The sequence below is a fragment of the Nostoc paludosum FACHB-159 genome (genome assembly GCF_014698835.1).
In the GTDB taxonomy this organism is placed as follows: Bacteria; Cyanobacteriota; Cyanobacteriia; order Cyanobacteriales; family Nostocaceae; genus Nostoc; species Nostoc paludosum.
This window is the reverse complement of sequence record NZ_JACJTU010000008.1, coordinates 57,672-115,342: the sequence shown is the minus strand read 5'-3', so window position 1 is coordinate 115,342 and position 57,671 is coordinate 57,672. Positions and strand designations below refer to the sequence as shown.

General features: G+C 41.5%; 48 protein-coding genes and 1 tRNA gene (2 of these 49 cut by a window edge). 26 read left to right on the top strand and 23 right to left on the bottom strand.

Going from position 1 to position 57,671, the window contains the following annotated elements; translation table 11 throughout:
- On the bottom strand, positions 1 to 463 hold the start of the coding sequence (locus H6H03_RS10515; RefSeq protein ID WP_190955176.1) for an aminotransferase class V-fold PLP-dependent enzyme. The gene continues 731 nt to the left of window position 1, outside the view; the window shows 463 of its 1,194 coding nt (coding positions 1-463); its start codon is at positions 461 to 463; its stop codon lies off the left edge, out of view.
- Positions 464 to 643: 180 nt separating this feature from the next.
- On the opposite strand from H6H03_RS10515, the gene H6H03_RS10510 reads away from it, so the two are divergent.
- The 6 genes from H6H03_RS10510 to gltX all read left to right on the top strand — a co-directional run bounded on the left by H6H03_RS10510 (position 644) and on the right by gltX (position 9,170).
- The gene (locus tag H6H03_RS10510; protein ID WP_190955076.1) at positions 644 to 2,104 is read left to right on the top strand and encodes a TM0106 family RecB-like putative nuclease; all 1,461 of its coding nucleotides are present in this window, start codon (positions 644 to 646) and stop codon (positions 2,102 to 2,104) included.
- 172 nt (positions 2,105 to 2,276) lie between these two features.
- On the top strand, positions 2,277 to 3,461 hold the full coding sequence (locus H6H03_RS10505) for an esterase-like activity of phytase family protein (RefSeq protein ID WP_190955075.1): 1,185 nt from the start codon (positions 2,277 to 2,279) through the stop codon (positions 3,459 to 3,461).
- A gap of 395 nt (positions 3,462 to 3,856) precedes the next feature.
- Complete coding sequence (locus H6H03_RS10500; protein WP_242057802.1) at positions 3,857 to 5,476, top strand: serine/threonine protein kinase; 1,620 nt, start codon at positions 3,857 to 3,859, stop codon at positions 5,474 to 5,476.
- Between the two features lie 88 nt (positions 5,477 to 5,564).
- Positions 5,565 to 7,091, top strand: a complete 1,527-nt coding sequence (locus H6H03_RS10495; RefSeq protein ID WP_190955074.1) for a serine/threonine protein kinase — start codon at positions 5,565 to 5,567, stop codon at positions 7,089 to 7,091.
- Positions 7,092 to 7,473: 382 nt separating this feature from the next.
- Positions 7,474 to 7,547 (top strand) — tRNA-Asp (locus H6H03_RS10490).
- Between the two features lie 174 nt (positions 7,548 to 7,721).
- Positions 7,722 to 9,170 carry a glutamate--tRNA ligase gene (gene gltX / locus H6H03_RS10485; protein WP_190955073.1) on the top strand — a complete coding sequence of 483 codons (1,449 nt, stop codon included), beginning with the start codon at positions 7,722 to 7,724 and terminating at the stop codon, positions 9,168 to 9,170.
- Here gltX and H6H03_RS10480 read toward each other — a convergent pair.
- Positions 9,138 to 9,368, bottom strand: coding sequence for a hypothetical protein (locus H6H03_RS10480; RefSeq protein WP_190955072.1), 231 nt, complete (start codon positions 9,366 to 9,368; stop codon positions 9,138 to 9,140). The genes gltX and H6H03_RS10480 overlap by 33 nt on opposite strands.
- 72 nt (positions 9,369 to 9,440) lie before the next feature.
- Here H6H03_RS10480 and H6H03_RS10475 point away from each other — a divergent pair, with 72 nt between their 5' ends.
- Together H6H03_RS10475 and ftsH2 are read left to right on the top strand one after the other, a co-directional pair.
- Positions 9,441 to 9,932, top strand: coding sequence for a hypothetical protein (locus tag H6H03_RS10475; protein WP_190955071.1), 492 nt, complete (start codon positions 9,441 to 9,443; stop codon positions 9,930 to 9,932).
- Positions 9,933 to 10,282: 350 nt separating this feature from the next.
- Positions 10,283 to 12,169: an ATP-dependent zinc metalloprotease FtsH2 gene (gene ftsH2 / locus H6H03_RS10470; protein ID WP_190955070.1), complete on the top strand. Its 1,887-nt coding sequence runs from the start codon at positions 10,283 to 10,285 to the stop codon at positions 12,167 to 12,169.
- A gap of 104 nt (positions 12,170 to 12,273) precedes the next feature.
- Here ftsH2 and H6H03_RS10465 read toward each other — a convergent pair whose 3' ends face one another.
- On the bottom strand, positions 12,274 to 12,561 hold the full coding sequence (locus H6H03_RS10465) for a DUF4278 domain-containing protein (protein ID WP_190955069.1): 288 nt from the start codon (positions 12,559 to 12,561) through the stop codon (positions 12,274 to 12,276).
- A gap of 761 nt (positions 12,562 to 13,322) precedes the next feature.
- Here H6H03_RS10465 and H6H03_RS10460 point away from each other — a divergent pair.
- Positions 13,323 to 13,868, top strand: coding sequence for a hypothetical protein (locus H6H03_RS10460; RefSeq protein WP_190955068.1), 546 nt, complete (start codon positions 13,323 to 13,325; stop codon positions 13,866 to 13,868).
- A 109-nt stretch (positions 13,869 to 13,977) separates the two neighbouring features.
- Here H6H03_RS10460 and H6H03_RS10455 read toward each other — a convergent pair whose 3' ends face one another.
- The gene (locus H6H03_RS10455) at positions 13,978 to 15,033 is read right to left on the bottom strand and encodes a phosphotransferase (protein WP_190955067.1); all 1,056 of its coding nucleotides are present in this window, start codon (positions 15,031 to 15,033) and stop codon (positions 13,978 to 13,980) included.
- A gap of 282 nt (positions 15,034 to 15,315) precedes the next feature.
- Positions 15,316 to 16,626, bottom strand: a complete 1,311-nt coding sequence (locus tag H6H03_RS10450) for an aminopeptidase P N-terminal domain-containing protein (RefSeq protein ID WP_190955066.1) — start codon at positions 16,624 to 16,626, stop codon at positions 15,316 to 15,318.
- A 524-nt stretch (positions 16,627 to 17,150) separates the two neighbouring features.
- On the opposite strand from H6H03_RS10450, the gene H6H03_RS10445 reads away from it, so the two are divergent.
- Positions 17,151 to 18,383 (top strand): FG-GAP repeat domain-containing protein, encoded by a 1,233-nt coding sequence (locus H6H03_RS10445; RefSeq protein WP_190955065.1) that lies wholly within the window; start codon positions 17,151 to 17,153, stop codon positions 18,381 to 18,383.
- Between the two features lie 112 nt (positions 18,384 to 18,495).
- Here the strand turns inward: H6H03_RS10445 and H6H03_RS10440 are convergent, their stop codons facing one another.
- The 7 genes from H6H03_RS10440 to H6H03_RS10410 form a co-directional block, all read right to left on the bottom strand.
- The gene (locus tag H6H03_RS10440; RefSeq protein WP_190955064.1) at positions 18,496 to 19,263 is read right to left on the bottom strand and encodes an MBL fold metallo-hydrolase; all 768 of its coding nucleotides are present in this window, start codon (positions 19,261 to 19,263) and stop codon (positions 18,496 to 18,498) included.
- Between the two features lie 3 nt (positions 19,264 to 19,266).
- Positions 19,267 to 19,866, bottom strand: coding sequence for an anthranilate synthase component II (locus H6H03_RS10435; protein WP_190955063.1), 600 nt, complete (start codon positions 19,864 to 19,866; stop codon positions 19,267 to 19,269).
- A gap of 204 nt (positions 19,867 to 20,070) precedes the next feature.
- Positions 20,071 to 20,526 carry a diacylglycerol kinase family protein gene (locus H6H03_RS10430; RefSeq protein WP_190955062.1) on the bottom strand — a complete coding sequence of 152 codons (456 nt, stop codon included), beginning with the start codon at positions 20,524 to 20,526 and terminating at the stop codon, positions 20,071 to 20,073.
- Positions 20,527 to 20,677: 151 nt separating this feature from the next.
- Positions 20,678 to 21,205 (bottom strand): rRNA maturation RNase YbeY, encoded by a 528-nt coding sequence (gene ybeY, locus H6H03_RS10425; protein WP_190955174.1) that lies wholly within the window; start codon positions 21,203 to 21,205, stop codon positions 20,678 to 20,680.
- Between the two features lie 38 nt (positions 21,206 to 21,243).
- Complete coding sequence (locus H6H03_RS10420) at positions 21,244 to 21,399, bottom strand: DUF3285 domain-containing protein (protein ID WP_099070512.1); 156 nt, start codon at positions 21,397 to 21,399, stop codon at positions 21,244 to 21,246.
- A 295-nt stretch (positions 21,400 to 21,694) separates the two neighbouring features.
- A protein-coding gene (gene prfB / locus H6H03_RS10415; RefSeq protein WP_190955061.1) for a peptide chain release factor 2 occupies positions 21,695 to 22,817 on the bottom strand; the annotation gives its coding sequence in 2 pieces (ribosomal slippage) (positions 21,695 to 22,744 and positions 22,746 to 22,817; 1,122 coding nt in all).
- A 420-nt stretch (positions 22,818 to 23,237) separates the two neighbouring features.
- Positions 23,238 to 23,966 (bottom strand): Bax inhibitor-1/YccA family protein, encoded by a 729-nt coding sequence (locus H6H03_RS10410; protein ID WP_190955060.1) that lies wholly within the window; start codon positions 23,964 to 23,966, stop codon positions 23,238 to 23,240.
- Between the two features lie 614 nt (positions 23,967 to 24,580).
- Between H6H03_RS10410 and H6H03_RS10405 the strand changes: the two genes are divergently transcribed.
- A complete protein-coding gene (locus H6H03_RS10405; protein ID WP_096537712.1) occupies positions 24,581 to 25,366 on the top strand; it encodes an RNA polymerase sigma factor SigF in 786 nt (261 codons plus the stop codon).
- A 153-nt stretch (positions 25,367 to 25,519) separates the two neighbouring features.
- Here H6H03_RS10405 and bchD read toward each other — a convergent pair whose 3' ends face one another.
- Entirely contained in the window at positions 25,520 to 27,550 is a 2,031-nt protein-coding gene (gene bchD / locus H6H03_RS10400; protein WP_190955059.1) for a magnesium chelatase ATPase subunit D, read from the bottom strand.
- Between the two features lie 328 nt (positions 27,551 to 27,878).
- Between bchD and H6H03_RS10395 the strand changes: the two genes are divergently transcribed.
- Positions 27,879 to 28,499: a CP12 domain-containing protein gene (locus H6H03_RS10395; protein ID WP_190955058.1), complete on the top strand. Its 621-nt coding sequence runs from the start codon at positions 27,879 to 27,881 to the stop codon at positions 28,497 to 28,499.
- 120 nt (positions 28,500 to 28,619) lie between these two features.
- Here the strand turns inward: H6H03_RS10395 and H6H03_RS10390 are convergent, their stop codons facing one another.
- The 5 genes from H6H03_RS10390 to purH form a co-directional block, all read right to left on the bottom strand.
- The gene (locus tag H6H03_RS10390; protein WP_190955173.1) at positions 28,620 to 29,735 is read right to left on the bottom strand and encodes an LptF/LptG family permease; all 1,116 of its coding nucleotides are present in this window, start codon (positions 29,733 to 29,735) and stop codon (positions 28,620 to 28,622) included.
- 415 nt (positions 29,736 to 30,150) lie between these two features.
- Complete coding sequence (lptB, locus tag H6H03_RS10385) at positions 30,151 to 30,879, bottom strand: LPS export ABC transporter ATP-binding protein (protein WP_190955057.1); 729 nt, start codon at positions 30,877 to 30,879, stop codon at positions 30,151 to 30,153.
- A gap of 27 nt (positions 30,880 to 30,906) precedes the next feature.
- Positions 30,907 to 31,404, bottom strand: a complete 498-nt coding sequence (locus H6H03_RS10380; protein ID WP_190955056.1) for an LptA/OstA family protein — start codon at positions 31,402 to 31,404, stop codon at positions 30,907 to 30,909.
- A 2,180-nt stretch (positions 31,405 to 33,584) separates the two neighbouring features.
- Positions 33,585 to 33,815, bottom strand: a complete 231-nt coding sequence (locus tag H6H03_RS10375; RefSeq protein WP_190955055.1) for an EF-hand domain-containing protein — start codon at positions 33,813 to 33,815, stop codon at positions 33,585 to 33,587.
- 665 nt (positions 33,816 to 34,480) lie between these two features.
- Positions 34,481 to 36,025 carry a bifunctional phosphoribosylaminoimidazolecarboxamide formyltransferase/IMP cyclohydrolase gene (gene purH / locus H6H03_RS10370; protein ID WP_190955054.1) on the bottom strand — a complete coding sequence of 515 codons (1,545 nt, stop codon included), beginning with the start codon at positions 36,023 to 36,025 and terminating at the stop codon, positions 34,481 to 34,483.
- 274 nt (positions 36,026 to 36,299) lie between these two features.
- Here purH and H6H03_RS10365 point away from each other — a divergent pair, with 274 nt between their 5' ends.
- From H6H03_RS10365 to H6H03_RS10345, 5 genes are all read left to right on the top strand, one after another.
- Positions 36,300 to 37,049 (top strand): SDR family oxidoreductase, encoded by a 750-nt coding sequence (locus H6H03_RS10365; protein ID WP_190955053.1) that lies wholly within the window; start codon positions 36,300 to 36,302, stop codon positions 37,047 to 37,049.
- Positions 37,050 to 37,142: 93 nt separating this feature from the next.
- Positions 37,143 to 37,763 (top strand): alpha/beta hydrolase, encoded by a 621-nt coding sequence (locus H6H03_RS10360; protein WP_190955172.1) that lies wholly within the window; start codon positions 37,143 to 37,145, stop codon positions 37,761 to 37,763.
- A gap of 155 nt (positions 37,764 to 37,918) precedes the next feature.
- Positions 37,919 to 38,131: a protein IsiD gene (isiD, locus tag H6H03_RS10355; protein ID WP_190955052.1), complete on the top strand. Its 213-nt coding sequence runs from the start codon at positions 37,919 to 37,921 to the stop codon at positions 38,129 to 38,131.
- Positions 38,132 to 38,231: 100 nt separating this feature from the next.
- The gene (gene coaBC / locus H6H03_RS10350; RefSeq protein ID WP_190955051.1) at positions 38,232 to 39,473 is read left to right on the top strand and encodes a bifunctional phosphopantothenoylcysteine decarboxylase/phosphopantothenate--cysteine ligase CoaBC; all 1,242 of its coding nucleotides are present in this window, start codon (positions 38,232 to 38,234) and stop codon (positions 39,471 to 39,473) included.
- 37 nt (positions 39,474 to 39,510) lie between these two features.
- Positions 39,511 to 40,308, top strand: a complete 798-nt coding sequence (locus tag H6H03_RS10345; protein ID WP_199338898.1) for a lipoate--protein ligase family protein — start codon at positions 39,511 to 39,513, stop codon at positions 40,306 to 40,308.
- 109 nt (positions 40,309 to 40,417) lie between these two features.
- Here H6H03_RS10345 and H6H03_RS10340 read toward each other — a convergent pair whose 3' ends face one another.
- Positions 40,418 to 40,804: a DUF4280 domain-containing protein gene (locus H6H03_RS10340; protein ID WP_190955050.1), complete on the bottom strand. Its 387-nt coding sequence runs from the start codon at positions 40,802 to 40,804 to the stop codon at positions 40,418 to 40,420.
- A gap of 183 nt (positions 40,805 to 40,987) precedes the next feature.
- Here H6H03_RS10340 and H6H03_RS10335 point away from each other — a divergent pair, with 183 nt between their 5' ends.
- From H6H03_RS10335 to H6H03_RS10330, 3 genes are read left to right on the top strand one after another with little or no spacing between them, the layout of a single operon-like run.
- On the top strand, positions 40,988 to 42,469 hold the full coding sequence (locus H6H03_RS10335) for a site-2 protease family protein (protein WP_190955049.1): 1,482 nt from the start codon (positions 40,988 to 40,990) through the stop codon (positions 42,467 to 42,469).
- A gap of 5 nt (positions 42,470 to 42,474) precedes the next feature.
- On the top strand, positions 42,475 to 42,651 hold the full coding sequence (locus H6H03_RS41985) for a DUF6888 family protein (protein ID WP_390842106.1): 177 nt from the start codon (positions 42,475 to 42,477) through the stop codon (positions 42,649 to 42,651).
- Entirely contained in the window at positions 42,648 to 42,839 is a 192-nt protein-coding gene (locus H6H03_RS10330; protein ID WP_190955048.1) for a DUF6887 family protein, read from the top strand. The genes H6H03_RS41985 and H6H03_RS10330 overlap by 4 nt, the downstream gene beginning before the upstream one ends.
- Positions 42,840 to 43,117: 278 nt before the next feature.
- On the opposite strand, the gene H6H03_RS10325 is transcribed toward H6H03_RS10330, so the two are convergent.
- The 3 genes from H6H03_RS10325 to H6H03_RS10315 all read right to left on the bottom strand — a co-directional run bounded on the left by H6H03_RS10325 (position 43,118) and on the right by H6H03_RS10315 (position 46,605).
- Entirely contained in the window at positions 43,118 to 44,362 is a 1,245-nt protein-coding gene (locus H6H03_RS10325) for a glycoside hydrolase family 10 protein (protein ID WP_190955170.1), read from the bottom strand.
- Positions 44,363 to 44,514: 152 nt separating this feature from the next.
- Positions 44,515 to 45,645: a hypothetical protein gene (locus tag H6H03_RS10320; protein ID WP_190955047.1), complete on the bottom strand. Its 1,131-nt coding sequence runs from the start codon at positions 45,643 to 45,645 to the stop codon at positions 44,515 to 44,517.
- 456 nt (positions 45,646 to 46,101) lie between these two features.
- Complete coding sequence (locus H6H03_RS10315) at positions 46,102 to 46,605, bottom strand: hypothetical protein (RefSeq protein ID WP_190955046.1); 504 nt, start codon at positions 46,603 to 46,605, stop codon at positions 46,102 to 46,104.
- Positions 46,606 to 47,421: 816 nt separating this feature from the next.
- On the opposite strand from H6H03_RS10315, the gene H6H03_RS10310 reads away from it, so the two are divergent.
- The 6 genes from H6H03_RS10310 to H6H03_RS10285 all read left to right on the top strand — a co-directional run bounded on the left by H6H03_RS10310 (position 47,422) and on the right by H6H03_RS10285 (position 53,090).
- Complete coding sequence (locus H6H03_RS10310; RefSeq protein WP_190955045.1) at positions 47,422 to 47,829, top strand: DUF2267 domain-containing protein; 408 nt, start codon at positions 47,422 to 47,424, stop codon at positions 47,827 to 47,829.
- A 32-nt stretch (positions 47,830 to 47,861) separates the two neighbouring features.
- Complete coding sequence (locus H6H03_RS10305; RefSeq protein ID WP_190955044.1) at positions 47,862 to 48,524, top strand: phosphoribosyltransferase; 663 nt, start codon at positions 47,862 to 47,864, stop codon at positions 48,522 to 48,524.
- A gap of 87 nt (positions 48,525 to 48,611) precedes the next feature.
- Positions 48,612 to 49,241: an HPF/RaiA family ribosome-associated protein gene (locus tag H6H03_RS10300; RefSeq protein WP_190955043.1), complete on the top strand. Its 630-nt coding sequence runs from the start codon at positions 48,612 to 48,614 to the stop codon at positions 49,239 to 49,241.
- A 4-nt stretch (positions 49,242 to 49,245) separates the two neighbouring features.
- A complete protein-coding gene (locus H6H03_RS10295) occupies positions 49,246 to 49,455 on the top strand; it encodes a hypothetical protein (RefSeq protein WP_190955186.1) in 210 nt (69 codons plus the stop codon).
- 294 nt (positions 49,456 to 49,749) lie between these two features.
- Complete coding sequence (locus H6H03_RS10290; RefSeq protein ID WP_190955042.1) at positions 49,750 to 52,335, top strand: GAF domain-containing protein; 2,586 nt, start codon at positions 49,750 to 49,752, stop codon at positions 52,333 to 52,335.
- 260 nt (positions 52,336 to 52,595) lie between these two features.
- Complete coding sequence (locus H6H03_RS10285; protein ID WP_190955041.1) at positions 52,596 to 53,090, top strand: hypothetical protein; 495 nt, start codon at positions 52,596 to 52,598, stop codon at positions 53,088 to 53,090.
- Positions 53,091 to 53,207: 117 nt separating this feature from the next.
- On the opposite strand, the gene H6H03_RS10280 is transcribed toward H6H03_RS10285, so the two are convergent.
- Positions 53,208 to 57,671, bottom strand: the 3' portion of a protein-coding gene (locus H6H03_RS10280; protein ID WP_190955040.1) for a trifunctional serine/threonine-protein kinase/ATP-binding protein/sensor histidine kinase. The gene runs 966 nt beyond the window's last position; 4,464 of the gene's 5,430 nt are visible here — the last part of the coding sequence; the start codon falls outside the window, past its right edge; the stop codon is at positions 53,208 to 53,210.

Genomic DNA, 57,671 nt, shown 5'->3' with positions numbered 1-57,671 from the left:
TAATGACTTTTACGGGGTCGCCTTCATTTAAAGTTGCCTTTAGGGGACAGGTACTAACTTCTACAGAGAATCGCCTGCTGATTTCTTGGGCTGTGGCAATCACGCCTGGGTGTTCGCAATCTGAGAGTAGTATATGGTCACCAGCCCGCCATTCTAGACCCCACATGGCGATATTACAGCCAACAGTGACATTCTGAGTCAGGCTTATTGTATCAGTTGGAATCTGGAACTCGGAAGCGATCGCAACTCTAGCAGCTTGCACTTGCGGTCTTAGCCACCGATATGCCTCATTACCAAAAGGGCCTATATGCTGAAGATCGGCTTCAGTTTGAGCGATCGCATTCATCGCCCCAAGAGGCATCGGCCCTTGTCCTCCATAATTAAAATAAGTCTTATTAGCTAAAGCAGGAAATTGCTCTCGATGGCGATGCAATCTGGTTTGTGCAACAGAACTAGTGGCCATATTAATTTTAGATTTTGGATTAGTCATTGGTGATTTGTTAACAGCCAGCAGTCTACAGTAGCCAGTGCGTTGGATGGGTTCCCCAGCTCAAAGCAACTGGCTCTCAACAGTCAACTCCCATTTCATTATTAATTGTCTGAGTTACTCCCACAGAGTACTAATTGTTGTTAACTTAAAGAAATGCTGATTAATGCTGAACTCCTACTGCAATACCAACGCTGTAAACGCCGATCTTTTTTAGATATCCACGGTGACAAAGGTCTGCGCGATGCTCCCAATGAGCTGCTGGGGAAACTCCAACAAGACAAAATTGCTCATCAACTGAGTAATTTGGCACAGTTGACTTACCAGCAGCCTGATTATCCATCTGGAAGTTGGAAAGTGGGAGAAAAGGCAACTTTAGAATTGATGCAACAAGGGGTTGAGTACATCTATAAAGGAGTGTTATCAGTAACTTATTCTGAAGCATACACCTTACTGAGTCGTCCAGATTTACTCGTTAAACAGCCAGGACAATCCCATTTTGGAGATTGGATGTATGTGCCGGCTAGTATTGAACTCGGTAAGCGTCCTAAACAAGAATATCAAGTTGTGGCTGCGTTTCATGCCCAAGTGTTGGCAACAATCCAAGGAATTGTACCCGAAACAGCTTTATTGATTTTGCGGACTAAAAACACTAGTTATGCGGTGGATCTGTTTAAGTGGACGCCACAAATGCACCAAATTCTGGAGGAATTTATTCAAGCTTTAGAGTTACCAAATCCGCCAGAGGTGTTTATTTCTCGACAAAAGTGTAATCTTTGCCATTGGTATAGTCAATGTTATGCCATCGCTCAAACTCAGCAACATCTCTCACTCTTACCAGGCGTAACACCCATTCGCTACACTCAACTCCAAGCCTTAGACATAACTACACTAGAATCTCTCGCCAACACTAGTCCAGCCATTCTCGAAAACCTGGTTGGTTTTGACACCCAAGTAGCGGCGAAGTTGGTAGTGCAAGCTCAATCTGTACTCCAAAAACGACCTCTAATTTTACCGTATCCGCTACCAAAGGAAAATATTACATTCACAGCGCCTATAGAGCTTTACTTTGATATTGAAGCACAACCAGACTTGGATTTAAATTATCTTTTGGGTGTTTTGGTGGTAGATAAAGTTGCCAACACAGAAAAATTTTATTCTTTTTTAGCAGATAAACCAGAAGACGAAGAATTAGTTTGGCAGCAATTTTTGAATTTGGTTTGGCTATATCCCCAAGCACCAATTTATCATTTTTGTGTGTATGAATTTGATACAGTCCAACGACTGGCAAAGCTTTACAATACTCCGTACTCCTCCGTGCGCCCCGTACTGAATCGATTTGTCGATATATACGAACAATTAACCCAAAGCGTAGCATTACCTGTAGAAAGCTATGCCCTCAAAGCGATCGCTCGTTGGTTGGGATTTGAGTGGCGTAATAAAGAAGCTAGTGGAGCTAAGTGCATTTACTGGTATGACCAGTGGTTAGAAACAGGCGATCGTACTTTATTAGAAAGTATCCAAAGCTACAACGAAGATGACTGTCGCGCCACCCGCCTAGTTAAAGACTGGCTCGTTCAGTTTTTCGAGGATGAATATGCTTGGCAACTTGCTTAATTAGTGCTAAATCCTAATGAGGAGTGGGGAGTGGGGAGTGGGGAAAGAATTTCTAATACTAATTCCTGTGATATTTAGAGAATTTTGAATGTGTTGCCGGATTTTAGAGAATTGGTATAATTACCCAGTCCCCAATTCCTAATCCCCAGTTACTTTTTAGTAATAGCTTTCCATGCGGTTAATTAAAAAAATCTTCCTATTCCCACGAATTATTTACTTTTTCATACCGATTCTAATTATCAGCCTCTTATTCACAAACTTCCCGTCAATAGCTAGTGAAATCAGTAGCATAAAATTTATCGGAGAAGTTACTTTACCCAAAAATTTAACCTTTCAAAAAACCGAAGTTGGAGGTTTATCTGGAATTACCTATGATGTCAAGAATAACCTTTATTACGCGATTTCTGACGACCGCGGACAAAAAGGTAATACCCGTTTCTACACTTTGAAAATCGATTTAAGCAAGGGTTCCCTACAAAAAAATGGAGTTACCGTTGTTAATGTTACCACCTTATTAAATGAAAGCGGTGACAAATTTCCTCCTAGTCAAACTGATACAGAAGGCATTGCTTTAACTAATAAAGGTACTGTATTTATTTCTTCAGAAGGCGATGTTGGCAAATTAATTAATCCTTTTATTAAAGAATTCTCCCTATCTTCTGGTAAAGAAATTACAACACTTCCCATACCAAATAAGTTTTTGCCAGATAAAAAAGGTAAACAAGGTATCCGTAACAATTTAGCTTTTGAAAGCCTGACCATTACACCTGATGAAAAATATCTATTTACAGCTACAGAAAATGCTTTAATTCAAGATGGTTCAGCAGCGCAACCCAAAATCGGCAGTCCTTGTCGGATTTTGCAATATAACTTGCTCACCAACCAGCCAGAACAGGAATTTCTTTACCAAACTCAACCAGTAGCACCGTTTTTGAATTTGACCGGTAAGTTCGCTAGTGGATTACCCGATATATTTGCTCTCGACGATGGAGGGCACTTTTTAAGTTTAGAACGGTCTTTTACAGGTTTAGGATTTGCTGTTTCTCTGTTTCAAGTTTCTTTAGAAGGAGCGGATGATATTCACAATATTGATAGCCTTTTAGCAGTTGATTCCAAGAATATTAAACCTGTTAAGAAAAAACTATTGTTAGATTTGAGAACTCTAGATGTAGTCTTAGACAACATTGAAGGTCTAACTCTTGGCCCTAAGTTACCTGATGGACAGCGCTCATTAATTCTCATCAGCGACAACAATTTTAACTCTCTGCAACGCACCAAAATTCTAGCTTTTAAAATTAAAATCGAAACACCGCTAATCAGATTATTACGCCGTTTACTGCCGAATCTCAATCGTTAACGATACACAGTTTGAAAAGTTAGATCCCCGACTTCTTAAAGAAGTCGGGGATCTGAATATGTAAATTTTCACAAATTAAATAGGATTGTTATATTTAGTTTTTTCTGATTGTTACTGTGTATTCACGGAACCTAGAAGCTAAATTTATCTAGTTTAATCGTACTTTCAGTGTAATTTCTCAACCGTATTCCTTAATAAATATGTTACATAATGTATAAGAGCTTTTGCAGAGAGACGACCGATGTTTAAGAAAATAAATTTTTCTTAGAGTAATTTATCAAATTATATCGTTCAATTACTGTAAAAAGCCTGAATTTGTTTTTAAGAATAAGAACTAATAATTGACTAAACTTATTCAAGGATTTTGCCAACAATATTTTTCATAATTGATTTTTATGACACAAAACAAAATTGAGAATATGGTAGGGCAAAAAGTAGAATTAGACAATTATATTGGACAACTTTTAAATAATCGATATTTAATCAGAGATTTGATTGGTAAAGGAGGGATGGGTAGAGTTTACTTAGCAGAAGATACTGCTAAAGCTGGGATGGCGATCGCTATCAAAATTCTATCACTTAGTCTATCCAACCAGCACATGTCTCAACGGTTTGCCAGAGAGATTTTTATTGGCGCTCAATTAGGTCGTAAAAGTAAACATATTGTTCGGATTTTAAGTTACGGTGTCACTGAGGATAAAATTCCCTTTTATGTAATGGAATATCTCCAAGGTAAAAACCTCAAACAAATTCTCAAAGTTAAGCCTTTAACAATATCGCAGTTTTTAGATCTCTCTACTGAAATTTGTTTGGGTTTACAATGTGCCCACCAAGGTATTAGCCTCAAAGGAGAAATTTATCCCATTGTTCACAGAGATATCAAACCAGAAAACATATTTCTCAGTCAAGATACTAAACACGGAGAAATTGTCAAAATTCTCGATTTTGGTATCGCCAAGTTTTTAACAGAGCGAAGTGGGATGACCCTGACAGATTCTTTTATTGGCAGTTTGCCTTATTGTTCTCCAGAACACATGGAAGGACGCAAACTGTTGGATGTACGCTCTGATATTTACAGTTTGGGAGTATTAATGTTTGAAATGTTGACAGGTAAACATCCATTTCAGACAAAAAGTAACTCCTTTGGTAGTTGGTATCAAGCACATCGTTTTCAAATGCCGCCTACAGTTGAAGAAGTAAATCCCCAAGTAAAAATACCCCAGGGATTACAAAAAATATTAATGAGTTGTTTAGCAAAAGAAGTAAGCGATCGTCCCCAAAATATCAACCAGATTTTAGATGAATTAGCAAAGGTAAATAGTCAGCTTGAGGATACTAGTTATACTCCGAAAAATAATGTTGCAATCCCATCAGATATGCAATTAGTTCCCGCAACATTATTATCCGAAAAAGAATGTTTGCAGAAAAATTGGCCTAAAAACAAACCAGTTGCACCAATTGGATTTCCGCATTTATTACATACTCCTCAAAGACCTATACCAACCTTTTGGGCTATGTTGCCAAAACAAGAGATTGTAAAATTTTTGGATAAAGTACATAGTACAGAATTTATTACTAAAATGAATGTATACCCAATGTTGTTATGGGTAACAGTGCTGTACGATGCCGAACCTTCTCTTACCAAATGGCTACCTTATTTTTTAGATTTGAAAGATAGCAAAGGACAGAATATAGCACGTAGCTTAGCAGAAGTAGGTTATTATCATCTACTATTTTTTCCTTTAGAAGATCCCAATCGTTGCTCTCATGTCACAACTTTAAGTCTCACAGCTAACCAACGTCAGCAAATTATAGATTCGTTAAATATGAATCAAGAATTAAATGAATCAATCTTGTCTCAAGAAGCAAAAAATATTTTGAAGATAGAATATGAAAAGCTCAAATTAGACATTTTACGCAAGTTAGTGGCAGAACAAAAAGCTGAAAAAGAAAATTTAAAAAACAGATTAGCTAAGTTTTGGGAAATGATTTTTAAATTTCTATCAATTCGTTAAAATTTCACTATATTCTCAACATTAGCTAACAAAATTTCTCTTTTGGTATTACGAACTGTAAATAGACTAAGGAGCAGAGGTTATTAAAGTGAATCAAAGCCCATTTGCATCTACAAGTAGTAAGGGCTTGCTTGCCAATCGTTATCAACTCAAGCAATTAATTGGCAGCGGTGGCATGGGGGAAGTTTTTTTAGCAAATGATATTTTGTTAGGCGGAACACCAGTTGCCATCAAATTTTTGACTCAGACTGTTGTTGATAGCAAAATGCAACAAGACTTCGCTCGTGAAGCTTTAATGAGTGCAGCTTTAAGTCAAAAAAGTGTACATATCGTGCGGGCGTATGATTATGGCGTTAGTGAAAAAGGAAAACCCTACTACGTCATGGAATATCTATTTGGGAAAAGTTTAAAGGATTTAATTCCGCTATCTTTACCGATGTTTTTAACTATTTTCCGACAAATTTGTTTGGGTTTACAGTGTGCCCATCAAGGTATTAATATTGACGGCAAAATTTGTCCATTAGTTCATAGAGATATCAAACCTGCAAATATATTAGTTATCCCCGATCCAATATTGGGTCACTTAGTTAAAATTTTAGATTTTGGTATAGCTAAATTTTTAAATTATGCATCAACAGCTAGTACAAGTACAGGTTTTAATGGAACTTTGCCCTATTGTTCTCCAGAACAGCTAGATGGGGAAAAATTAGATGGTCGGTCAGATATTTATAGCCTGGGTGTAATGATGTTTGAAATGCTCACAGGCAAAAAACCTTGGGAACCGGAAACTGATTTTTTTGGTGCTTGGTATAAAGCACATCACTTTGAACCACCAAGGGCGATCGCAGATGTAAAACCCAATTTAAAATTACCTCAAAAACTCAATAATTTAATCATGGCTTGTCTTGCTAAAAAAGCAAGCGATCGCCCACAAAATATTGCTCAAATTTTGCAAGTTCTCAACAGCATAGAACAATCTAATTGTCCTACTTTACCTACAACTTTAGCCTCTAGATCTATCCTTAGCCGTCCCTTAGATTCTGGCTTAACAATCCCATTAGAACAAACCTGTCGCCAACTTTCCTGGCCTGAGAACAAACCAATTCAAGAAATTGTTTTTCCCCAGCTTGTAGATACCGGACACAAATCTGTAGCAGCACTCTGGTTAATGTTGTCTAAGCAAGAAATCAAAAACTATGCTCTCTCTACTCGATACAATCAATTTATTTTCATCACATCCCCCCACCCAATGCTGTTATGGGTGACTGTACTCTATCATCGGGAACTAGCCCCTAAGTGGCTACCTTGCTACCTAGATATGCAAAATCCGCAAAATCTTAAACTAGTGAGTTTCCTAGCTGAAAATGAACGCTACCCGTTGATTTTCTTTACTCTGGAAGCACCACATTCCTGTGCTAATGTTCTCAGTAGTCGTATTGACCCAACTCAGCGCCAAATGTTAAAAACTTGGGTGGAACAGAGTTATAACCTACCAGCCACTTCTCAACCCCACTTAAGTAAACAGCTATTAAAGCACCAGTATAAACAAATGCAATCACGGATATTACAGCACTTGGAATCAAAGCCCCAGGTTGTATTATCAGGCTCTATCTAAACTACTTGGAGGTAGTGGGGAGATGGGGAGACAAATCAATTCAAAATTCAAGAACTTCTGCCTCCTGCCTCCTGCCTTCTGCCTCCTGCCTCCTGCCTTCTGCCTCCTGCCTCCTGCCTCCTGCCTCCTGCCTTCTGCCTCCTGCCTCCTGCCTCTTGCCTTCTGCCTTCTGCCTTCTGCCTCCTGCCTTCTGCCTCCTGCCTTCTGCCTCCAATGCCCAATGACGCCACTTGCTTGTCCTGTGGTCGCCGCTACGCGAACAAGTCGGCAGAGACGCCCAACGCAGTGGTTCCCCAATGCCCACAAAAAATTTTTAATTTCCAACCCGAAAACACTTGACAGATAGAAAAAAAATAGTGATAATAGGAAAGTTGAAAATCAAGGGACTGTAGTTCAATTGGTTAGAGCACCGCCCTGTCACGGCGGAAGTTGCGGGTTCGAGCCCCGTCAGTCCCGTTCTAGAATCAAAATTAGTGAGTGTTAAGTCTAAATATCAAAGGAATGTAACTGAGTTACCTGGTATTCATAGACTCAGTAACAGACCCAAGAAATCGTATCTTTATGGACTCAGGGCTTAGAGTTTAAATATAAGGTACATTTATTCATGCTTTGTAAAAGAGAGAATTAACTGTGACTGTCAGAGTACGTCTTGCACCCAGTCCTACTGGAAGTTTACATATTGGTACAGCTAGAACGGGTGTATTTAACTGGTTATTTGCCCGCCACCACGGCGGGAAGTTTATTTTGAGAATAGAAGACACAGACCTAGAGCGATCGCGTCCCGAATACACTGAAAATATCCTCCAAGGACTGCGTTGGCTAGGACTGAACTGGGATGAAGGACCATTTTTTCAATCCCAACGCTTGGATCTTTATAAACAAGCAGTACAACAACTGCTAGATCGAGGCTTAGCCTATCGCTGCTACACCACCCCCGAAGAACTAGAGGCTTTGCGAGAAGCCCAAAAAGCTAGAGGCGAAGCTCCCCGCTATGACAACCGTCACCGCAACCTCACCCCAGAACAACGCGCCGCTTTTGAAGCAGAAGGTCGTTCTTCTGTCATTCGCTTCAAAATCGAAGACGATCGCGAAATTGTATGGAACGATTTAGTCAGGGGAAAAATGTCTTGGCGAGGTAGCGATTTAGGTGGCGATATGGTCATCGCCCGCGCTTCAGAAGAGGGTAGCGGTCAACCTTTATACAACTTCGTAGTTGTAGTGGATGACATCGATATGCAAATCACCCATGTCATTCGCGGAGAAGACCACATCGCCAACACTGCCAAACAAATTCTGCTGTATGAAGCTTTCGGAGCAAAAATTCCAGAGTTTGCCCACGCACCGCTGATTTTAAACAAGGAAGGGCGTAAGCTTTCCAAGCGGGATGGAGTAACTTCCATTTCTGACTTTCAGCAAATGGGCTTTACCGCTGAAGGCTTGGTGAATTACATGACATTACTTGGTTGGTCGCCCCCAGACTCAACTCAAGAAATATTTACCTTAGAAGCAGCAGCCAAGGAATTTGGCTTTGAGCGGGTTAATAAAGCAGGTGCAAAATTTGACTGGGACAAACTCGATTGGTTGAACAGTCAGTATATCCACAATACGCCTGTAGATAAGCTCACAGATTTACTCATACCCTATTGGGAAGCAGCTGGGTATAAATTTGATGGTGGACGAGATCGCCCCTGGTTAGAACAGCTAGTAACTTTAATTAGCCAAAGCTTGACTCGACTGGTAGATGCTGTAGCTATGAGTCAACTGTTTTTCAGCGACACAGTTGAATTTAGCGACGAAGGGAATGCACAACTCAAGCAAGAAGGTTCTGCTGCTGTCCTAGAGGGGATTGTCACAGCTTTGCAAAATCAGCCACAACTCTCGGAAGAATCAGCCCAGGACATTATTAAACAAGTGGTTAAAGAGCAAAAAGTCAAAAAAGGCTTAGTCATGCGATCGCTCAGAGCAGCTTTAACTGGAGATGTTCATGGCCCTGACCTCATCCAATCTTGGTTACTCCTCAATCAGATTGGTTTAGATCGGCCGCGCTTAACTAGAGCAATAACTGAGAGTAGGGAGTAGCGGGAGATGGGGGAGAAGCAGGAGTGAGGGATGGGGAGACGCGGGGACGCGGGGATGAAGAGATGAGGGAGATGACGGAGTGTGGGGAGTGTGGGGAGAAAGAGAATTTATGCTTCCTCTTCTTCCTCCCACACCTCCCACACCTCTTCTCCATGCCCCATGCCCAATGCTCAATGCCCCATTCGTTTTTGTAGTCAATTCTCCTCATATTGGGAACTTGGTATGTAAAATTCATGTCTTCAAAAACACTTAGAAGCAAACCTAATTACAATGCCAAGAAAAGCGCTCAATAGAGGGATGAGATTATCGTTAATGATAGTTACGCTTTTCATCACTTCAGCTAATGTCATAGCTGATGCCCAAGAAGCGCCAACGATATTTGGAGATCTCACCATTGGGCCACAGTTTTCCCCAGACCCATTGACAGTTCGCGGGATGAGTGGTGGCTCAATATCTGGAAATCAAGTAGCTGGTAGAACTGAAACAGCCACTGGCCCTTGTACTGGATTTGTTGATGAAACACCAGACCACACATTAGTATTAACAAGTAAATTTGATTACCTAAAGCTACAAGTCCAAAGTCCTGAGGACACCACCATGATTGTTAAGGGACCCGGTGGTAGTTGGTGCAATGACGATTTTAATGGTAAAAATGCCGGCATTGTTGGTGAATGGCTGGCTGGAACTTACCAAATTTGGGTTGGTTCCTACGACGAAGGCAAGTATCTTCCTTACACTCTACAAATTACAGAAGTTAAGTAGGGGACTGGGGATTCGGGACTGGGGATTTGGGTATTGGGTATTAGGTACTAAGAAAATATTTCTAATATATTTATTTCCTAGTCCCCAGTCACCAGTCCCTACTCCCTTTGTCCCCAATCCCCTTTCTGTTTCTTTTCTCGTGCGATATTGTATTAAAATTAAGTTAACTTTAATTAAGATTCTTATTGACATGGCCATAATAGTTTAAGGCTTCTATGGCAGTGCATATAAGAAATCAAATTAAACAAAATGGATTTATGAACATCCGTTTAACGGCTCAAAGTGACAGAATAATAGACCTTCTGTTGCTAAGGCTAATGAGTTGTATAAACATCTAGAGGCAAATTCACATGAAATTTTCCTGGAAAGTCCTGGTTCTCTGGACGTTGCCAGCTTTGGTAATTGGCTTTTTCTTCTGGCAAGGAGCTTTCGCAGGTGCGCCTGCGGATATGAGTAAAAATGCAGCCAATACCCGGATGACCTATGGTCGCTTCCTAGAATATTTGGATGCCGATCGCGTCACCAGTGTAGATCTTTACGAAGGCGGTAGAACGGCAATTTTAGAAGCCCGCGATCCAGATCTGGAAAATCACATCCAAAGGTGGCGCGTGGATCTGCCTGTTAATGCCCCTGAGTTAATAACTAAGCTTAAAGAAAAGGGAATTAGTTTTGATGCTCACCCCATGCGAAATGATGGCGCAATTTGGGGATTATTGGGCAATCTGGTGTTTCCAGTTTTATTGATTACTGGATTATTCTTTTTGTTCCGGCGTTCTAGCAACCTTCCCGGCGGCCCAGGTCAAGCAATGAACTTCGGCAAATCCCGCGCCCGCTTCCAAATGGAGGCAAAAACCGGAGTCAAATTTGACGATGTAGCCGGGATTGAAGAAGCGAAAGAAGAATTGCAAGAAGTTGTCACCTTCCTCAAACAGCCAGAAAGATTTACTGCTGTGGGCGCACGCATTCCTAAGGGAGTGCTGTTAGTTGGGCCTCCTGGAACTGGTAAAACTTTACTAGCAAAAGCGATCGCAGGGGAAGCAGGCGTACCTTTCTTCAGCATTTCTGGTTCGGAATTCGTCGAAATGTTCGTTGGTGTAGGTGCATCCCGCGTCCGCGATTTATTCAAGAAAGCCAAAGACAATGCCCCCTGTATCATCTTCATTGATGAAATCGACGCTGTAGGCAGACAACGGGGTGCTGGTATCGGTGGCGGTAACGACGAAAGAGAGCAAACTCTCAACCAACTGCTTACCGAAATGGATGGGTTTGAAGGTAACACAGGCATCATTATTATTGCTGCCACCAACCGTCCTGACGTATTAGACTCAGCATTGTTGCGTCCTGGTCGCTTTGACCGCCAAGTAACAGTAGATGCACCCGATATCAAAGGGCGTTTGGAAATCTTACAAGTCCACGCGCGGAACAAGAAACTAGACCCTAGCGTATCCTTAGAAGCGATCGCTCGTCGCACTCCTGGGTTCACCGGTGCTGATTTAGCCAACTTACTCAACGAAGCGGCAATTCTCACTGCTAGAAGACGCAAAGAAGCTATCACCCTCCGCGAAATTGATGATGCAGTGGATCGGGTAGTTGCTGGGATGGAAGGTACTCCTTTGGTAGACAGCAAGAGCAAGCGCTTAATTGCCTACCATGAAATTGGACATGCCTTGGTGGGGACTTTGTTAAAAGACCACGACCCAGTGCAGAAAGTTACCTTAATTCCACGCGGACAAGCACAAGGTTTAACCTGGTTTACTCCCAACGAAGAACAAGGATTGATTTCTCGTTCTCAGTTGAAAGCTAGGATTACTGGTGCTTTGGGTGGCCGCGCTGCTGAAGAAGTAATTTTTGGCCCTGCCGAAGTAACTACCGGTGCTGGTGGAGATTTGCAACAGTTGTCAGGAATGGCACGGCAAATGGTAACCCGGTTCGGGATGTCCGATTTAGGCCCATTGTCCTTGGAAAGCCAACAGGGAGAAGTTTTCTTGGGTCGTGACTGGACAACCAGATCGGAGTATTCTGAATCCATCGCCTCTCGCATTGATGGACAAGTAAGAGCGATCGTTGAAGATTGCTATCAAACTGCTAAGAAAATCATCCGCGACCATCGCACAGTCACCGATCGCTTAGTAGATTTGCTCATTGAAAAGGAAACCATTGACGGCGAAGAATTTCGTCAGATTGTGGCTGAGTACGCTGAAGTGCCAGAGAAACAACAGTACGTACCACAACTTTAAATAATTTATTTCTGGGCTAATGCCTGGAAATGAAAAAACAACAAAAAATAAAATGGGGATGGTGCTGACTATCCTCATTTTTTATTGCTAAATTATTCTTGAAACTACAAAACTGCTGTCTCAACTTTTAAAGTGCCTACTGTTTGAGAAACTACAGTACCTTCTGATTGTGTAGTTCTATTTATAAAGAAAGTCAGTCCCCTATAAATCAATTTATTAGCCGGTTGTGATAAAGGAATTTCGGTTGATTGAGCATTGCGATCGATACGATAAGTGACCCCACGGAACATCAAGTCATAAGCTATTTTTGACTGAGGAGCGGGCTGAAATGGTTGTTTTGGTTCTTGGCTGGGGTTGTATTGGTAGCTCAGACCGCGATAGTAAAGTTTCATATTTCTGTCTCTAAAATACTCTTGATGGTTTTATCAGACGCTAATTAGAGACTTATGCAAGCTTGCACGAAGTTTACATTTATTAACTTTATAAGGAGCCGTTAACTATTAACTGATGGTTATTAACTGTCAACCGTCAATCTGAAATCACACTGATTTTCTGGAAGCGGGCGTCTAAGTACCTGGCCAATACTGCTCGGTTAAGCATTTTGAACTCGGAATTTGGTTTGGGGAAAAAGGTAAAGGGTAAAGGTTTTTTCTTTCCCCTTTCCCCTTCCCCTTTTCCCCTTAACCGACAAGTATTGAGTACCTGGTGGTATTGAAGAAAGTGACAAACCATTTATTGAGCTATTGGGTATTTCTCAATATGATATGGCTCCTTATCGTGAATAAATTTAAGAACCTGACGTTTAGCATTTAGAATTGACCAACCGTATATCACCTATTTGGCAATATTGGGAAATGCATTCAAGTATTAACAAAAAATCTATAGCTGTTGATTTTTATTGGTTGAAGTTGGACGGCTCAGATTTGGATTTGGCTGGTGGTCAGGGTTACTTTTTACCTAAGCTTGCTCACAAGATAAAAAGAGTAACCATCGAGTAAAGAAGTAAATTATATCAATTAAAAATTATGTTTGCCTCACCCAATTGAATGAAGTAGTAATCTGTAGCCAAGTTTAAGCAATTAACCAAATAAAAATCCGAAACTGAGAACATGGCTATTGTATATAAATATCTACCCATTTTGATTTGCAGCAAATGAATAGTAAAGCTAAATTATTAACTCTTGCCACCTTAACTTTTGCTCTTTCATCTGTGACTGTGGGAACAGTCATAGCACAGACAAAACTTACCAATCAATCTAAATTGTTCACTAATGGTATTGGACAGGTACGAGTTGGAATGACGGTCTCTCAAGCGAGCAAAGCTGCTGGTACTCGGCTAGTTGGCGACCCACCGAATAAATATTGCTACTACGTAAAGCCAGAATGGGAGCCTAAAAATGTTGGGTTCATGGTAACAGAAGGTCGTATTTCTAGGGTGGATGTCTGGAGAGATAGCAAAATTACTACCTTAAAAGGTGCAAAAATTGGTGACACAGAAGCACGGATTAAATCCCTCTATCCAGGGCAAATTAAAGTCACTCCTCATAACTATGTCCAAGGTGGCCACTACCTGACATTTATACCAAAAGACCAATCCGATCAAAATTATCGTGTAGTGTTTGAAACTGATGGCAAGCGTGTGACTCAGTTTCGCTCAGGTAAATTACCGGAGGTTGAATTTGTAGAGGGATGTAGTTGATTTGAGAGATTGTTAATATAGCAGTTGCCAACTAGATTAGGACATAAACCGATCGCAAAACCCGGACATCAAAGGATTTTTAAGCCTGTTGCCTGCTTATATCCATAACTTAGAACTCAAAAAAGGCCGTCATCGACTTTTGCAATTGTGGGAACCACAACCATTTCATTTTGCGACGGTCTTCTTCCAACACACACCACTCTGTAGAAACGTACAAGCTTTGAACGGCAGTTAGTTTATAGTCCTCAATTAATTGTTCCCAATCATAGTCTGATACGCCATTGCGAACGAGACATGCGTAATACTCACGCAATATGGGAATTTCCCATTGCCACCGTAAATCGGAGTCCCACCAATGCACCATCATATATGCAATATCGCTAACTCCTAACCAGGTAGTTAATGACCAGTCAAACGGTTGGCGATCGATCAGATAGGTTTTACCAGTACCATTTAAAGGAAACAGAATATTGCCGGGATTGACATCACCATGAATTAATGTAAAGCCAGATAGATTTTTTGTACGTTTAATCATTTTGGCAGGATGGTACTCAAAGACATCCATAAGTGCTGATGGCCATGAGCCATTAATCTCAGTGCCAACCTCCTCTAACATTGGTAATAATCCAGGTTGCACATGATTTACGTATCGTTCAATTTCCGTTTTGCTGGGAATACTAGCGCCGATAGTTTTTAATTTTTCGGTTCCCCACAAATGTGCATGTAGTCTGGCTAAGGCCTGAGCAACGGCGCATCCGTAGGCAAGTGTTGGCTTGATTTGCCAATTAAGCTGATGAGTTGCAGATAGGTCTTCTAAGAGAAGGTGATAGCGACGAGGATTTTCTGCGTAGGCTGCATGGTAGCAAGTCGGTATCGGTGGATTCGTTAGATTAATATAATCTCGTGTATAATAATCGACTTCAGATGTCCCGAAAATACTACCGTAGCCTCCACACATTTTCAGGAACAGCGATGTTGGTAATGTGCCTGTTGTTTCTAAGCTATACTGAAGCTGGATTTTTGTAATACGGGCATTTGCACTACCTGAAACTGCGATCGCAAAATCTTCGACTCTTCCATTTACGAGTGCTTTGCTGTCGATTAGTACTGAATTTAGCCAATTAAGAGTTATCTGATTAATATCAGTAATTACTTCATCATTCATCTTTATAAATAACTAAAAGTATTGCGACGATGATTGCATCTCAATTGTTTAATCACCGACAAGGAAATGTTATCAGTAAAATTTATGGCGTAGTCACAACAGGAACAGATTGGAAATTTCTCCAACTTTGTGACAATAGTATCTTTATTGATAAAAACGATTACTTTATTGAAGAAATAGACAAAATATTAGGAATTTTAACAACGACTTTAATGGAGTGCCCCAAATTTTAATTTTGGGATCAGAATTCAGAATCCTGAATTCTGAATTCTGACTTCTTTTCTATCTTTCCACTTTATCCACTTCCTTGGGAACTCCCGCAGTTAAGACCTCATGTCCATTAGGTGTAACTAAGACATCATCTTCAATGCGAATACCAATGCCAATCCATCGGGGGTGAGTCTCTGGTTGGTCTTCTGCTAGTTTGGTATCAGGCACAATATAAAGTCCTGGTTCCACTGTCAAAATTTGACCTGGTTGTAAAATCTGTGGTTTATCTTCACCATGCTGGTAAACTCCCACATCATGCACATCCAAACCTAACCAATGACTAGTCCGGTGCATATAATATGGTTTATATTTTTCTTCTTCAATTAATTTGTCAACTTCGCCTTGGAGAATGCCAAGTTCGACTAAACCTTCAGTTATGACGCGCACTGCTGTATCATGAACAGATTTAAAGGAATTACCTGGTTGCACTTGAGCGATCGCTTGTTTTTGCGCCTCCAAAACAATCTCATATAATGTCTTTTGTTCTGTTGTAAATTTACCTCCCACAGGAAATGTGCGGGTAATATCGGAGTTGTAATAACCATAAGCACAACCGGCATCAATTAACAGTAATTCTCCATCCTGCATTTGCCGATTATTCTCAATGTAGTGCAATACGCAAGCATTCACACCGGAAGCCACAATGGAAGGATAAGCCGGGCCCATTCCACCCCGCACTCGAAAGATGCGTTCCATTTCCGCCTGAATTTCATATTCATAACGTCCCGGTGCTGTGATTTCTTGGGCGTGATTGTGTGCTTCAATAGCGATCGCTGCTGCTTGACGCATTAACTCCAACTCGGCTTCGCTTTTGATTAGCCTCATGCTGTGGATAATAGTCCCGGTATCTTCGATGGCTACAGGCCCTGTACCGCGTTTGGGATAAGTTTGTAGTAACCGTTGGTAATGCCCTAAGATTTTGTCATTAAAAGCGCGATCGCGTCCTAAGTGATAATAAATGCGATCGGCTTTTTCTAAATACTGCGGCAACTTTTCATCTAATTCGTTAATCGGGTACGCTTCATCAGCACCATAAATTTCCTTGGCTGCATCTATCCCACAGCGATAACCACTCCATACTTCCTTTTCCCGATCTTTGGGTTGCACAAACAGCACAAACCGATGTTCTGCGTGATGGGGTGCTAACACTGCAACGGCCTGTGGTTCATTAAATCCAGTTAAGTAAAAAAAATCACTATCTTGACGATAAACATACTCAACATCGTTGTGCATGACTGCCATTGGTGCACTGCGAAAAATGGCTGTGCCATTCCCAATTTTTGCCATTAACTGCTCGCGACGTTGCCGATATTCTGTTTGCATAGTTGATTTATTTGTAAACTGTCGTATTATTTTACACTTTTGGCAACCAGAGGAAGCACAGATGATGCTTCTCGCTAGTTGCTAATCTTAGTTATTCTAGCCAATATTTGTTTCCACTCAAGTTATAAAACATAAGCATTGAGAATTGAGAATTGAGAAGATTTTGATACCCAAGGTGAATCAGCGAAAAAATCAATAAGCTATATGGCAATCTATTTGAGTTTTGAAAAAGATCGGTGTTGACTGTTAACAGTTAAAAGTTAACAGCGATTATTAGCAAAACATAACATTAATTTATCTATAAATCATCACATACAAAATAATTTTGCTAACTGTTTATATAGCACTTGAAATTTTTGAATAAATGATTTAAAACCAAAAATATTTTGTTTTTAAAGACTGACATTAAGCAAAAGAAAATAGTTATAAAGAAATATTGAAAGCCTGTTAAATGTTCTTTGATTACAGAAAAGCATTGATTAAAAAAGTTAAAAACAGATAACAACCAATGATAAAAAAACACCATGTTTGGAAAAAGTTCCTCAGACTTGTCTTTGAATACGTCTCAATTGGCATTAGAATCTTTACAAAAATCGCAAGCATTATTAGCATCTGGTCTTGATAATTCAAATACTCTAAAATCTGGTTCATTTTTTGGCAGTAGCAGTTCTTCACAACCACAAGAATCTGCGGTAGTGTCAGCAAATCCCAATCCAAATCCTTACTTAACTAGTGCGGCGATCGTTCCTGATTTCAACGCTGATGGCAAAACAGACAAAGTTTGGGTCAATACTCAAACTGGTGAAATTATCGTTCGCCTGATGGATGGAACAAGAATTGTTGAACAGGGTTCTTTAGGTCAATTTGACCTATCAGCTTATGATTACAAAATTGGTGATTTCAACGCTGATAACAAAACCGACTTCTTATTACGCAATAAGACAACCGGCGAGAACAGCATTGTCTTAATGGACGGAACCAGAGTTGCTAGTGCGGCTGCTCTCACCAACGTTGACCCAGCATGGACTTCTCAAATTGGCGATTTCAATGGCGATCGCAAAACTGATATCTTCTGGCACAATAGCCAAACCGGCGAGAACGCTATCTGGGAGATAGATGGCACAAATGTTGTGAATGCAACTGTTTTAGACACCACTGACCCAGCCTTAACTTCTACCATTGTTGATTTCGATGCCAATGGCAAGAGCGATATCTTCTGGCGCAATCAGACAACTGGCGAGAACAGCGTTTGGTTTATGGATGGTGCTCAAAAGACTGAGTTTAGCCTGCAATCACAAGATCCAGGCTGGACTTATCAAGTTGGCGATTTCAATGGCGACTTAGCCACAGACCTGCTGTGGAGAAACACTCAAACAGGTGAAAGCAAGGTTTGGGTGATGAGAGGCATCGTAGTTACAGAAGGTGCTTTGGGAACACTTGACCCCTCTTGGACTTCTCAAATCGGTGATTTCAACGGTGATGGTAAGACCGATATCTTCTGGCGCAATGGAACCACAGGTGAGAACACAGCTTGGTTGATGGATGGTACAAACATTGCCACTCAAGCCTTCCTACCAAGCAATAGTGCATCTCTCACACCATCCCTTGGCGATTACAACGGTGATGGCAAGACTGACATCTACTGGCGCGATCAGGCGGCAGGTGCAGACAACATTTGGACTATCGATGGCACAACCGCCGTTGAAACTCCCATCGGCGAAGCAGATAGGCTGACCCCAGAGTGGTATACGTTCTAAAACTAGAATTCAGAATTCAGTAGTCAGGAGTAGAGACGCGATTAATCGCGTCTGTACAAAAATTAGGAGTTAGGAGTTATTTCTCTCCCTCATCTCCCTCATTCCCTGCTCATCAAAATTTGTAACTCAAAACCTGAATCACGCTATTTTCGGGCAAATCTTTAGGATTGATAGAAATAGTATCTGTGCTACTACGGCGCACTGTTACTCCTTGCATTAACGCCAGAAAATCATCGAGTGGCGAAATCTCACAGGCAGCACCATCGGCGGCTTGTGTCCGGTAATGGGTGGGAACCACTAACTTGGGATTTAATACTTCAACGGCCTGCTTTGCTTCTTGAGCATTGTAGGCTTTTGCGCTGCCGCCCACTGGAATAAATAGCACGTCGGGACGACCCATGAGAATTTTTTGCTCAATGGAAATGGGTGCAGCAGCTCCGCCTAAATGGAGGATATTAATTCCGCCTTGTTTCCAACTCCAAGCGGTATTGGAGCCAAACTGCTTACCACCTTTGCGATCGTGGTCTGTAGCGATTCCTTGGAACTTAATGCTTTTGAATTCGTAAACCCCTGGTTCATAGATCAGCTTTGCATTGGCTGGTAGTGTGTCTACAGCACCTTCATCCAGTAGTTGGCTGCTAATTAATACTAAATCCGCTGCAACTTTTGGCGCACGATACCCAGCAGTACAGCCGACCGCCCGAAATGGATTGACGAGAATTTTTGCACTGCTACCTTCAAAAAGAAAGCAAGTATGACCCAACCACTTAACTGATAAGCCGCTAGATTGTGCGTCAGCTCGGAGGTGGGAACCCAAGGTAGTAACTGAAGCTGTGACCAATCCCGCCCCAGCATAACCCATCAACTTTCGTCGTTTCATTAATTAAGCTCTCGACTGTAACTGTTGGAGAAAGTTTCGCAATAATTGTTTTCCTGATGATGTCAGGACACTCTCTGGGTGAAACTGGACGCCCTGAATCTGAGGATAGTTCCGGTGTCGCACTCCCATAATTGTGCCATCGTCAACCCAAGCGGTGATTTCCAGCACATCAGGGCAAGTTTCGCGATCTATGACTAAACTATGATACCTGGTGGCGGTGAGTGGATTTTCTAATCCTTGGAAAACCCCCACCCCAGTGTGAGTCACCAGAGAGGTTTTACCATGCATCAATTCTGGAGCAGAAACTATTTTACCACCGAAGACTTGACCAATACTTTGATGGCCTAAACAAACACCCAAAATTGGGAATTCTTGTCCTAGTTGTTCAATCAATTCTAGGGAAATACCTGCATCTTCTGGCCGCCCAGGCCCAGGAGAAATAACCACGGCTTGGGGCTTCAATGCCCGAATCTCATCTATAGATATTTTGTCGTTACGAAAAACTCTAATATCCGCTGCCACTGGGAACTCTGCTGCCAATTCTCCCAGATACTGCACCAAATTATATGTAAAACTATCGTAATTATCGATGACTATTAACATAATTAGGGAAAAAATTACAGCTTGCAGGTGACAGATATAAAACTGTCATAGTTCAGGGGGGTAGACGGTTGAGCAGCTACTTGATAAAGCATCTAACTAGTGACTAAGATGCTTGTCATAATTCCATTATTGAATTTGGAATTTTTAATTCTCAGGAATGACTTGGCGATGCCTGCGGTTTTTGCTAACCTATGCCGATCGCATCTACAAACTCGATATAATTAACGCTACCAGAGGAGGAAGCAACAATGTAGCAGCTACCAACACCGCTACCAAAGCTGAAACCAACACTGCACCAGCGGCACAGTCTTTAGCGACTTTTGCCAGTTCGTGGTAAGTCTGCTTAACTGTTAAGTCTACAATGGACTCGATCGCTGTATTCAGTAACTCTAATGCCAAAACTAAACCACTAGTGATACCAATTACCGCTATTTCCACTGGTCGCAGATGTAAATATACGCTTAAAGCGATCGCCATTGCACAAACACTGGTGTGAATCCGAAAATTACGTTGAGTTTGAAAACTATAAGTAATTCCAGCCCAGGCATACTTAAAACTAACAAATAAATTAGAAGCAACCTTCCACGAAAATTCCCGTTCGTTGGTCACAATTTTTTGTAACGAGGTAGACGTTGGTGGTGGAGAAACTTTTTGGGACATAGACTTAAATATATACAAACACAGTTACTACAGTGGGAATTTTGGTCGATATTTATAGCGTAATTAACTTTGAGTCCATATTTCAGCAATTTTCCATAGAGGTATTATAAAAGTATTACCCAAAATTAACACTAAGGTGTGACTAATTGTGCTATTCTTTGTCAATAGCAATACCTATTGCCTTCAGCAATTTTACTTGCTGTTCTAACATTCGCTCCAAACTTTCTTCGTCAGGATGATCCCATCCCAACAGATGCAATAAACCGTGAGCAGTTAACCAGGCCATCTCGGTTGTTAAACTGTGTCCCTGCTGTTGGGCTTGACGTTGTGCGGTATCCACAGACACAATAATATCGCCTAAATATAGCGGTACAGAGGCAAGCATTTCTTCGCTGTGAGGAACATCTACCTCCAAAGCAGCAAAAGCTAAAACATCTGTGGGCTTATTTTGTTGACGATATTGGGCATTGAGTTCTTGAATTTGTGAGTCATCTGTCAAACGCAGCCCAATCTCGTAACCTGGTGCTGGTGGAATATCAGGCTGAAGTATTTCTAACCAGCTATTAAACCAGTTTTCCCAAGTTTCAGGGGTAATTCGGGCATAAGTTTCGCCAAGATTTACCGAGTTTGTCAGGGACAACTCGTAAAAATAATCTTCTACATACAATTCAACTCCCAAAGCCACACAGTCTCCTAGTCTGAGTTCACGGTTTTTTGTTAGTGAGTTAGATAGGCAAGACCAATTAGGACGGCTAAAAGTCCTATAGTTGTTAACGCAAAATGTTTCAGGGAAGTTCCACCCTTACGTACCATATTTCGCATGGCGAGTTTTACGTAGCTGGGTTGAGGTTCTGATGAAGGAGAGTTACTCATAGTTAGTTCGATCGCTGATTCTTCTATAACTGTAACAGTTGGGTCTGCTATGGGATTCCTAAATGAGTTGTGAAATTAGTCGTGGAGGCAGGCAATAGGCAACTTGTACTGAGCGTTCGCGTAGCGTCTCGTAGAGAAGTCGAAGTATAGGCAATAGATTTTTTTATGAATGATATAGGATTGCGATCGCCAAAGGCGGGGTCTAGCCCATCGCTCCAATGTCAAAATACTAAAAAACTAATAGGTACTAAGTAATAGTCAAAATAATTACTTAGTACCTATGACTAATGCCCAATTATGCGGGAGTATTTTCTACTAGTTTATTTTCTTGGCGTAGATAAGCTTGGATGAATGTATCAAGTTCGCCATTCATCACATCTATAATCCCTGTCGTTTCCGTATTTGTCCGTAAATCTTTCACCATTTGGTAAGGGTGAAACACATAGTTACGGATTTGGTTACCCCAAGAGGCTTCCACCATATCGCCACGAATTTGGGCAATTTCTTGGGCGCGTTGTTCTTGGGCAATGACGAGTAGCTTTGCCTTGAGTCGAGCCAGGGCCTTTTCTTTATTTTGCAGCTGCGATCGTTCTTCTGTACAACGCACGGCAATTCCAGTCGGAAGGTGAACAACTCGTACAGCTGTTTCTACTTTGTTGACGTTTTGCCCGCCTTTACCACCAGAACGAGTTGTAGTAATTTCCAAATCCTTTTCTGGAATATCTAATTGCACAGAGTTATCAATCTGCGGCATGACTTCCACCCCTGCAAAACTGGTTTGTCGCTTGCCGTTAGCATTAAAAGGGGAAATCCGCACTAAGCGATGTGTACCCATTTCTGAACGCAAATAACCATAAGCATAGCGACCAGTAATTTCTAGGGTTGCCGATTTAATTCCGGCTTCATCACCTTCCGACTCTTCAGCTAAAGTTACCTTATAGCCGTGAGCTTCGGCCCAACGGGTGTACATCCGCATCAGCATAAATGCCCAGTCTTGAGCATCTGTGCCACCAGCACCAGCACTAATTGTCAGTACAGCACCTTCAGCATCATAAGGGCCAGAAAGTAACTGTTGTAACTCCCACTGGTCGAGGTCGCGATTAAGTTTAGTGATGGTAGATTCCGCTTCTTGCAACAGTGCTTCGTCGGTTTCTAACTCCAACAACTCAACAACTGCTTTAGTATCTTCCAGACTGCTGTGCCACTGTTCGTATTGCTGGATGTGAGCTTTTAAATCGTTAAGTTCTTGCAGCGTTTGTTGGGCTTGAGTTTGGTTATCCCAAAATTCTGGCTGAGCAGATATTTGTTCCAGGTCTTGAATTTTGGCTGTCAGTGCAGGTACGTCAAAGATAGTCCTGGGTTTTACCCAGGCGGCTAGACAACGTTTCGATTTCGCGTTTGAGTTCTAGGACATCCATAATACTTGCTCAAGTATGGAGCTAATCTACATTTTAAGAGATTGCTCTTTATTGTATTGGTATTTTCGATTTTAGCTGTAATTGGGCAAATTCTCCTGTACTAACTGTGTAAATTACACAAATTGCCTAAGTTTGATTTTGCTGTTGCAGATAAGCTTTGATAAATAAATCGATTTTACCTTCTAAAACCTCTGCCACGGCAGGTTAAAGACAGCCTTCAGCCTTCGTCAAGATATTAGACAACCTTTCTACTTCGCGTTTGATGTTTAAAAGTTACAGCATGATATTACTCACTGTGGTTGAAACTTACTACATATTGTATTACTAAAGTTGCTCTAGTTTCTCATCCCAGAAAAAACCGTGGCTGCTAATGCTTGACCACGGTTGATAAAATGTTTAAGTTTTTCTACTTACGAGTGCTTAATCGCGGCCATTTATGGCAATTAGCAACCGCAGGATAAAGACAAACAAATTGATGTAAGTAAGGTACATCGACAAAGCTACAGGCAGATACTGGTCATCGCTATAAGCACGCGGCAAGATGTAGAAATCGACAACAGATGCCCCAACAAAAAGGAACACTCCTAAACCGGAAATAGCGATTTCTAACCAATTTGGCGTGTAAACACCAAACATGGCAAGTCCGAATTGGGCAAAGCATACAACCACCAAGGCGATAACGCCAATATTGATGGTTTTTGTTAAAGCCATCCCGTCTTGTTCAGAGAGATTTGAACCTATTTGACGGGCGGCAATAAATGTGATGCCACAACTGAGTGCAGCCAAACCAATACCTTGAATGCCAACACCTTTTTGTCCCAAGGCGACAAACACCAAGCCACTGAGGGTATACCCAGATAAGAGGCTATAGGTTGCCAGCAAGGGCAATGCAAGTCCCTTGTTACCTTTTTCGGCAACATTTTGGGCAACAAAGAACAGAATTAACTCTACAATGACTGCACCTATGAAGGTAGGGAAAAATAGTTGGGGGTTAGTACGGATAACTCCCAGACCGCCATAAGTCCCTAATGCGGTTAGCACAAGACCACCACCGACGTAAGGAAGGGCTTTGGCAATTACATTTGGGCCGATAAGGGCTTGAGTTTTAGCTTCACGGAAAGCTTGACGAAAGTTGCTGGTATTGCTCATAGTGAGTTTTTTCAGTCAAATGTCCTATTTACTTCCATTGTTACCAATATTTACGGCTAACAGCCAAGGTAAATTGCCTTTGTGGGAACTATTACGCTTACGCATTTCTGGCACAGTTCTGCAATTTTGAAGGTTCTATCAGCGCCAAGTGTCTTGCCAAAAGTTGGAATCACGCTGGTAAAGAAACAAAACTCTGGACAAATACCAGACAAATTAATTCGTTTATTGATTGGCAATATTCATCCATACCCAACTAAAAAAATCAGATTGCACAGCTTCTTTCAGGATTAATCTAGTACCGATCCGCGTTGTACTCAGTATGACAGATGAATATTGGGTAACTGATGCATCTATCAGCATAAATAGCTAGTTTTGTAGCAAAAGCTAAGGATTACCGGCGATTTAATTGTTACTTGGCAAATAAAAATAAGCAGCCAGAGATCGAGTAGCAAAATCATGCGTACATCTACTGAATTGTGGAGTGTGACCCCTGATAAGTTCAGTGAAACGACGATGGCTTATTCAGCCTTGGCTAACGAAAATAATTACAGCCTTGAATAAGATATACGCAACTCCATTTTGTCAGAAATAGGAGTTACAACAAAGGAATTTATATGGCAGCAAGTGAGTCCTCTCTACGAACTGATGGTATAGAATTATTACACTTGTACCACCAGAATCCATCTATAAAACTTCGTAATAAACTTGTACAATTACATACTGGCCTAGTGCGGAAGATGGCTCATAAATTTAGCCATCAATGTAATGAACCTTATGAAGATTTAGAACAAATTGGTTATTTTGGTTTAATTAGAGCAATTGAGCGTTTTGACCCCAGTCAAGGATATGCTTTTAGTTCTTTTGCTGTGCCATATATTCGTGGCGAGATGCTGCACTTTCTACGCGATCGCAGTACTCTATTAAAGATTCCTCGTCGTTGGCAAGAACTCTACAACGAAGGACAAAAGGTTCGCAAAGAATTGGCCATGTCTTTGGGTCGTGCCCCTAAGGATGCTGAAATTGCCAAAGAACTCCGGGTATCTCTGCAAGAATGGCAAGAAACCAAGTTAGCTGCTCAAAACCGTTTGCCTTTAAGTTTAGATGCGACCGCAGTTAACTATGTTGATTGTCAAATCACCTTGGGAGAAGCACTTCCTTGTCCCCGTTCTACTGCTCAACAACAATTAGACGAAGAACGGCAACAACTCCAAGGGGCAATCAATATGTTAGAAGAAAAACCCCGGATGGCAGTTGAAATGGTATTTTTGAAGGAACTTTCTCGCAAGGATGCTGCTAAGAATATCGGTACTAGTCCGATGACAGTAACGCGGTATTTACAAAAGGGAATTCAAGATTTAATTTGCTATTTACAACCACAAGTTATGCCCACTGGGTCGTAGTTATTAGTCAATAATCAGTAGTTATACCATTTTTGATTTTGGATTGATAATTTGTTTCTCACAAAGAGTTTCGTGAATCCATCTGTCCCATTAATTTTTTAGATTGGTATTAGTAGAAAAGCAACTGACTAATGACTAATGACTAATGACTAATTATCGAGATTTTAAATCAGCGATCGCACCTTTAGTCATGGCAGCAATAGCTTTATCTGTCGCTTTGGGTAAATGATAATACTTACCTGCTGCTGTTTGCGCTAATTCCTTAGCAAACCCAGTGGAAACAAACTTACTCTCCGTATCAATCACTAACAGTTGCATCCCCAAACCACGAATTCTCGCAGCGATTTCTATCAATTCCCCTTTGATATCTGGTTTTTCTCCTGGTTCTAACTGTTCGCCTAAAGAACGCGCTAAGGGAATATTACCCCGCCCATCGGTGATTGCTACAAGTACTACTTGCCCAATATCTCCACTCATCTGGGCATTTAAGCCGACGCGCACAGCTTGGGTTAAACCATGCGCTAAGGGTGAACCCCCACCACAGGGTAATCTTTCTAAGCGGTTACGCGCCAAAGCAATAGAACGTGTTGGCGGTAATAATACTTCCGCTTGTTCTCCCCGGAAGGGAATCAAGGCTATTTGGTCGCGGTTTTGATAAGCTTCTGTCAAAAGCTGCATCACTGCGCCTTTCGCCGACTGCATCCGATTTAAGGCCATTGAGCCAGAAGCATCTACCACAAACACTACTAACGCCCCAGCTTTACGTACCAAGCGCTTTGAGCGAATGTCACCCTGTTCGACAATCACTTTTCTGTCTGGGTATCGTTCTCGGCGTGCTTTTTGATACGGAGCAGCTGCCCTGAGGGTGGCATCTACGGCAATGCGCCGCGCTTTGCCTTTGGGCAACATTGGCTTGATGTAGCGTCCCCGGTCATCGGAAAAGATGACACTGCGGCTACCAGATTTACCCTGCCGCTTGGCCATTTGGGTAAAATAAAGCACGCTGTCATCCAAAATTACTCCTTCTGGGTCGAAGATGAATTCTTCGGGGATACTAGGAGGTTCTTGCTCTTGATTTTCTTCCTGTTCTTCCTGTTCTTCTTGTTCTTCCTGTTCTGACTCGTCTGGTTCTTGTTGATTTTGAGGTGGCGGTGGTGGTGGTGGCGGTGCTTGTTCTGGTGGCGGTGTCTGCACGACTGTTGCCCGTGGTACAATCACCAATTCCACAGCACGGCGCAAATCTTCGGCATTTACTGTTGTGCGTCCTTCCAAAGCTGCGGCCGCTTTGGCAACTCGCACGGCAAATAACTCGGCGCGATGTCCCTGAACTCCACCACGAATTGCTTCATTCACCAAGTAAGCGATTTGTTCGTGGGTAATGCAGACATCCTTAAGCCATTCCCGCGCTAGGATTATTTGGGTTTTTAAGGCGTCTAAATCTTCGCTGTACTGCTGGAGGAACTGTTGGGGAGATTGGGAGTAGGCGATCGCTTGCTCTACTGCTGCTACTCTTTGATCTAAGCCGAGTACACCGTCGGCAGAAAGAGTGATGGCAATTCTATCTAGTAAATGTTCCCTTAATGCTCCCTCTTCTGGGTTGTAAGTGGCAATAAACAGCGGTTTGCAAGGATGCTGAAAACTAATTCCCTCCCGCTCAATTTGGTTGCGTCCCTCGGATAATACTGTCAGTAGCTGATTTGATATTTGGTCATCTAATAAATTTATTTCATCGACATACAGGACGCCGCGATTGGCACTGGCAAGTAAACCGGGCTGAAAAATTGTATCGCCCTGTTTTACCGACTGTTCTACATCCACAGAACCGAGAAGTCGGTCTTCTGTAATACCTAGAGGGATTTGTAAAAAAGGCGCGGGAATGATTTCGACAGGAATATCTTGAATGTCTTTATCTGCATACTCTAGCAAAAGGCGATCGTCCCATTCTTCTGGGTGATTGGGGTCGCAATTACTGATGGAACCTTTAACTACTTCGATGGGTGGTAGTAGTGCGTGGATAGCACGAGCCATCACAGATTTTGCCGTACCGCGACGGCCTGCGATCGCCACTCCCCCCAACCCCGGATCGACAGCTGCTAACAGTAAGGCTAACTTAATCGCTTCTTGACCGACTACGGCTGTTAAGGGAAAGGCAGTGATACTAGGGTTGATAGTGGGCGCAGGCATGGTTTCAATAATCGCTAGTCTAGGCTTTTAGCATATCATTGTATGCCTCGGTCAACTAAAGCTCAAACTCTGATTTTTGGAGAATTAGAGTTATTGAGAATACTGCAAGATCGTAATTGACAGAATATTATCATAATTAATGCTGAGTTTTTAGGCATTGGTCACATTCGATAACATCAGGAATTGACAATTGCTCTAAGTTTATTGTTGTAGCTGGGCAAAAATTCAAGCTTTTCACTTTCTAGTTAACAAACTGTGCGCTGCAATGCTTCGATACGCTTCTGAGGGCACTTTGCCGCACTGTACTATTTTCCAGGAGACTACAGCAATGATGAAAGCTGAAGATATCATGACCAAAAACGTAGTTACCATTCGTGGTTCGGCGACTGTGGCCGAAGCGGTGGGGCTGATGAAAGAAAAAAAATTGCGGGCGCTGGTTGTGGATCGTCGCTATGACAATGATGCCTATGGTATTGTCACAGAAACAGATGTTGTCTATAAGGTAATAGCCTACGGTAAAGATCCGAAGGAAGTGCGGGTTTATGAAATTATGAGTAAGCCTTGTATTGTGGTAAACCCCGATCTGGCTGTGGAATATGTAGCAAGGTTATTTGCTAATACTGGTATCCATAGAGCGCCTGTGATTCAAGGTAAGCTGCTAGGGATTATCTCGATTACCGACATTTTGACCAAAAGCGACTTTGTGGAAGCGCCAAAAGTGCCACTGTTAGAGGAGAGAATTCAAAAAGCTATTGAACAGGCTCGTGCTATTTGTACTGAACAAGGTGCCTATTCTAAGGCGTGTGCAGCTGCTTGGGATGAGGTAGAAGAACTCCAAGCAGAAGCGGCTCATCAAAAAGCTGAGGGTATGGTGTCAGCTAAAGTTACTTTTGAAAAATATTGTAAGGAAAATCCAGATGCGCCAGAATGTCGAAATTATCATCCGTGATTGAGGTGTGGGAAAGAAGAGGACGCGGAAAGTGGGAGACATACGGAGAAATTATCAAATATGCTTTCTGTGTTCTCTTTCCCCGCGTCCCCGTGTCTTTGCGTCCCCGCGTCCCTTAATTTACCGGTTGGCGACTCGCATCAATAAAAATATACCTATTCCTAAAAAAACGAAGTTGGGTAACCAAGCCCCCATAAAGGGAGAGAGGACGCCTGCTTGTGCGATCGCACCACTTATAAAGAAAAGTAAGTAATAGGAAAAAATAACTATAACGCTAATTCCAAAACTGGTGCCTCTGCCGGTGCGCTGGGGTATGCTTCCCATCGCGGCGCCGACTAAGCCAAAAACTACGCACACAAAGGGTAAGGAGATTTTTTGTTGAATCCTAACTTCGAGTTTGCGAATTTTTTGGCGATCGCCACCGAGACGTTCGACTTCTAATTGCTCGAACCCTTCGGCAATATTCATTTCATCGTAGTCCCGGCTTTTTTCTGCCAAATTTAATGGTGTGCGGGGTAGTTGCAGTTGTTGGTGTTCAAATCTGACAATGTTGCGATAAGAGCGATCGGCTGCGACAAAATAGATTGTGCCGTTGTAAAAATCCCAAACATTTTGAGAAGCATTCCACTGGGCGGATTCTGATACCACAATTTGATTCAGACCTTTAGTTGAACGATCTATAATTGTCAAACCTGTCATACGCTTACCATCAAATTGGTCGGCGTAAAACAAGCGTGATAATATTCTATTTTTACTGCCATCCGCCTGGATAACATCTTGGTATTCAGGATAAAAAATATTTTGCTGTTTAAAAGTTGGCTTATCTGATTTGAGCGCTCGATCTAAAGTCATAGCCGCTTGATAATTTGCTGCTGGTGCAATTTGTTCGTTAAACACAAATGTCATTCCTGTGACCAAAAAACTTAACATCACAGCAGTTAGCACCATGCGATAGACACTCACTCCACAACCACGCAAGGCTATTAGTTCGCTCTCGCTGGAAAGACGACTATAGGTCATCAAAGTAGCCAGCAGTGTGGACATGGGGAAGGCTAAAACGATAAAGTTGGGAAACTTTAATAAAAAAACTTGGATGGCAATGCCTACAGGTAATCCAGATTCGACGACTTTTCTAACTAGATCGAATACAGCATCAATGGTGACACCGATTGAAGAGAAAGCTCCGACACCAAAGAAAAACGGAGGTAACAATTCGCTGCCAAGATAACGATCCATAATCGTAAAAGGCAGCAGCGAATTTAGGCTGTAGAACGACGTGAGTTTCTTTGATATCATAAGCAACTTCAAAAGTTAAATATTGGCAACCCTGGTAAAGCAAAGTATACAGTAGGAGTCAGAATTCAGGAGTCAGAATTCAGGAGTAAAAAAGGTTTCATAATCGGGTTTAGAAATGTCTATCTATATCCTGCACTATATTTAGCTGTGTATACTGTTTTCGATCTCACAAATCAATTCTCCATAGCTAGAGATTAACGAATAAATTCATGCTGAAAAATAAAAGATGAAACTATTCTTTTAAATTATTAACTTAATACAGTAATTTGTGATTAAATTAAGTACGCTATCTCAATCTGAAAGCTAAATAGAAAGATTTTTTCACTCCTGACTTCTGAATTCTGAATTCTTAAATTTACACTTGAAAGCTATCGCCTAAGTAATATTGGCGCACAAGGGGGTTGTGGTAGAGTTCGTCAGAAGTCCCAAAAGCGAGAATTTGTCCCTCACGCATGATATAACCGCGATCGGTGATGGCGAGGGTTTCGCGGACATTATGATCTGTAATTAAAATACCCATACCGCGATCGCGCAATTGAGCTACAATTTGCTGAATTTCTGAGACTGCTATGGGATCGACTCCCGCAAATGGTTCATCCAAAAATAAAAACTTTGGCCCTTCTCGTCCAGCAGCCAAAGACCTTGCTAATTCCGTGCGGCGTCGTTCACCACCAGAAAGTTGAATTCCCTTGCTATTAGCTAATTTTTCCAAGCGAAACTCCCGCAGTAAAGTTGTTAATCGCCTTGACCACTCCCATCGTGGCACATTAGTTTGCTCTAGCACTAATAAAATATTATCTTGTACCGAGAGCTGGCGAAAAACACTTGGTTCTTGTGCTAGATAGCCAATACCCAATCGTGCCCTTTTGTGCATTGGCATTCCTGTAATATCGAGATTACCTAGCCAAACTTTTCCTTGGTTGGGTTTTTCTAAACCTGTAGCAATGTAAAAAGTCGTCGTTTTACCAGCCCCATTGGGGCCTAATAAACCAACGACTTCGCCTTGAGAAACAGAAAGGTTGACGCGATTGACAATTACTCGCTTGTTGTAAGATTTATGAATATTCTCTAAAACAATTTTCACTGTTGCAGCCTTTCTTAATGGTAGATGCTAATTAGAACGTTTAAATTGCGGTGTTTGTGGGGCAGGTGTCGCAGTTTGTCCATTATTATCTGATTCCTCCACCATGTAGATGGACTCTACCTGACGGTTGGGTTGGGGTAAAGCGACAAATCGCCCTTCATCAATTAAATAGGTTACCTTCTCTGCCCGGATGCTGTTACCTCCCTGTTGCAAAATATAGACGTTGCCACTAAAGTCAATCCGGCGTTCTTTACTAAAGTACTGTGCTTGGGCGGCCGTTGCCTGAAGCTGGCGAGAAGGATACGACATTTGCACATTGCCACGAGCCGTAATTACTTGAGTTTTGGCATCATATTCTTGTACATCAGCACGGATAGTTAGAGGGCGATTTTCTCCAGGTGTTTGTGCAGTAGCGGTTTGCAGTTGGTTCGGGACAGCAAAAGTTCCTAAGAAAAAAGCTGGCATCAATAAAGCTAATCCAACACGACGTATCTGGGATATGGGCAATTTATAGCAGGGTATCATTGCAATTTGGGGTTGAGAATTTGGGCTAGTGTTTTAATTATCTCAAGTACTCTATCCAGAAATGAAATGTCCAATCTGGAGTGATTTCCGATAACTGGTGGCTGAAATAGTGACGCTACCCCCAACCTCAAGGTTTCACACAACTTTATATAAAATCCACTTTCAAAATTCGGTTATTAAAAAAATTAAATATTCTGCTGATTATTACCGTTACTTTTGTTATCTTTTATCGGTAACACCATTTTGCACAAACACTGATATACAGTAGATTCCAAGTTAGTACCGTACACCATCTAGGTCTGGTAACTACACCGAAAGCCTATTCTAATTCTGAATTCTGAAATTTTGAGGGAGCCTCTTTGGCTGTGCTTTTGAATCCACTAAATTCTGCTGTATCAGGACTTACGCAAAGATACGATTATGTTTTTATGTATACCAGGTAAAAAGCGCCTGGGAGTGTTGCCGTGTTTCCACCCCAGACGCTTTTTATTCTTAACTTGCTCCTCACACAAATGAAAGATATCACTGCTATAACTAAAACTTGAGTGTAGCGGGTGACACTTTGAAAAGTGTACCACAATCCAAATTTTTATACGCAAAATTAAAAAGCGCCTGGGAGTGTTGCCGTGTTTCCACCCCAAACGCTTTTTATTTTTAACTTGCTCCTCACACACAAATAAACCATATCACTACTTCCATAAAAAAGCAAGTATTTTGAATAAAAATTTTAAATTCTTTAAATAAATTTCTCTGCTCTTGCCTTTCAAAATACCCCACATGGTCTCAAAGTAAATCTAAAGGAGAAGTAGAAAATTATATACTCGATTGAGTGCTGCCCAAGTGAGAAAGCAGCTAATAGAAAAGTACGGTTATAGGAAAGATGTTTTACCTACATCAGAAACATGTTGGTGAATTTTAGATAATTGGTATAAAATACTGCTATCAAGATGGGGGATGAAGCGATCGCTTGATTTGGCAGCAATCATGAGAAAATATCGGATAGATCAAAGTCAAGCTGTCAGAGCTTAATTTATCTTCAGAACTATCCAACTAAGCAAATCCACTGCCAAAGTTAATTAAGTTTCATGAAGCCCATCGATCCTTTTGTGCCTTTATCCTTTGATTTAGAAACAGTTATTAGTGTAATCAATTGGTTCGTTGGGCGTTGCATAAATGCGGGATGAATTAAGATTTTTGACGAAGGCTAAAGGTAGATTCTTTGCGCCTTTGCGCCTTTGCGTGAGGTAAAAATCATCCCTAGATTCAGCAATGCCGAGAAACTTATGAAGACATCTCTGCGGTGACTCGCTGGTCTGAACCTCATGTCAAAGCGGTTGGGGCTGCTTTGTGGGAAAGGCTACTTGCGAGTTCCCATGTTATTTTTGCGTTAGCCTTCAGCCAAGGCTGAAAATAATGCTAGAAGTGCCAGGGGTAAAACTCATGCAGTTGTAGGGGTGCCATAGGGCGATCGCAGTTTAAGTGTCCGTTCACCCAAAATCCCTCTTAGGATAGATGGCGGCAAAATCATGACATTAATCAGGTATATTTTTGCATGAGCAAACCGTTAAGTTCAGGATAAAAATCAAAAACTTTTCTAGAAACTTCTATTATTAAACTCTATAATATATTTTTGTTTGACGAGAGGATTTTCTTACTAGAGCAAAATCCGGTTAACATTCCTTGATTAATGACCGTCTAATTACTACGAGAAACAATAGAACAGGTTTTTGGTATTTTCACAAATGTTGTGAGCCATCAACATAGATACTAATGTGTAGTATTTATCAAGTTAGTAGATTCTGCAAATAAACTATTTAATTCCTTCATAAAAATAAATGCCAAACTAACTCTCATAACATTGAAACTTTAAACATTATTGATTACTAGCGATCGCTACGGACAACAATCTAGACAACCACATTTAAATGAATGCAAATATTATGATAGACGATGACGCAACAAGATTTAACTTGTAATAGCACAGATTGTTGCAGATAAGACATTACCTGTCAATTCTGTAGTTAGCTTACAAGGTAATACCAGCATTATTACTGGAGGAACGCAAGCCGAGGAAGGAGGGAGGAATTAACTTTTCCCACCTATAACAAAACCCCTCTCAAGGTATCCTAGAAGGGGTAATAAGGGTAATAGGGAATAGGATACCCTTATTTTTTTGACTGCTACTTTAAATTCCCTGCTTTCTCAACAACTTTCTTTAACTCTTCAAAGGTGATGCTACCGTCTTTATCTCCATACATACCTAGCAACTCCTGAGGACTACTGATACCTGTGTCTGCTGAAATGATTGCACTTAAGCCAGGACTTAAAAAAAGTTCATTAATGGAGATTTTGCCGTCTTGATCGCGATCTAAAGTCTTAAAAAGAGATTGAAGCTCTTGCTCGGTTGTCATAAGTTTTTATCTGAATTAATTTTACTTTAATATTTCATAATTAAACTAACTTATATCCTAAGATGTATAAATAGATATCGCTAGGGCTTAGATTTAGTGAAATGGTATGAACAGTGTCTTGCCCTGGTTTAACGAGTGCAGGAGTTAAACCAGTTCTGGACTCCATTATGTCTGGCCAATTAGTACTGTCTACAATGGCGATCGCCCTTTTTTATCTATTACCTGAAAAATCCGATCTGCTGGTATTATCAGAGATAAATATATTTTTTGCCCCTCAGACTTTTCTTTGCGTCAATCCTAATGATAAGGGAACTCCAGAAAATAAATTATTCAATTTTCCTCCTTCAAAACGACTTTCTGTCGCCCCAGCTAAGAGATCCCTGCCCCCTGCCTTAAAAGCGTTCGCATAGCGTCCCGCAGGGATGGGATATTTATTTATTTGCAAGTCCCTAAGTCTTTAACCGGAAATGATATCAGCAGGTTGGGGCTATCAGAAAGACTTAATAATGCAAATTAAAAAGCGCTTGGGAGTGTTGCCGTGTTTCCACCCCAAACGCTTTTTATTTTTAACTTGCTCCTCACACACAACTAAAAGATATCACTGCTTTTATCAAAGAGCAAGTATTTTGAGTGACAGTTTTAAAACTGCACCAGATTAACAGAAGTTAGTGTAAAAAATGACGTACACCAGTCAACACCATTACTAAACCTAAGTCGTTAGCGGCTTTGATGGAATCTTTATCGCGCAAACTTCCGCCTGGTTGGACAATGGCTGTGATTCCTGCTGCTGCGGCTGTTTTGACTGAATCATCGAAGGGGAAAAATCCATCGCTGGCGAGAGTTGCGCCTTTGGCTTTTTCCCCGGCTTGTTCTAGGGCAATTTTCACTGAGCCGACGCGGTTCATTTGACCGGCACCTACTCCTAGTGTAGTGCGATCGCTTGTTACAACGATCGCATTAGATTTGACATGTTTGCAAACCTTCCAAGCAAACAGCAATTCTGCCAACTCGTCAGCACTAGGTTGACGTTCGGTGACTACTTGCCATTGACTAGTATCAGCAATGATGTCATCGCTAGTTTGGACGAGAAAACCACCTGCGATCGCTTTTACTGTTTCTTTAGGCCCACTGTTCAAATCTGGTAAAATCAAAACTCGCACGTTAGATTTCTTACCTAAAATTTCTTGGGCGTCCGCTTCACAACTTGGTGCAACCACACATTCTAAAAATGTTTTAGTTAACTCGCTGGCTGTAGCTGCATCTATGGGCCGGTTGAGTGCCACAATGCCACCAAAGGCAGAGGTAGAATCGGCATTGAAAGCTTTTTGATAGGCTTCTGAAATACTACTTCCCAGTGCCGTACCACAGGGATTTGTATGTTTAATAATCGTTGCTGCTGGCGTATCAGTGAATTCGGCAATAATTCGGCGTGCAGCTTCTAAATCAACCAAGTTATTGTAACTGAGTTCTTTGCCTTGGAGTTTTGTCGCGGCTGCCCATCCCGTTGGTGTAGTACCAGTTTGATACCAAGCGGCAGGTTGGTGAGGGTTTTCGCCGTAACGCAGAGATTGTAATTGTGTACCGCTGAGGTTGTAGTTTTGTGTGCCTGCGAGGTAAGATGCGAACTGACAAGTCAGCGCTTGCGCTATCGCTTGGTCGTAACTTGCAGTATGCAAAAATCCTTTTAAAGCTGCCTTTTGGCGAAATTGTAAAGATACTTCGCCGTTGTTTTGCCGCAATTCCTCTAAATACTCGTTATATTGTCCTGGGTCGCATAATACAGTCAAATGGGCAAAGTTTTTCGATGATGCCCGCAGCATTGCCGGGCCGCCGATATCAATCTGTTCAACAGCGTCAGCTAATGTCACCCCCGGTTTAGCAATAGTTTCCTCAAAAGGATAAAGATTAACTACTACTAAATCAATCGGGCGAATTTGGTTATTTTCTAAATCTGTAATATCTTGGGGAACATCCCGCCGTGCCAAAATTCCGCCATGAATTCGGGGATGTAGCGTTTTAACTCGACCACCTAAAATTTCTGGTGAGCCTGTATAATCAGCAACCTTGGTAACTGGGAGTCCAGCATCTTTGAGTGCCTGGGCTGTTCCCCCACTGCTGATTAAATCAAAGTCGAATTCTTCAACCAAGCTACGGGCTAGGTCAATTAAACCAGTTTTATTAGATACACTCAGCAGTGCTAGACGCGCCATGAATCAATTCCTTAAAAGTCGGCTGGGAGCGAAGGATCTCAAGTTTTGCATAAGCCTTGGCTCAGTTCAAGACCATACGGAATTTTGTTCAAAAATCAAATAGGAGTCCTATATTTTGATTTACAACGATCGCCAAATATAAAATATTGCTTGATAAAACCTAGCCTTTTTTCCAGGTTTTCTTACCTGGGACTTCGTGAGATTATTTAATCAAAGCTTAAACATAGTGCTTTTAAATGCATCATAGTTGTTCAATTCAAGGGAGTGGCTAACGATGGTAAATAGCGAACTCAAGAATAAAGTAGCGTTGATTACTGGTGCAAATAAGGGTATAGGGCTGGAAATGAGCCGTCAACTCGGACAACATGGATTAACGATTTTGATAGCAGCCCGGAATTTAGAAGCAGCAAAAACCGCAGTCAGTAAGTTACACGATGAAGGAGTCTCAGCAGAAGCGATCGCTCTTGATATCACTAACAGTACTCAAATTCAGTCTGCTTTTCAACAGATTAGCGATTCTTTTGGTAAACTCGACATTTTAATTAATAATGCAGGTGTCTTTTTGGATGGCGATTGGTTAACGAGTAATGCCAGTTCTGTTTCAATAGACATTATTCGCCAAACATTTAACACCAACTTTTTTGGCTTGGTTGAACTGACTCAAGTATTGCTACCGTTAATTTTAAAAAGCCCTAGCGGTCGAATCGTTAATATCTCTAGTATTGAAGGCTCATTGACACTTCATGCTACTCCCAATTCACCAATATATGACTCGAAACCATTTGCTTACAATGCTTCTAAGGCAGCAGTCAACGCCTTTACTATCCATCTAGCCCATGAGTTACGTAATACTCCTGTGAAGATTAATAGCGCTCATCCAGGTTGGGTGAAAACTGAATTAGGCGGTGAAGGTGCAATGATAGATGTCGCCGAAGGAGCGAAAACTGGCGTTGAGTTAGCAATACTCCCCGATGATGGGCCGAGTGGTGGCTTTTTTCATCTTGGTCAACCAGTTCCTTGGTAAAAACTCTGTCCAAGTGGCATTCGTTTGCTGATACACAAGTCTACTTCAAGAGATAGGATCTACTAAAAGAGTCATATTTCTAGGAGTAAACCTCTGTCTCTACAATTTATCAACGTCCCCACAGGGAATTCTCAACCGCCCGCAGGTTTAATTGTCACTTTGCATGGTTGGGGTGCTAATGCTGAGGATGTGGCATCTTTGTTACCTTTTATCAACTTACCTGATTACCAATTTGTATTACCCAATGCACCTTTTCCTTATCCCTACTCGCCTATAGGGAGAGCATGGTACGATTTGAGGGTAGAAAATATGTATGAAGGGTTGGCAGAAAGTCGGCAACTGCTAATAGATTTTTTGCAATCTTTAGAAAGCAGTACTGAGATACCTTTGTCACGGACTATTTTGAGTGGATTTTCTCAAGGCGGGGCCATGACTTTAGATGTAGGATCGAAGTTACCCCTAGCAGGTTTAGTTGTGATGAGTGGGTATTTACATCCTGATGCGATCGCCGCAGCTAAAGGTAAAATCCCCCCGACTTTAATTACTCACGGGAGAAATGATGAAGTTGTGCCGCTGCAAGCCGCATGGAAGGCACGAGAAACTGTAGAATCTTTGGGAGTGGCTGTAGAATATCACGAATTTGACACGGGGCATGAAATAGATCCACAAACGTTAAACGTGCTACGGAACTTCGTTGTCAAGACAATTGCTTAGTCAAGATTACGATTTTTTTATAAATTCTGGTATAAATGCGGAAAAATTTCACGAAATCAATGACCTCTAATGAGTAAGATATATTGGGAGGCTGCAAAATAACGCAACCTCACCCATGCTGAAGGCGAATGCTGCATAAGGGAGGGGCAAGCATTATGACAACTCTAAGCATTTCCAGGAAAGAAATTGCTGCCATGACCGCGGCAGAAGTAGAAGAGCTGGCTTGTCGTCTGGAACTGGATAACTACAGTAATGCTTTTGAGGGTTTAAATGATTGGCATCTACTACGAGCGATCGCATTTCAGCGTCCAGAGTTAGTGGAACCCTACATTTACCTGTTAGACTTGGAACCCTACGACGAAGCCTAGCAATTTTAGATTTTAGATTTTAGATTTTGGATTGAGGTTGAATAGCTAAAATCAAAGATTATTAGGGTTAACGTATCAATTACTTAATCCGATAGTACCAATGCAATCTCCCTTAAATCCAAAATCCGAAATCCAAAATCCAAAATTAAACAGGGTTTTAGTTGCTATAGGTGGCGGTATCGCCGCCTATAAAGTCTGTGAGTTGATTTCGACGTTGTTTAAAACTGGGGTGGAAGTGCGAGTCATTCTCACCCGTTCCGCACAACAATTTATCACACCTTTAACTGTAGCAACCCTATCTCGCCATCAAGCATACACAGATAATGATTTTTGGCAACCAACTCACTCTCGTCCGTTGCATATTGAGTTGGGTGAATGGGCAGATGCGATGTTAATTGCTCCGTTGACGGCTAATACATTAGCAAAGTTAGCTTACGGTATGGCTGATAATTTACTCACAAACACCGTGCTGGCTTCTACTTGTCCTGTATTGTTAGCACCAGCGATGAATACGGATATGTGGGAACAACTATCGGTGCAGCGAAATTGGCAACAGCTGTTGATCGATAGCCGATATCATGGCATGAATACAGCATCGGGTTTATTAGCTTGCGATCGCGTCGGTGCTGGGAGGATGGCAGAACCGCCAGAAATTCTAGCTTACATCCAATCGCTCCTGCACACCCAAGGCAAACGAGATTTAATCGGGAAACGAGTTTTAGTTAGTGCTGGGGGAACGCGAGAATATCTTGACCCAGTAAGGTTTATTGGCAATCCTTCCACTGGTAAAATGGGATTAGCCCTAGCCCAGGCGGCACTCCACCGAGGCGCAAGAGTCACTCTGGTGCATACTCCAGCGAATTGGGAAGTACCATTGGGAGTGCAAGCAATTCCTGTCACAAGTGCAGAGCAAATGCATCACGCTATGGTGGAATATTTAGCCAACGCTGATATCATTGTCATGTCAGCAGCGGTGGCAGATGTCAAGCCCAGAGATTATAGTACAGAAAAATTGCCCAAGCGATCGCTCCCCGAAGCTTTACCCTTGGAACCCGTACCCGATATAGTCGCCCGATTAGCACAACTCAAACAGTCGCATCAAATATTAGTTGGTTTTGCTGCACAAAGTGGCGATATTGTCAAGCCTGCGTTAGAAAAATTACAGAACAAAAAATTAGATGCCATCGTTGCTAATCCCATCGATAAACCTGATAGTGGTTTTGGTAGCGATAATAATCAAGCGATATTTTTAGATATACAAGGGCGGCAGATGGCGATCGCACCTTGTTCTAAATTAGAAATGGCGCATCAATTATTTGATTTTCTCACCAACGAATTTTAGATTTTCAATTTTGGATTTTGGATTGAAGATAAAATAGATGAGACAATTAGCAACCAAGTCACCATCCACCTGGCGTTTCATTCCAATGCTTCAGACATCAGGAGGAGTACAAATGGCGATCGATGCTTGGTTGTTCAAGCAATGCGAAGAGGGACACCATCCGCCTACCCTGCGTTTTTATACCTGGCATCCCTACGCGCTTTCCTTGGGACATCTGCAAAAACAATGGCCTACCCAATGGCATAATCTAATCTACCAGGGACAGGAACTCGATGTAGTTCGTCGGCCAACGGGAGGTAGAGCTGTTCTCCATCAAGGAGAATTAACCTACGCTTTGATTACCTCAGCGAGTGCTGCAAAAAGCTGGGGTATTTATGAAAATATCTGTAACTTTCTCATTCAAGGCTGGCAAAAGTTGGGTATTGAGTTAGATTATGGTTCTGCTGGACGGGGTTACATTCACAATCCCAGTTGCTTCAACACAGCAACGGCCGCTGACTTAGTTACCACCGATGGAAGTAAATTCATAGGCAGCGCCCAACGCAAAGGAAGAAATGCTATTCTTCAACACGGTTCGATGATTTTGTCTACAGACAAAGGTTTATTTGAGGAAATCTTTGAACAATCAGCCCCCTGGAATACCTCATTTTGTAACGTACAAGAACAGGATAGCTGGATTGTAAAGATTGTAGATACACTGACACAAACGGCAAAACAGTATTTTGGTATAGAATTAGTCACCCAACCATTCACAGAACAAGAATGGGAGGATATTCTTAATTTGCGATCGCTTTATGAAGTGCCATCGCCCATTCCCAAACTTGAGGTTATGTAGGAAAGACTTAGAACGTTTATAAGGTTTTTAATCACAAAGAATAGTTTTCATACCCTATTGCAAAGTATGAAGTCAATTCAAAATCTAAAATCCAAAATCTAAAATTCTTTTAGGGAATAAATACAGTTGATTGACCAGGATAAACTACCTCAATTACACCCGCCCACGCACACATTAACTTAGATGTATTATTCAGTGCTGGGCTGTTAGCAATCAGAACGGTAGGCGAACCGGGGGCCCAGGGTGCGGGGATAACAGGTATACAAGGCATAGGTGTCAACACACCCGAAGCTGCTGCTGTGGCGGATGCAACTGTTGGATTAGCTAAAGACGAACACATACCAAAAGGCATGATATTCACCATTGGCTTATTATCCAAAATGTTCGCATCCGGCGTACCAGTTAATACTCGATTGATCGGCAGAACTACCAACGAACTTGGTGCTGCACCAAAACTACACTTGAGGGTTGCACCGGAACATACTTGCAGAGCCATAATTTATTCCCTCCACAAATCAAGATACAGTTACCTGCATAATGTAGCGTAGCATTCATTAGGTTGTGTCGCAAAACCCCAAGCCGGATAATTTGGGCAGAAGGCGGGCGACGTTATACATTAATAAGTGTGTCTGCAATACCGGACTTGTTCTGGCTTAGTCTCAATAGCAAAGGTTTGAAAATGTCTACTTTATCAGAAACTTCTATCTTGGCAGCAATTCTGCTAGTAGCTTTAGGCATTTTGGGTTGGGGCTTTTATCGCGCCAGACCTTTTGGCAAGCTAGGAATCTTGGCCTGGTTACAGTCGGTCGTGTTGATGACTCCGTGGCTACTGTTTTTTGGATTGTTTGCCGCCGGAATTTACATCAACATAGCAGGTATATTGTTCTTAGTGGTAGCTTCTGCTGGATTGTACATCTACTTGGGCAGCCAGCTACGCAAAGCTGGGCAAGATGCCATACTCAAGCAGCGGGCAACCGAAAGACTTGCTGCCGAGTCCTCACCTGAAGAAAATTCGCCACAACCAACAGTCATAGAACTCAAACCTCAGATTACACCGATACCAGAAGATGATTTGAGTGCAATTAAAGGTATTTTCGGTATTGATACATTTTTCGCCACAGAAACCATCCCCTACCAAGATGGCGCGATTTTTAAAGGCAATTTGCGGGGAGAACCAGAAGAAATTCACAACCGTTTGAGTGCAAGTTTGCAAGAACGGCTTGGCGATCGCTATCGCTTGTTTTTAGTCGAAAATACAGATGGCAGACCAGTTGTAATTGTCCTGCCTAGTCGCAACGATCCCCGACCAATGCAGTTATCGCAAAAAGCTTTTGCAGGTATTCTCTTGGTAGCGACCATAGCCACAAATTTAGAAGCTGCGGGATTACTGCTGAATTTTGATTTCTTTACTAGTCCCGGAAGGTTCACAGAAGCTTTGCCCATAGCTGCCGGCATATTTGCGATTTTAGTAGCTCATGAAATCGGTCATTGGTTACTTGCTCAGCGTCACCAAATCCGCCTTAGCTGGCCGTTTTTTCTACCTGCTGTGCAAATTGGTTCCTTTGGTGCAATTACCCGCTTTGAGTCTCTATTGCCGAACCGCAAAGTATTATTTGATATCGCCTTGGCAGGGCCAGCCGCAGGTGGTATCGTTTCTTTGGGAATGTTGATTACTGGCTTGCTGCTTTCCCACCCTGGTAGCTTATTTCAATTGCCAAATCAGTTTTTCCAAGGGTCAATTTTGGTGGGAAGCTTGGCGCGAGTTGTCCTTGGTTCCGCCTTGCAGTCGTCTTTGGTAAGCGTTCATCCCTTAGTGGTGATTGGTTGGTTGGGGTTAGTAATTACCGCTTTGAACTTAATGCCCGCAGGACAATTAGATGGTGGTCGTATTGTCCAGGCGATTTATGGGCGCAAAACCGCAGGACGAGCAACTGTAGCAACTTTAATTTTACTGGTGCTAGTGTCTCTTGGTAATGTTCTTGCCATGTACTGGGCGTTTGTGATTTTCTTCTTGCAACGAGATTTAGAACGCCCCAGCTTGAATGAAATTACTGAACCCGACGATGCTAGAGCCGCTTTAGGGCTTTTGGCTTTATTCTTGATGATTACCACCCTATTACCCCTGACTCCTGGTTTGGCTGGGCGTTTGGGCATAGGATAGTGCTTATGGAGCCTAGACCCAAACAAGCAATATCCGCAATTCGTGTGTGCGCTCAACTTACGAGGGTTTATAAACAAATAGACCTTGTGAGATTAGACGAGCGCACCAGAAATATTTATATCTTGGCTAATAATTCAATAGAAGCTGAGGTAACACCTACTGGAGAAATTTTTTGGTTATGACAAAACCTAACTTTCAACAAATGCCTTTAGAGCAGCTAAAAGCTTATATTTTGGAATATCGCAATGATGATGAAGCATTTCATATCTACATAGATAGGAGACGTACCCAATCTCCAAATCAATTGCCGATGACAATTGAAGAAGCAGAGGCTGAATTACAAAGGCGGTTTGGACAGCAAGCTAGTTAAAAACACATGAGGAATTCTTAAGTGATTCTCGATGAACCTCACCTAAATTACCCCTCTTCTGTCAATCTCCGGGAGGGCGATCGCTAGAAGCCTCATGAGGCAATCAATACAAGCTATACTATTAGAAAAAAATAGGTCTTGTATTTGTTGTTAGAAAATAATCGCGCTATCGCTTGCTATACAAAAGCTCTAGAATTCAGAAATGGCAAATATTTTCGGAAAGTGACAGAAGAGGGGTAAGCGATGCGTTCAGCGACAGATTCTTAGAAAAATTAACTTTATGGTTTCCAACCGGCAAGTAAATTCGGGTAAGTTGTGGGTGTGGGGAAAATTTTCTGGAAAGTAGTTTGACGATCTAGGGGCTTTTCTTTGCCCATGTTCCAGAGAGTTTCATAGAAAAAGAAAGAGACTCCAGCAAAGTTGCGATCGCGTACTTTTTGCACTTGTGTCTGAATTTGTTGCATGGATATAGATCTATTTTTTAATCCAGCCAAAATGCCAACACTCACAGGAATATGACTCTTTGCAGCTTTCACTTCTGGATACTCTAATTCGCTCACAAAAACATTCAAATCATCCCGATAAATTTGCAAAACCAAATCTTCCACAATTCCCATCCGTTCCCATTTCTGCCAGTCTGCTAAAAAATATTCGTAAGAAAAACGCTGAGGATTGGGTGCAACAGAAACAATACAATCTTTTTTAGTAGCTTTGATGGTTGTAAATACCCGCTTCATAAAGTCGGTGATTTTGTTAGCTCTCCAACGTACCCATTCTGGATCTTTAAAATTTTTAGAAGGAGCTTGACCGCGGTGTTCTTTTTTATAAAGTGCCACGGTATAAGCATCGTATCCTAATTCTGAAGGTAAGCCAAAATGGTCGTCAAATTGGATGCCATCGATATCGTAATTTCTAACAATTTCAACGATTAAATCTTGGATGAATTGTTGCACTTCTGGACGAAAAGGATTGAGCCAAACTCGATTATGTGTACCTTCTTTAACAATGCGTGTCCCATCGCTGCGACTGGTGAGCCATTGGGGGCGATTCTTAGCCAGTAAGGAATCCGCTGGTGCCATAAAGCCAAATTCAAACCAGGGAATAACTGTTAACCCTTTTTGGTGTCCCACATCCACAATTTCTTTGAGGATATCTCGCCCTTGCAGTCCGGGTGTGGGATCGATCGCTCGCCCAATTACTTTGGCTGCAACTTTGCTAGGATACAGCGTATAACCCCAATTCCAAACCGCTGGGTATACGGTGTTAAAATTAAGTTCATCAAGGCGTTGTAAAGATCCTTTAAGGCGATCGCGCTCAAATAACACATCACTATCAATATTCGTTAACCACACTCCCCTTAACTCATGGGTCGGTAATTTCTGAGGAATAGTTTGAGCGGTTAAGGGAAACGATAACATCACCGTAGCTACCACACTTAAGGTAGCCATGAGGAGAAATAACCCCGACTTTCTGCCTTTACGAATATTCCAAAACCCAACACACCACTTTACAAAGCTTTTCATCATCTACCACAGGTACGATAAAATTATCGTTTCGATTGTATGCTGTAAAAGGGACTGGGGACTGGGGACTAGGGACTGGGGACTAGGAAAAGTTTTATGAATGCCCAATTATCAATCCCGATTTCCAGTACCCAATCCCCAGTCCCCAATCACTATTGAGCGCTAGCTGTAATCTGATTCCAAGCTTTAACTACTACTTGTAAATTGCTTGGCAGATTATTTTGAGAAATATCGTTGTACTGAACTGTATTTTTTTGGCTGGTGAGAGTGTAGGTGATATAGTCAGCAGCACCGCTGGGTGCTGGGTAACTGAGATTGCGGTATTGAGTAAATTTATAGCGCTCTAGCGATCGCAAAAATTTTCGCACCTGTTGTACAGAAACACGGCGAACACTACGCTCAGAATCATTCTCATCACCAATCCGCACGCGAATCAATTGCCCATTTTTGAGTAAAACAGTCTCGTAGGTTCTACCAGCAAATCCCCCACTGGAAATTTGTCGAAATACTACATCTCGATCCAAGGGTGGTGGTAACTCGCTAGCTGGAATTTTCACAGGTGTTAGTGCATTTTGGTTAGCCTTTTCATTCAGCCTAACTACCAAACCTGTTTGATTGGTATGATAAACCAAGGTTTTTTCCCGTCCACCAACAACTACCCGCCAACCTGGTACCAAGGCTTGGGTACAGAATTCATCAGCACTCGCTAATTCTAAACAGCCATTTCTCCAAGTTTGCTGTTGAGACTCAACAATCCTTAGCTGGGAAATTGGTTGTTGCAAACGTCTAGATGCAGTTTGTAAAACAGCATTTTTTACAGATGTGGGTAATTTGTCTGAAGGATTATTTGTTGAGGCTAAACGTAGTAATCGCCCGTTGTTATTAGTATGATAAATCCAATTTTGTTTGCCATTAGAGACCACAACCCGCCAACCAGAAACTAAAGCTTCTGTGCAGGCTTCATCCGGTTGAGGTAATTCCAAACAACCATTACTCCAAGTATGTTGATTATAGTTAGTAATTTTGAGTTCTCTAGTGGAAATTCCTTCTCTTTGGGCTAAATCTTGCAGCACAGCGTTAGCTACTGGACGCGGCAAGCGATTTGATTTAATATTGTCTTTAGAAACATCACTGCTCGTTTCTAGTGAGAAATTTGCAGAAGCCGCTGTGGCATCTTTGATGAGTGTTAAACCGCTGGTAACAGATAAAATACCAGTCAAAACCAAAGCAGTAAAAATTCGTGCTTTATTTGTGCTAAAATAAGCTTTCACCATGATCTTCATACTAATATACTGCCATTAGTCAATAGTTATAAGACTAATAAATAATATCGAGCGACTCAGGACAAGAAACTATATAATCCCAGAACTTCATTAGTTGGGATTAACTTAATGTTTGTCTTTTGAAGCAGATATAAAGACAGACGCTAATGTAATGATTCTTTGTTCCTGAAGTAGACTCAAGCAAAATCAAAGAACCTCAACTTTATTATCTGACAACATACTGGATGCAGCTAAAACTTTTCCTGAGTGATACCAATTTCTGCGCCAGATGTTGCTGTACCCTGCGTTAACTCAAACGCTACTTGATTTTACTGCAATGCGATCGCCTTACTTAATGTAAAGAATAATTTCTATTTCTTGAGAGCAACATATAGTCAGCACACCAACCTCCACTCCCTACAGAAGCTATTAATCGCGTCTCTAGCTACTCCCTACTCCCTATTTTTCTCAAAAAGTTTAGGCGCTAATGGCTTGTTGTTCAACTTCAACTAACTGATTATTAGGTACATCAAATCTAATGGTAGTAGATGCCCAATCTTTAAAATCGGGTGCTAACCAGACTAGCTTGCACAGAATTTCGTCATTAACCCACAACACCAAGGGAAACTTAAACTGTTTGCGAAACTCATCTCGCATGATGTTGGTACTGATGATTAGTTGATTAATTGCCTCTACAGATTCTAAGCCCCGTACCATCAAAGCTTCGGGTTGAGTAGCACCAATTGTATTGGCAATGGGCGTGTACAACGTATCAGCCGCAGGTGTAAGTAGGATTTCTGGGATGTCGGCTGATGAAAATTCTGTTAACCAATTCAGGACTTGCTGCTGTCTTTCAACGCTGTTACAACACGCTAAAATCAGTGAAAACTCTCCAGCAGAAACCATCATTGCTCTTGCGAGCCTCTTAGTGGTTGCTGTGCTGCTAACTGTAGCGTTTTCTGAATTAGTTAAGCCGATCATTTATAAAATCCTGCTTTGAGATTAAAAATAGCGGATCGTTATTCAGTTATTCTACCCTATTGATTTTTAGTCAAAAGTGTTAAAGGATAATTTCAATGACATTTATTGCGTGAATTTTAACATAATTTCATACTTGCTTAAAATAATCAGAATATTCTGAACCGTCGCAAATTTATAATTCCCGATTAATGTGAAGACAACATCAACATTTGATTAAACAAAAGCCGAAAAGCCTAAAATTAGCACTTGTTATGATTACTCTTTCCTCTATAGATTTTCGGATTTGGCATTAATTAAGTAACTTTTGTTTACAATTGAGTTAAAATATATACTCAGCATAAGTCTAATAACAAATATTGGCAACTGGGAGAAATTTATTGTAATTTCGGGGGGCATAGCTAGCTGTGCCCTTTAATCTGTAATTTTTAGCTTATTGAAATAAAAAAATCTTCCTCCATCTGGTTGATAATATTTCATCGAATACCTCATACCTATCCCGGATTTCTCACCACATCTCTCAAAACCTTAAGCAGGGGAGAGTTCAATGTGCCTTGTTCTTTCCCCTCTGCCCCTGTGCCCCTCTGCATTTCAAACTTGTGAGAAATGCGGGCTATACATAGCGAAAGGCGCATAGCTGCCCTTACAGCCGATTCATTAGTTACCAAGATTTTTGACAAATGTGGTGTGAGTCATCCATTTGATAGAACTATAGATTGAAGATGTCGCCCCGTTAGTCAGAGGACATGGCATTTTTAGCTTTCTAAGATCGGTTCAGAACGTCAGACCATAACAAGTCATGCGCGATCTGGAGGGAAAATGCAACACGATGAGTTTATTGGACAGGTGCAAAATCGCGCCCATCTCAGTTCGCGTGGTGATGCAGAACTGGCAACCCGCGCAACTTTGGAGACGCTAGCAGAACGGTTAGCTGGAGATGAGCCTTTTAATGCCGCTGCCCAACTGCCAAGAGGCATTGCAGAATATATGCGACATGAATATGCAGGTACTGGAGAACGCTTCTCTATTGATGAATTTTTTGAGCGAGTCAGTCAAAGAGAAAGTGTAGAGCTTCCAGACGCTGTTTATCATGCCCGTGTAGTCATTGAGGTATTGAGTCAAGCGATTAGCAGAGGGGAAATCAATGATATTCGCTCTCAACTGCCATCAGAATTCGATCCGTTGTTTGAGGCGGGCAGTGAAGGACGAATGCGGATAAATACTTAAAAATTTTGTAATTTAATTAGGAGTGTTACACCATGCTATTCAAAGACAGGAGGTTTGCAGGTCAACTTTTAGCTAAGGAGTTAGCTGCCTATGCTAATCGCTCAGATGTTGTGGTTTTAGGCTTACCAAGGGGTGGTGTACCCGTGGCCTTTGAGGTTGCTAAAGCCTTAAATGCTCCCTTAGATATTTTGGTGGTACGTAAATTGGGTGTACCCGACCAAGAAGAATTAGCAATGGGAGCGATCGCTCCTGGTGGTGTGCGGATACTCAATAAACATATTATCAACGTGGTGAATATCTCCGATGAAGTAATTGCTAGGGTGGCAGTGCAAGAAGAACGAGAGTTAGAGCGCCGGGAACAGCTTTATCGAGGCAATCGCCCTTTTCCAGACTTACGCGGACGCACTGTCATCTTGGTAGATGATGGTTTAGCCACAGGTGCAACTATGTGGGCTGCTGTTGTGGCTGTGCGAAAACAACAACCGGCTGCGATTGTAATTGCTGTGCCCGTAGCTGCACCTGAAACTTGTGAACAGTTAGAACCTGAAGTAGACCAAATCGCTTGTGTCTCCAAACCCAGCCCATTCTACAGCGTTGGTCTTTGGTACGAAAACTTTCCGCAAACTACAGACCAAGAAGTCCGAGAATTACTCATAAAAGCAGCAAATAATGGTCAACCATTGTTTGCTGGGTGAGGGGAGTATTGATTGTTGACTGTTGAGTGTTGAGTTAGCAGTTATTATTCTTCCCCATTTCCCCATTCCCTCATTCCCAGCCTTCCAATGAAAATTACACCAGAAATTACCTATCGCAATCTAGAGAAAACTGATGCGATCGCTGCTTTAATTAATCAAAAAATTGCCAAGCTAGAGCATATTTGCAATTACATAAATAGTTGCCATATCGCAATTGAAAAGATACACGATCGCCCCCGCAGTGGTTCTCCTTATAGAGTCAGAATTGATATTACCGTACCTCCCGGTCACGAATTAGTAGCAGAAAGTAATCCCGGCAACGGTAAGCAGTATCAGCCACTAAATGTGGTAATTAGAGATGCCTTTGATGCTGCTTGTGGGCAACTCGTCAAACTCACCCAGCGCCAACAAGAGAGCCATAAAACTCAAAACCGTGAAGTGGCACAGGATACAACGGCATTTGTCACCAAGTTATTTCGCGATCGCGGTTATGGCTTTCTTAAAACCTTGGATGGTCAGGAAATCTACTTCCATTGCAATAGCGTGCTACATGACGACTTTCAACGCCTAGAAATTGGTACTGGTGTCTATTTTTCCGTAGAAGAAGGTGAAGAAGGACTCCAAGCAACCACAGTCAAGATTACTGATAAGCCAGGAGTTCGTGCTGGCAAATCTGAGCAGACTCTAATTGAACTACCGTTAGACTGGAGGCAATAGACGTGTGAACCTACAAGTCTATGAATTGAAACAAACTGCATCGCAACTCCTCGCTGCAATGTTATCCAATCCCCACATTTATGCCCAAATCAGCGACGAAGGAGGCTACGGAAAAATCGAACAACAGTTGATTATTGTCGCCGTTGAAATGGCTGAAAGCTTGATTGAGCATATTGAAAATGCTCATCCTCCCAGTGGAGACAATGGGGAGTAGGGGAGACAAATCAATTCAAAATGACGCTCGCGGACTCGCTAACGCTGCGCTAACAAAATTCACGCATTAAAGAACTTCTGCCTCCTGCCTCCTGCCGACGCTCGCGGACTCGCTAACGCTGCGCTATCCTGCCTCCTCTTATCCCATGCCCCATGCCCAATTCCTATAGGATGACGCTGGCAGAACAAGCGATTAAACTATGGATAATATGAAATGTTGCTTTTAGCACCTCTTACATAAATTTAATCGCATTGTGAAATCTAACATCTCATCCTGTTATATCTAAAACTAATTATGTCAGTGTATCAAGGAACTTGTGGGGAGACCACCGATGTAATTATTGGGGTTCAAAACGAAGAAAACGGCGAATTACAAACAAATTCTGCTCCTGTGGGTGCTCTTGCCACAAGACAAGGAACTTTTTCTACGTTTCTTGCTCCCTTGACTCAAGATACTTTTAAACAGGTTGTTAAGGATGTCGAGCAAAAATTACAGATTGTGCATCAAACCCTATCGATGCTGGATTCTCAGGGGTTTGAAAAAATCTTGCAAGAAATGTTGCATTCGATTACCTTAAAAACCGGGGAATTACTAGGGGCAGACCGGACAACGATATTTTTATTGGATGAAGAAAAACAAGAACTCTGGTCAATTGTGGCTGAGGCAGAGGGCGATCGCTCTTTAGAAATTCGCATCCCCGCCAATAAAGGTATCGGTGGTGAGGTCGCTACTTTTAAGCAAGTTATTAATATTCCTTTTGATTTTTATGACGATCCGCGATCGCATTTTGCCCAAGCACAGGAAAAAAGAACTGGCTATCGCACTTACACAATGCTGGCTTTGCCGTTATTAAACGAACAAGGGCAATTAGTCGCAGTAGTACAATTACTGAATAAATTAAAATCAGGGAGTAATCCCAATGCTCCACTTGCAGAGCGCATTGATACCAACGGTTTTATCTGTGCTGACGAACAGTTATTTCAAGAATTTGCTCCTTCAATTCGACTGATTTTAGAATCATCGCGCTCTTTTTATGTAGCTACCCAAAAACAAAGAGCCGTGGCGGCGTTGATGAAAGCAATCAAGTCCCTTTCTCAAAGCAGTCTCGATTTAGAAGACACCCTCAAGCGGGTAATGGATGAAGCCAAGGAATTAATGAATGCCGATCGCAGTACACTGTGGTTAATAGACCGCGATCGTCATGAATTATGGACGAAAATCACCCAAGATGATGGTTCCACGAAGGAGTTACGTGTCCCCATCGGTAAAGGCTTTGCTGGGATAGTAGCCGCATCCGGTAAAAAGCTAAATATTGCCTTTGATTTATACGACGATCCCGACTCGGAAACAGCCAAACAACTCGACCAGCAAAATGGCTATCGGACTTGTAGTTTACTTTGTATGCCAGTATTTAACGCCGACCAAGAATTAATCGGTGTTACCCAATTAGTGAATAAAAAGAAATCTGGGGATTTTCCCGCTTACGATCCTGCTTCTTGGCCGAAGGCTCCCGAATGCTTCCAAGCTAGTTTTGACCGCAATGATGAAGAGTTTATGGAAGCTTTTAATATTCAAGCGGGGGTAGCCCTACATAATGCCCAGTTGTTTGCCACAGTCAAACAACAAGAACAAATGCAACGAGACATTCTTCGGAGTCTTTCCAATGGAGTAGTTTCTACTGATAAATCTGGGTTAATTATTGCCGCCAATGAAAGTGCTAAACGTTTGCTGGGGCTGGAAGCAGACGACCGTTTAGAAGGTAAATCAGTTAATGATGTCATCGCCATTAAAGAAAGCGACTTTAGTAAGTGGTGTCAGGATGCTTTACATGGAACTGACTCCAAACGTCGCCAACAATATTACCCCGATCGCACTCTTTTAAGTAGCGGTACAGAACAGCATAGTATTAATTTATCAATTAATACAATTGCTGATGCCACCGACCACGAGCAAGTCCGCGGGGCGCTGGTGGTGATGGAAGATATCAGTGATGAAAAGCGGCTCAAAAGTACAATGTACCGCTACATGACCCAAGAATTGGCAGAAGAATTGCTGAAGTTGGATGATGCTAAACTAGGAGGCGATCGCAAAGAAGTTTCAATTTTATTTTCGGATATTCGCGGCTACACCACTTTGACGGAAAACCTAGAAGCAGAAGAAGTGGTAAGTATGCTCAATGAATATTTTGAATCAATGGTGGAGGCAGTTTTTAAACATAAAGGCACCCTTGATAAATATATCGGCGATGCTATCATGGCTGTTTTTGGTTCTCCTTTACCTTTAGAAGAACACGCTTGGATGGCAGTCCAAACATCTTTAGAAATGCGCCAACGCTTGCATGATTTTAATCAGCGTCGCCATGCAGTTAATAAGCCCAGAATCAACATTGGCATTGGTATTAATTCTGATACAGTAATTAGTGGAAATATCGGCTCTAGTAAGCGAATGGAATTTACAGCCATTGGCGATGGCGTGAATCTCGGCTCTCGACTAGAAAGTGTTAGTAAACAGTATGGTTGCGATATTATTATTAGCCATAATACTTTTAAACCATGCCAAGAAAATATTTGGGCGAGAGAACTAGACTACATTCGCGTCAAAGGCAGAAATGAACCAGTATCAATATATGAATTGGTGGGTTTGCGTTCCGATCCCATTAGTAGCGAAAAACTACAAGTGATTGAGCATTATCATAAAGGACGGCAATATTACCTCAAACGCGATTTTAATCGTGCTAGAGCTGAATTTGCCCTAGTTTTAGCAGCAGACAACCAAGACAAAGCTGCTATGTTACATCTGTTGCGTTGTCAGCATTGGTTACAAGCACCCCCAACAGAGTCAGATTGGGATGAAGGAGTTTGGACATTTCAGGAAAAATAACTAGGGGCGTACAACTGTACGCCCTTACTTGTCGGATTCCTACACTAAAATTGAGTGTTTCTAACAGCTAAGAGCTATTTAAATTAGTTTTTAAAATTTTTTAATATTTCTTAAATATCTTTAAAATAACTTGGGATTGAGCGAATAATTAAGAGCGATCGCCCTCTATGATTGGCAATCAATGTAAAGGTTAATTGATATTTGTTGTCAAAGTAACTGTTGAAGTTAGAAACTAAGAATACAACACAGGCAATTATTATATGACTGCTATTTCTAAGGTTGCATTCAAAACGCCAATTTGGCAAACCGCGATCGTATTGACTTTGGGCTTTTGGCTCAGCGCAAGTCTAGTTTTGGACTGGGTAATTATGCCTAGCCTTTATCTCTCTGGGATGATGAACCAAGGTGGTTTTACTACAGCGGGCTATGCGATTTTTTGGAACTTTAATCGCATGGAATTATTATCTGCTGCTGTAGTACTAACTGGAGCGCTGGTTTTAAGTAAAACGCAATTTCAAAGGGGTATTAGCAGTATTTTTATATCTGTGCTACTGCTGAGTGTAGCTATGCTTGACACATATTTCTTGACTCCGCAAATGTGTGCGATCGGAATTCAACTTAACCTATTTGAAGCTGCTGCTGCTATTCCATCAACAATGAATTTATTACACGGTAGTTATTGGCTACTGGAAGTAATTAAGGTGATGGCAGGTAGCCTCCTTTTAAGCTGGTACTGGCGCGATAAAGTTGCGTAAATGGTGAAATATAACACCGAGAATGTCCACTTTTAAATTTTACATTAAAGACGCAAAAACACCCTTTGCGTCTTTTTGCTATATGGCAAATTTCTGAGTAAAAACTCAAGCAAAGAATTACACTGGAATTTCAATAATAAATTCTGTTCCTTCGCCCAAAACAGAGTTGCAATACAATTTTCCGCCGTGGGTTTCTTCAACAATTTGTCGAGCGATCGCCAGCCCTAAACCCGTTCCTTTTCCCACAGCTTTTGTAGTAAATAAATGGTCAAAAATCCTTTGTTTAACCTCTTCGCTCATCCCCTTACCATTATCAGCAATGGCAATTTTAGCTAGGTTATTTTCCACTGAAGTTGTAATTTTAATGCAGTTAGGATTGGCTTGAATTTCTTCAAAATTCCGTCCAGTGTTCGATTCATCCAAGGCATCAATAGCATTTGCCAAAATATTCATAAATACCTGATTTAATTGCCCAGGGAAGCATTTAACTTCAGGTAAATTACCGTAGTTAGTGATAACTTCAATCGCGGGGCGTTGTTCGTTAGCCTTGAGACGATGTTTCAAAATTAAAATCGTGCTATCAATACCTTCGTGAATTTTAAACGGCACTTTGTAATCGCGATCGGCACGAGAGAAAGTACGTAAACTAGTGCTGATGTTTTTTAATCTGTCGCAGGCCATAGACATGGAATCAAGGATTTTGGGCAAGTCTTCTAAGCTATATTCCAAGTCAATTTCTTCGGCATGATCGAGGATTTCTTCACTCTGAACGGGTAAAGTTTCTTGATAGAGTTTTAAGTGTTCAATAATATCAGTAAACGTCGGTTTAGCTTGTTTAATACTGGCAGCAATAAAACCTAAAGGATTATTCATTTCGTGAGCGACACCAGTAACTAAGTTACCCAAAGCAGACATTTTCTCACTTTGGATTATTTGTAATTGTGCTTGTTGCAGGTTATGTAATGCCTGTTCTAGCTGTTGGGCATAGTCCTGAGAACGTTCATAAAGTCGGGAATTTTCAAGTGAGATAGCGGCTTGAGCGCAAAGTAAGTTGAGAAGTTCGACGCGATCGCTTGTGAACGCCCCTGCCACTAAACTATTTTCTAGGTAGAATACTCCGAGCAACTTACCTTGATGCAAAATCGGGCTACACAAAATACTCTTGGGCTGCTGACGGATGATATAGGGATCGTTGGCTAAAATTGGATCTGCACTAGCATCAACGAGCACAGCAGTCTGCCTTTCATGCTTGACTTTGTAAATCAGCTTGTGGGGAATTTCCTGACTGTCTTCAATGGGAATACCCTGCAATACAACTGGCTCTGTACCCACAGTAATCAAGCCTTTAATCAACAGGCGATTATGTTTAGCCTCCTTTGGAGCATCACATCGAAATAGCATTAACACGCATTTATCAGCCCCCGCATTTTCGATGACGATATGCAACAACGATGAAAGTAGTTTTTTGAGTTCGATTTCGCTAGAAATACTTTGAGAGGCTTTGAGAATGGCAGCTAAATCAAGGGAATGGGAGACACTGCTGCTGGATGTTGCAGAAATGGTAGATGTGACACTCCCCAAGGCGAAGATGGTTTCGTTACTGGAGAGGGAAGAACGGTTTTGCTGTAAAATGGGGGCAAGCAGTTGGGGATAGCGTCTTTCTAAGTCGGCGACTTTGGCTTTTGCTCCCCAACGAGCATAGCCATAGTAAGCTTCGGTCATATATTCCCCAGCTATGCGTTCTTTGCCCCATTGCAGGTAAAATTTAGCGGCCAGTTCGTTAGCTAAAGCTTCTTCTTGGATATATTCGTTGGCTTTAGCTAGAGAAATTGCCTTGTCGTAAAACTCAATGGCTTCGGCTTTTTGTCCTAATACTCGACATTTTTCTGCTGCTACCAAATCAACCTTATGTTGATAATTCATGGGAGCATAGTACGCCCAATGTTGTTGTAGCTGAGTTTGGTTTTGCTCTACTTTTTGAAATACTTCTGATGCTGCTTCCAATGGCAAATTCAAAGCTGCTAGAGCAGTCAAAGAATCATAGAAATAAAACGTAGGTTCGTATACTAGCCCCTTAGCAGCTATTAAGTAGCGACTGCACTCAACAGCATGGTTTTGAGCTTGCTCAATTTCTCCAAACAAGAAACAGAGCATTAGTTTATATGAATAAAACACACACAACTCACTCAAATCATTATCAGAAATTAGCTCAGGCAGAATTTCCGCCTCTTGTACGGCTTCCCCAGACAAAATACAGGGATGCTCGCCAAAACCTTGTAAATTTAATGCAGACTGCCAAGAAAGCCGACAATGATTGGCTAGTGCTACTTGGTTTAGTTGCATCAATCCATTGTAGTAACCACGAGCATTCTGTTCCAAAATAGCAAGAGGCTGATTACACCAAAAAGAAGCGTTACAAAAGGTACGGGCATGATATCCAGCAAACTTTGTGCTACCAACTTCTAGACCTGTGACGTAACATTCTTGCAACAGTGGTAGGATTTCTTTGATGTGAGATTTGCGGTGGAGAATAAAACCTCCCAGCACTAAAAGTACTTCCGGTTTAATAGCTTTAGCGTCAAATTTGGAGATGATTTGTAGCGACAATTGACCAAACTTTGTAGCTGCATCCACATCTTGTAAAAGATTGCAGAGAATGATGCCATAGTTAGCGTAACTAAATGCAGAAACTATTGTATTTCCATACTGAATGGATAGTTTGACTGACAACAAAATTAGTAATGGGCACAAGATAGAACCGCAGTTGTACGCTGGTGGGATAATACTATTGGCAATCTGAATAATTGCGAGGACTTCCCGATCTGCCATCACAGGTAAATCAAATAAATCTGCAATTTCTCTATCTCCAATTAGTTGATTAATCTCTTGAATTGACTGTTGAATATCTACTGGTGTCGGTGTTTCCGGAAAAGCTACGCCAAACTGTTGCAGGAGTTTCTCTCCGATATCAATACCTTCTACAGGTTTATTTTGAAAGACATAAGATTGAATTCTAATACAGTAGACATTTACCTTTTCTAGCAAAGAGTGTGACTGTTGGATAACAGTATCAATCAACTGTTCCATCACCTCAAAGTTGCCGCACAAAGAAGCAATTTCCGCAGCTAATTCATGTAAAGCGAGACTCATTTCATATTGTTGTTGCCAAGCTTTTTCACCTAACAAAGACAATCCTACTGCGGCATATTCACCCGCAGCTTGATAGGCGGTTGAACTTTTGGCTTTGCGACACGCAATTAGATTAAGTTGAGCTAATTTTTCTCGCTCAGTTTGTTCGGTAATTAAAGCAGTACCGTGATTTAACTGATTGACCAATTCAAAAATCCTGTCTTCTCTGGCTGCTGTTGGAATTTGTTGCAGTAGCAGTCGTCCGATTTGATAGTGAGTCGTCTGTTTTTGGTCATCGGGAATCAGGGAATAGGCAGCTTGTTGGACGCGATCGTGTAAAAATTTATATTTAGCTAATTGTTTATTAATATTTGACAATGCTAATTGTTGATTATTGTCTCCCTGATAAAACTTATAAACATCACTAATTGGTAAAATCAATCCTTCTTGTAAAGCTTTCCATAAACAGGCTGCTGTTTCTACTTCTGATTGTTCTGAAACAATAGCCAAAGTTCCAACATCAAACTGATTGCCAATACAAGCAGCTAATTGCAATATATCTTGAGTTGATGCTGGCAATCTACGCAATTGCAATGCCATAAAAGCTACGACATCATCTGTAACTGCTTGCTGAGTTACTTGTGTAATATCACATTCCCAACAGTTTGATTCAAAGTTAAATTTAATTAATCCATCTTGATGTAGTGCTTTGAGAAACTGGGTGGCAAAAAACGGATTACCTTGAGTTTTTTGATAGATCGGTTGTGAAATAGGAAGTGCGATATTTTCTGTGCATTTGAGAGTGTCAGCAACTAACTTATTAATTTGGAATTGATTCAAAGCTGCTAAAGTAATCGTATGAATCTTTGCTGATGTTTTTTCAATTTCACTCAAAGTCATCATCAATGGATGTCCTGGGCTGACTTCATTATCACGGTAGGCACCAATGATGAGAAGATGACCTGTATCAACCATTAATAACTGGATTAACTTTAATGATGCTGAATCTGCCCATTGCAAATCATCTAAAAACATCACTAAAGGATGTTCAGCACTGGTAAAGACTTGAGTAAATCTTTGAAATAATAAATTAAATCTATTTTGTGCCGCCGTTCCTGATAATTCTAATGCTGGCGGTTGTTCACCAATAATTCTTGATAGTTCGGGGATGACTTCAACAATTACCTGTCCATTTTCACCAACAGCCTCTAAAATTTTATTTTTCCATTGTTCTAATTCGACATCACTTTCGGTTAGTAATTGTCCCATTAAATCTCGGAATGCTTGTACAAAAGCAGAGAAGGGAATATTCCGTCCAAATTGGTCAAATTTACCTTTGATAAAATAACCGCGTTGCCGCACAATTGGTTTATGCACTTCGTTGACAACGGCTGTTTTGCCAATTCCAGAGAAACCCGCTACCAGTATCATTTCTGTTTTACCTAAGCTGAC

Excerpts from the sequence above, each read along its gene's own strand:
- H6H03_RS10510 (WP_190955076.1), top strand. The coding sequence starts at position 644 with ATGCTGATTAATGCTGAACTCCTACTGCAATACCAACGCTGTAAACGC.
- H6H03_RS10505 (WP_190955075.1), top strand. The coding sequence starts at position 2,277 with ATGCGGTTAATTAAAAAAATCTTCCTATTCCCACGAATTATTTACTTT.
- H6H03_RS10500 (WP_242057802.1), top strand. The coding sequence starts at position 3,857 with ATGACACAAAACAAAATTGAGAATATGGTAGGGCAAAAAGTAGAATTA.
- H6H03_RS10475 (WP_190955071.1), top strand. The coding sequence starts at position 9,441 with ATGCCAAGAAAAGCGCTCAATAGAGGGATGAGATTATCGTTAATGATA.
- ftsH2 (WP_190955070.1), top strand. The coding sequence starts at position 10,283 with ATGAAATTTTCCTGGAAAGTCCTGGTTCTCTGGACGTTGCCAGCTTTG.
- H6H03_RS10465 (WP_190955069.1), bottom strand. The coding sequence starts at position 12,561 with ATGAAACTTTACTATCGCGGTCTGAGCTACCAATACAACCCCAGCCAA.
- H6H03_RS10460 (WP_190955068.1), top strand. The coding sequence starts at position 13,323 with ATGAATAGTAAAGCTAAATTATTAACTCTTGCCACCTTAACTTTTGCT.
- H6H03_RS10455 (WP_190955067.1), bottom strand. The coding sequence starts at position 15,033 with ATGAATGATGAAGTAATTACTGATATTAATCAGATAACTCTTAATTGG.
- H6H03_RS10450 (WP_190955066.1), bottom strand. The coding sequence starts at position 16,626 with ATGCAAACAGAATATCGGCAACGTCGCGAGCAGTTAATGGCAAAAATT.
- H6H03_RS10445 (WP_190955065.1), top strand. The coding sequence starts at position 17,151 with ATGTTTGGAAAAAGTTCCTCAGACTTGTCTTTGAATACGTCTCAATTG.
- H6H03_RS10440 (WP_190955064.1), bottom strand. The coding sequence starts at position 19,263 with ATGAAACGACGAAAGTTGATGGGTTATGCTGGGGCGGGATTGGTCACA.
- H6H03_RS10435 (WP_190955063.1), bottom strand. The coding sequence starts at position 19,866 with ATGTTAATAGTCATCGATAATTACGATAGTTTTACATATAATTTGGTG.
- H6H03_RS10430 (WP_190955062.1), bottom strand. The coding sequence starts at position 20,526 with ATGTCCCAAAAAGTTTCTCCACCACCAACGTCTACCTCGTTACAAAAA.
- H6H03_RS10420 (WP_099070512.1), bottom strand. The coding sequence starts at position 21,399 with ATGAGTAACTCTCCTTCATCAGAACCTCAACCCAGCTACGTAAAACTC.
- H6H03_RS10410 (WP_190955060.1), bottom strand. The coding sequence starts at position 23,966 with ATGAGCAATACCAGCAACTTTCGTCAAGCTTTCCGTGAAGCTAAAACT.
- H6H03_RS10405 (WP_096537712.1), top strand. The coding sequence starts at position 24,581 with ATGGCAGCAAGTGAGTCCTCTCTACGAACTGATGGTATAGAATTATTA.
- bchD (WP_190955059.1), bottom strand. The coding sequence starts at position 27,550 with ATGCCTGCGCCCACTATCAACCCTAGTATCACTGCCTTTCCCTTAACA.
- H6H03_RS10395 (WP_190955058.1), top strand. The coding sequence starts at position 27,879 with ATGATGAAAGCTGAAGATATCATGACCAAAAACGTAGTTACCATTCGT.
- H6H03_RS10390 (WP_190955173.1), bottom strand. The coding sequence starts at position 29,735 with ATGGATCGTTATCTTGGCAGCGAATTGTTACCTCCGTTTTTCTTTGGT.
- H6H03_RS10380 (WP_190955056.1), bottom strand. The coding sequence starts at position 31,404 with ATGATACCCTGCTATAAATTGCCCATATCCCAGATACGTCGTGTTGGA.
- H6H03_RS10375 (WP_190955055.1), bottom strand. The coding sequence starts at position 33,815 with ATGACAACCGAGCAAGAGCTTCAATCTCTTTTTAAGACTTTAGATCGC.
- purH (WP_190955054.1), bottom strand. The coding sequence starts at position 36,025 with ATGGCGCGTCTAGCACTGCTGAGTGTATCTAATAAAACTGGTTTAATT.
- H6H03_RS10365 (WP_190955053.1), top strand. The coding sequence starts at position 36,300 with ATGGTAAATAGCGAACTCAAGAATAAAGTAGCGTTGATTACTGGTGCA.
- isiD (WP_190955052.1), top strand. The coding sequence starts at position 37,919 with ATGACAACTCTAAGCATTTCCAGGAAAGAAATTGCTGCCATGACCGCG.
- coaBC (WP_190955051.1), top strand. The coding sequence starts at position 38,232 with ATGCAATCTCCCTTAAATCCAAAATCCGAAATCCAAAATCCAAAATTA.
- H6H03_RS10345 (WP_199338898.1), top strand. The coding sequence starts at position 39,511 with ATGAGACAATTAGCAACCAAGTCACCATCCACCTGGCGTTTCATTCCA.
- H6H03_RS10340 (WP_190955050.1), bottom strand. The coding sequence starts at position 40,804 with ATGGCTCTGCAAGTATGTTCCGGTGCAACCCTCAAGTGTAGTTTTGGT.
- H6H03_RS10335 (WP_190955049.1), top strand. The coding sequence starts at position 40,988 with ATGTCTACTTTATCAGAAACTTCTATCTTGGCAGCAATTCTGCTAGTA.
- H6H03_RS41985 (WP_390842106.1), top strand. The coding sequence starts at position 42,475 with ATGGAGCCTAGACCCAAACAAGCAATATCCGCAATTCGTGTGTGCGCT.
- H6H03_RS10330 (WP_190955048.1), top strand. The coding sequence starts at position 42,648 with ATGACAAAACCTAACTTTCAACAAATGCCTTTAGAGCAGCTAAAAGCT.
- H6H03_RS10325 (WP_190955170.1), bottom strand. The coding sequence starts at position 44,362 with ATGAAAAGCTTTGTAAAGTGGTGTGTTGGGTTTTGGAATATTCGTAAA.
- H6H03_RS10320 (WP_190955047.1), bottom strand. The coding sequence starts at position 45,645 with ATGAAGATCATGGTGAAAGCTTATTTTAGCACAAATAAAGCACGAATT.
- H6H03_RS10315 (WP_190955046.1), bottom strand. The coding sequence starts at position 46,605 with ATGATCGGCTTAACTAATTCAGAAAACGCTACAGTTAGCAGCACAGCA.
- H6H03_RS10310 (WP_190955045.1), top strand. The coding sequence starts at position 47,422 with ATGCAACACGATGAGTTTATTGGACAGGTGCAAAATCGCGCCCATCTC.
- H6H03_RS10305 (WP_190955044.1), top strand. The coding sequence starts at position 47,862 with ATGCTATTCAAAGACAGGAGGTTTGCAGGTCAACTTTTAGCTAAGGAG.
- H6H03_RS10300 (WP_190955043.1), top strand. The coding sequence starts at position 48,612 with ATGAAAATTACACCAGAAATTACCTATCGCAATCTAGAGAAAACTGAT.
- H6H03_RS10290 (WP_190955042.1), top strand. The coding sequence starts at position 49,750 with ATGTCAGTGTATCAAGGAACTTGTGGGGAGACCACCGATGTAATTATT.
- H6H03_RS10285 (WP_190955041.1), top strand. The coding sequence starts at position 52,596 with ATGACTGCTATTTCTAAGGTTGCATTCAAAACGCCAATTTGGCAAACC.